Source organism: Bacillus luti, assembly GCF_001884105.1.
Classification (GTDB): Bacteria; Bacillota; Bacilli; order Bacillales; family Bacillaceae_G; genus Bacillus_A; species Bacillus_A luti.
The window spans coordinates 1-57,142 of record NZ_MACI01000093.1; the positions used below are offsets into that span (position 1 = coordinate 1).

A 57,142-nucleotide genomic window follows, 5' to 3' on the forward strand; every position below is an offset into this window, starting at 1 on the left:
GAAGCTTTAGCATTTGTACAAGAGTACGTTAAATCTGTTTCAAAATAAAGAGATAGTAGTGTACAATGGTAGGGAGAGGAGAAGTTCTTCTCCCTATACTTACTATATAAGTGAGGTGCTTGAAATGGACGGTTTTGATAAAACAATGAAGTTTAGCATTCAAGATGAAAAACAGAGTGTCCATGTAAACGATGTACTTTTAACTGTGTATGATGCACTTCAAGAAAAAGGTTATAATCCGATTAACCAAATCGTCGGTTATTTATTAAGTGGAGATCCAGCATACATACCTCGCCATAAAGATGCTCGAAGCATCATTCGCAAGCTTGAGCGTGATGAGTTAATCGAAGAGCTTGTGAAGTCTTACTTGAAACATCATCGTGAGGAGTAGTTTATGCGGATATTAGGTTTAGATGTAGGTACAAAAACAGTCGGAGTTGCAATGAGCGACGAAATGGGCTGGACTGCACAAGGACTGGAAACAATCAAGATTAACGAAGAACGAGGTCACTTTGGTTTTGACCGTATTTCTGAGTTAGTAAAGCAGTACAATGTGGACAAAATAGTAGTAGGTTTACCTAAAAATATGAATGGTACAATTGGCCCACGTGGTGAAGCGTGCCAGCAATTTGCAGAAAACCTACGAGAGCTGTTACAATTAGACGTTGTAATGTGGGACGAGCGTTTGTCAACGATGGCAGCGGAACGTCTGCTCATTTCAGCTGATGTAAGCCGTAAGAAGCGAAAGCAAGTAATCGATAAGATGGCTGCAGTCGTAATCTTACAAGGATTTTTAGATAGTAAATAAGAGGTGACCAAAATGGAAGAAAATCAAATTACAATTGTAGACGAAAAAGGTAACGAACATTTATGTGAAATTATTTTCACTTTTGATGCTGAAAAATTTGGCAAAAAATCATACGTAGTCTTCTCTCCAATCGGTGAAGTAGACGAAGATGGAGATCAAATTTATGATGCAATGGCTTATGAGCAAAATGAAGAAGAGGGCGGAAGTTTACTTCCAATCGAATCTGAAGAAGAGTGGGAAATGGTACAAGAAATGTTCAACACTCTAGCTGATGAGCAAGAAGCTGAATAATAAGTACTGAAAAGGTGGACGATATATCGTCCATCTTTTTTTATATGTAAAATGAAAGATTTTTTGTCGAAACTGCGTAATCCTTTGTAGTATAATGAGACGGATTGTAGAAAAATAAAGTATCTGTCAAAAATGATAGGTAAGTTTATTGTGATTTTTCATCGTGTTGTATAGAAAGATGTACATATGGCCTACAATTGAATAAGGAGGAAGAGTTTTGGTAGAGAATCAAGTGAAAAAGAAGCGTAGACGCATTTTTTTATTTTCGATTATTGCACTGCTTTTAGTTTGTGGTTCAGTCTATGCGTATATTTCATCGGCATTAGGACCAGTTGATAGCGGGAATAAAAAAGAGATTGAAGTAGAAATTCCAAAGGGATCATCTACTAGTAAGATTGGTGAGATTTTAGAAGAAAAAGGTGCTGTGAAAAACGGTACAGTTTTTAGTTTTTATACAAAGGCTAAATCAAAAAATTTACAAGCTGGTACATATTTGTTGAATCCTTCAATGAGTGTTACAGATGTTATTGAACAAATGTCATCTGGTAATGTACATCGTCCAGCTCTTTATAAAGTGACGATAAAAGAAGGGGCGCAAGTAACTGAAATTGCAGAAGCGGTTGCAAGCGAATTAAAGTGGAATAAAGATGATGTTGTACGTCAATTAAACGATAAAGCATTTATTCAAAAAATGCAGCAAAAGTATCCGAAGTTATTAACGGATAAAATCTTTGATAGCAATATTAAATACCCGTTAGAAGGGTATTTATACCCTGCGACATATTCTTTCTATAAGAAAGATACGACGCTAGAAGAAGTTGTAATTCCGATGCTTGAGAAAACGAATGCAATCATTGTTCAAAACGAGGAGAAAATGAAAGCGAAGAACTGGGATGTTCATCAGCTTTTAACATTATCTTCCCTTATTGAGGAAGAGGCAACTGGTTTTACAGATCGTCAAAAGATATCCAGTGTGTTCTATAATCGTTTAGCAAAAGGGATGCCGCTTCAAACGGATCCAACGGTATTATACGCACTTGGAAAGCATAAGCAACGTGTATTATACGAAGATTTAAAAGTAAACTCACCGTACAATACGTATGTTGTGAAAGGATTGCCAGTGGGACCAATTGCAAACTCTGGTAAACATTCAGTAGAAGCAGCATTAGAACCGGCGCAAACAGATTATTATTATTTCTTAGCTGCACCAAGTGGTGAAGTGTATTATGCGAAAACGTTAGAAGAGCATAATGCATTAAAGCAAAAATATATTACGAAAAAACAGTGAAATGGGGAGGGATAGCGAAAAAGGTCGCACATCCCTCTTTTTTGTGGTAAAATATATCGGGTTAAAAACTGGCAGAAGAATCGTTTTTAATATCAAAACGGGACGTACAAGCTAAGGGTGAAGCTGGCTTGTATTTTTATTGCATTCTATGTGTGAAAAGACGTCATAGAGGCACTTCTCCATGTAAATAAGGAGGACCATTTATGGAGGATGCAGTTAACGAGTACCTATTATCATTTATTGATCCGAAAGATAAATTAATTCTGGAAATGGAAGAATATGCAACAGAAAATCATGTGCCGATTATGGATCGACTTGGAATGGAATTTATGCTGCAATTTTTACGTTTAATTGGACCGAAAAGCATTTTAGAGCTTGGTACGGCAATTGGCTATTCTAGTATTCGTATGATGCAAGCTATTCCAAATTCACGTATTGTGACAGTTGAGCGCAATCGTGAACGATATGAAAAAGCACTTGAATATATAGAGCGTTCCCCAGTAAAAGAACGTATTTCAGTTATATACGGTGATGCGTTAGAAACGGGCGAACAAGTAAAAGAACACGGAACATTTGACGTTATTTTTATTGATGCAGCAAAAGGACAATATCGTCGCTTTTTTGACTTATATGAACCGTTATTAAATCCTGGTGGCGTAATTATTTCAGATAATGTTATGTATCATGGACTTGTAACGACTAAAGAGAAGATTGAAAACAGACGTACACGTGGTTTAATCCGTCGTATTAAGACGTACAATGAATGGCTTATGAACCATGAAGGATATGATACAACGATTTTCCCAATTGGTGATGGAGTAGCTGTTAGTAAAAAGAGAGGGTGACCAAGGTATGAAGAAACCTGAATTGTTAGTAACGCCAAAAACATTGGCGGATATCGAACCTCTTGCGAAAGCAGGGGCAGATGCGGTAATGATCGGTGAGCAAAAGTTTGGTTTACGTTTAGCAGGGGAATTTGCACGTGAAGACGTAAAACAAGCTGTTCATATTGCGCATGAAAATGGTGTGAAAGTATACGTAGCAATGAATGCTATGTTCCACAACGATAAAGTAGAAGAGTTAACAGATTATGTTGCATTTTTAAACGAAGTAAATGTAGATGCGATTGTTTTCGGAGATCCAGCGGTATTAATGGCCGTTCGCGAAGTAGCACCAAATATGCAGTTGCACTGGAATACAGAAACGACAGCAACAAACTGGTTTACTTGTAACTACTGGGGACAAAGAGGAGCAAAACGTGCTGTATTAGCTCGTGAGCTTAGCTTAGATGAAATTGTTGAATTAAAAGAAAATGCTGAAGTGGAGCTTGAAGTACAAATTCACGGTATGACTTGCATGTTCCAATCGAAGCGTTCACTAGTAGGAAACTACTTTGAGTATCAAGGACGTAATCTTGACATTGAAAAGAAAAAATATGAAGAGAATATGTTCTTATATGATCCAGAGCGTAACAATAAATATCCAATTTATGAAGATGAAAATGGTACTCATATTATGAGCCCAAATGATATTTGTTTCATCGATGAATTAGAAGAACTAATCGATGGTGAAGTAGATAGCTTTAAAATCGACGGTGTACTAAAAAGTTCTGAATACATTATCGAAGTAACGAAAAAATATCGTAAAGCAATTGATTTATGTGTAGAAGATCGTGATGCGTATTATGACGTGAAAGACGACTTATATAAAGAGATAGAAGAAATGCAACCAGTAAATCGTCCGTTAGATACAGGATTCTTCTTTAAAGAAACGGTTTACTAAACGAGGAGGGTGTAGGACATGACTGTACAAGAAATTTCACGAGTGATCGATGGCAAACGCGTTATTGTGAAGAAACCTGAACTGTTAATCCCCGCGGGTAATTTAGAAAAATTAAAAGTAGCTATCCATTACGGGGCAGATGCTGTATATTTAGGTGGACAAGAATTTGGTCTTCGTTCGAATGCAGGTAACTTTACGCTGGAAGAAATGGCAGAAGGCGTTGAATTTGCAAAGAAATATGGAGCAAAAATATATGTAACGACAAATATCTTTGCACATAATGAGAATATGGACGGGCTAGAGGAATATTTAAAAGGGATTGAAAAAGCTGGCGTAACGGGAATTATCGTTGCCGATCCGCTTATTATTGAGACGTGTAAACGTGTAGCGCCTTCTGTTGAGGTGCATTTAAGTACACAGCAATCACTATCCAACTGGAAAGCAGCACAGTATTGGAAAGAAGAAGGTTTACATCGTCTTGTATTAGCTCGTGAAGCAAGCTATGAAGAAATGAAAGAAATTAAAGAAAAAGTGGATATTGAAATTGAAGCATTCGTCCATGGTGCAATGTGTATCGCTTATTCAGGAAGATGTACATTAAGTAACCATATGACAGCGCGTGACTCTAACCGTGGTGGTTGTTGTCAGTCTTGTCGCTGGGACTACGATTTAGTTCAAACAGTATCACAACATAAAGATGCAAAAGAGCTGCCTCTATTCCAAGAAGAAGATGCTCATTTTGCAATGAGTCCAAAAGATTTAAATTTAATTTTATCAATACCGAAAATGATTGAAATTGGAATTGATAGCTTAAAGGTTGAAGGACGTATGAAATCAATCCATTACGTAGCGACTGTAGCAACTGTATATCGCAAAGTAATTGATGCGTATTGTGCGGATCCAGATAACTTTGAGTTTAAACAAGAATGGTTAGATGAGCTTGATAAATGTGCAAACCGTGATACAGCTCCTGCATTCTTTGAAGGGGTTCCAGGACATCAAGAGCAAATGTTTGGAAATCATAGTAAGAAAACAACGTATGATTTTGCTGGTTTAGTGTTAGATTATAATGAAGAAACGGGCATCGTAACGATTGAGCAACGTAATCATTTCAAACCAGGACATGAAGTGGAGTTCTTTGGACCAGAAATAGAAAACTTTACGCAAACGGTGGAGAAAATTTGGGATGAGGATGGAAACGAATTAGATGCAGCGAGACATCCGTTGCAAATCGTGAAATTCAAAGTGGATCAACCAGTGTATGTGAATAATATGATGCGCAAAAGCATACTTCAATAAGAAAGAGTGATAGTCGAATGGGGACGAATAAGCCTGTTGTAATTGGAATTGCTGGTGGTTCGGGATCAGGTAAAACGAGTGTAACGAAAGCGATTTTTGACCATTTTAAAGGTCATTCTATTTTAATCTTAGAGCAAGATTATTATTACAAAGATCAAAGCCATTTACCAATGGAAGAGCGTTTAAAAACAAATTATGATCATCCGCTTGCGTTTGATAATGATCTGTTAATTGAACATTTGCAGCAGTTGCTTGCATATGAGCAAATTGATAAGCCTGTATATGACTATACATTGCATACGCGTTCAGAAGAAGTCATTCCAGTTGAGCCGAAAGATGTAATCATTTTAGAAGGAATTCTTATTTTAGAAGACCCACGTCTTTGTGAGTTAATGGACATTAAGCTATTTGTTGATACAGATGCGGACCTTCGTATCTTACGCCGCATGCAGCGCGACATTAAAGAGCGTGGTCGTACGATGGATTCAGTTATTGATCAATACGTAAATGTTGTACGTCCAATGCACAATCAATTTATTGAGCCTTCTAAGAAATTTGCGGATATTATTATTCCTGAAGGTGGACAAAACCACGTTGCAATTGATATTATGGTGACAAAAATTGCAACAATTCTTGAACAAAAAGTAAATTTGTAATAGCATAGTAAAAGATATACGATAGGAAGGGATTTTTTCCCTTCCTATCGAATACAATGAAACATGCAACCTCATCTATATATAGGTGAGGGCATATTTATATCAACTTTCCATACATATCTTCTTTATATAAAGAAGAATTGGAAATACGGGGTTGTATGTGACAACTCCGCTAGTGCAGGCGTGCTAGAAACCTCCGCTCTACATATAAGCGGGGGAGTTTTCATATGGAACTCCTCTTTTTTCGGGGGATTGGTATATAAAAGGAGTGGAAAATATGGCAACAGAAAAAACATACCCTATGACGCAAGAGGGTAAGCAAAAGCTAGAGAACGAACTTGAGGATTTAAAAACGGTAAAACGTAAAGAGGTTGTAGAGCGCATTAAGATTGCACGTAGCTTCGGAGATCTTTCTGAGAACTCTGAGTACGATGCGGCGAAAGATGAGCAAGCGTTCGTAGAAGGACGTATTACACAATTAGAAAACATGATTCGTAACGCAGTTATCATCACAGATAACGGCGAAGAATCTACTGTTGTTACATTAGGTAAAACAGTAACATTTAAAGAGTTACCAGGTGGAGATGAAGAATCTTACACAATCGTAGGTAGCGCAGAAGCAGACCCATTTGAAGGAAGAATTTCTAACGATTCTCCAATCGCAAAAAGCTTATTAGGTAAGCAAATTGGTGAAAAAGTAGCAATTCAAACACCAGGTGGAGAAATGCAAGTAGAGATTATCTCTGTAAAATAAAAAAAGATTCTCCCTCGGGAGAATCTTTTTTTATTTTATCTGTAGAATGGAAAAATGTATGGACATTCGAATGATTCGACAGGAAATGTCAAAAAAATACTTTAAGCTTTGATATCATAATTAGGGACTATAGGTTTTAATAGGGAAAAGGGGCTAATTATGAAACATAAAATCTTTACAGGGCTGGTTTGTAGTATATCCATATTAGGGCTCGTTGCATGTGGAACGAATGAGGAAACTACATCATCAAAGGGCGAAAAAATAAAGCAAGAAGAAAAAAAGGATACTAGAGCAACTGAGGGTTCAAAAAGCGTAGAAAATCCACAAGATAAAAAGGAATTTGATGATTTTGATGTAGCATATCAATTAGCTATTGTGATGAAAATATTTCAAAATGTAACAATTAAGTATGATTATGCGATTGGGAATCCAGATTATTTATTGCGAGACTCAATGGACCAAAAAACAATAGATGACATGAAGAATATGTTGCAAGAACAGGCGAAGAATAATGATAAAATTTTAAAGGATGAAGTAAATCAAGCATATACATATTTGAAACAATCGAAAGTAAGTAATAAAGATGATATTCAAAAAATAATAGATGCAGAAAATAATTACTTACAAATTGTAGATAAAATGATTGCTTGTATTGATTCTGTAACAGTCGAGAATGCTAAAGAAAAAAGAAGTGAAATGAATAATTTAAGTGAGGAATATTTAAAAGTAGCGGCTAACGTAACCACTACTGTAATTGAAGTTGCCAAAAACACTGGGGTGAATGAAGCAGAATTTAAATCGCTTCTTATGAAATTTCTAGAGCAGCCAAAGAAGCAATAACAGCGTATGTAATATGTATTTTTGTTTTGTAGCTTGTATAAATAAAATGGTACCTCGTCTAAACTACAATAGACGAGGTGTTTTTTATGAAAATAAAACGGAGAATTACAATTGTATTAATTTGTTTTATATGTGTTATGTTTTTATTACTTTGTCGTTTAATTCAAATACAAATTATTGATACAGAATCGTTTACAGATCGCAAGCTTAATTTAATTGAAAAAAGTGTTACGCAACGGACGCAATCTATTACGATAGATGATGGAAGAGGGCGTTTTATATATCAGAACGGTAAGGAAATAGATGAGGAAAAGTATCCGGTATTAATTATTTTTCCATTTTTACAAATAAAAAATGGCATGTTAGAGAAAATTGCGCATATCATTGGTTTGTCGAGACAAGAGATCGAAAATCAAATGAAAGATAAGAAAAATGCCTTTGTATTGCAAAGAGGAACTGGTCCATTTCGATTGACGCAAGAGCACATGGAAAAGGTGAATCAATTAAATGTATTAGGTGTTGTAGCAGCCGAAGTTCGATTAAAGCAAACTGGAGCGATGAATCATTTAATTGGCGATGTGGGAGAGAATGAACAAGAATTTCAAAAGCGATACGGAGAAGTGAAAAAAATTTCAAAGCAAACGCCAATCGGTATTTCTGGATTACAGCAATCATTTGATGAATTTCTATTGACTGATGGAGAGGCAAAAGTATTGTATCAAGTGGATCGACAAGGAGAACCGATTTTTGGAAAACAAGCAAAATATACTTCACCTGGAAATCCATTTTATCCAGTTACGATTCAAACTACGTTACATAAAGAATTGCAGCAAAAAGCAGAAGAGGCAATTGAGGAAAGTGAAATAAAGAAGGGGGGATTAGTATTACTTGATGTAAAGAAGAATGAAATTTTGGCGATGGTCAGTAAACCATCTGTACAGATGAAAGACAAAAATTTATATAAGACTACACTTGAGAATCAAATGTTAACACCACATTTTCCGGGCTCTGTTTTTAAAACAGTAGTTGCAGCAGCAGTGATTGATCAAAATGTGAATGTGTTTAACCGCACATTCAATTGTGATAAAGATTTATATGGTGAAAATCGTCCACAAGTTATGATGGGCACAATTAGTTTTAAAGAGAGCTTTGCTAGAAGCTGTAATAGGACATTTTCAGAGTTAGGTAATGAGCTAATGCAAAAGGATAGGGAGGTGCTAGAAACTTACGTAGCGGCTTTAGGGGGCGCTGAAAAGGTTGGATGGAAAGGTTCAGTGTTTCATACAGCGCATTTTGAGCAAATGCCTGAGGAGAAGGGTGCTACTATTTGGCGGAGTGAAGTAAATAAGAATAGTAATAAAGCGATAGCACAAACAGCAATTGGACAGAAAGATGTACGTATATCACCTTTAGCGATTGCAAATATGATGGCGACGATTGCTAGAAACGGAGAAAAGATGGAAGTGAAAGCTGTTGAGAAAATAGTGTATAAAAATGGAACGGATTTTTTTTCATTTGAAAACCATACATTAAATGGAAAACAGCTTTCGTATGAAACAGTGAAAACATTACAGGAGTTATTAAGGAGTGTTGTAACGGCGGGAAAAGGAACAGGAGCAGCATTCAGGTCGTTACCATTAAGTGTCGCTGGAAAATCTGGGACAGCACAAACAGGAAAGGGAACGAAAGTGAATCGCTGGTTTGCAGGTTATTTTCCATATGAACACCCAAGATATGCTTTAGTTGTCGTTGATATAGAAACTGATAGTAATGTAAATAAAGTTACACCTGTTTTTAAAGATATTGTAGAGGAAATCTATCGATTAGAGAATGAAAAGTAATCTTGCAATTTATAGTAAAATGTTTTCATTTCATGAAAATATTATTGTAAATGTTCAACCTTTCTAGATTTAATGTTACAATAGCAAGTATGAAAAACTGCATGGAGGTTTGAAGAATGGCAGGAGGATCTAGATTCCAACAGAAACAACAAAAACGTCGTCAAAACGGTGTTTTAAATATTGCAATTGCTATTGTGTTACTATTAGTAGCTATTGTAGCATATCAATTGTTTGTTCCTAATACGAAAGAGCAAGCATCTTCTACTGAAAAGAAAGTATCTCAGCAAACAACAAAGAATGAGAAATCTGGAAAATCAGAAGATAAAGAAGATAAAGAAGCTACTAAGAAAAAAGAGCAAGCAGAAGCTAAACAAAAGGCTGAAGAAGAGAAGTTAAAAGCTGAAGAAGAAGAAAAGAAACAAGCTGAAGAAGAAGCTAAATCTAATGAAAAAGTAACAGCTGAAAAAACACAGCCAAAGGCAACAGATGCTTATACGAAATCTTCTTGGAAGCCAGTAGGTACAGAGCAAGGTGCAACACCTGCGATGACGTTTAAAAAAGGTACAGCAGATTGGAATGAGATGAATCAAGCGATTTCAGCTGCAATTGATGTTCCGGTAGAGCAATTAGTTATTCATAGAATCGGAAATAACGGTAAAAATAAAGCTTACGGCAACGTACAAGATAAGCAATCAGGTAAAAAATATTATGTAAATATTGATTGGGTAGACAATGAGGGCTGGAAACCAGTACTTGTTCAAACGCTAAACTAAAAAAGAGAAGCTCCTTAGGGGCTTCTTTTTTTTAGTTAGCGTAATTTTTTTAACTTAAAATGAACAACGGCGCTATAATACGGTCTTTTGCTTTCGGGATCCATAACCATTTGATGTGAGATATGATGAACTTCAAGCATAAGTGCTTTATTATTATCGATTTGTTCACTAATTTTTCGTTCTAAAGAAGCCAAGTCTCCCGCTTCAAAAAATTCTACTTTATCTTCTAACATTTCAAAGGTAAATGACATGAAGACGACCCCTCTCCTATGTAATCACCTATAGTGTAACAAAGAAAAGAAGGAAATACCATGTGCATTTCAATTGACATTTTTAGAAAGAGGGCATATTATACTGATAAAACCGATAAGAAAAAGGGGAATTTTTATGGGTACAGAATTTAATGGTTTATTTGATGAGTGGGCTCATACGTACGACTCATTCGTACAAGGTGAAGATATACAATATAAAGAAGTTTTCGCCCGTTATGAGGACATTTTAGAGGATGTAGTTAACAAGTCATTTGGTAATGTATTAGAATTTGGTGTTGGTACTGGCAATTTAACAAATAAATTATTGCTTGCTGGTCGCACAGTTTACGGTATAGAACCGTCACGTGAAATGCGCATGATTGCTAAAGAGAAGTTGCCAAAAGAGTTTTCCATTACAGAAGGTGATTTTCTTTCGTTTGAAGTCCCAAATTCAATTGATACCATAGTAAGCACCTATGCATTTCATCATTTAACAGATGATGAAAAAAATGTAGCGGTTGCGAAGTATAGTCAATTGCTAAACAAAGGTGGTAAAATAGTGTTTGCTGATACGATATTTGCAGATCAAGATGCATATGATAAAACTGTTGAAACAGCAAAACAAAGAGGTTTTCATCAGTTAGCGAACGATTTGCAAACAGAATACTATACACGTATTCCTATCATGCAGTCTATTTTTGAAAACAATGGCTTCCATGTAACGTTTACGAGATTAAATCATTTCGTTTGGGTAATGGAGGCAACTAAGCAATAGAAAGAGGGATTAGATTGAGAATTGCTGTAATTGGAGCAATGGAAGAAGAAGTACGTATTTTACGTGACAAATTAGAACAAGCAGAAACAGAAACGGTTGCAGGTTGTGAATTTACGAAAGGACTATTAGCGGGACATGAAGTAATCTTGTTAAAGTCTGGTATTGGTAAAGTAAATGCAGCGATGTCAACGACAATTTTATTAGAAAAATATAAGCCTGAAAAAGTAATCAATACTGGTTCAGCTGGTGGATTCCATCACTCTCTAAATGTTGGAGATGTCGTTATTTCAACAGAAGTTCGTCACCATGACGTAGACGTAACAGCATTTAACTATGAGTATGGTCAAGTACCAGGAATGCCGCCTGGATTCAAGGCTGATGAGGCATTAGTTGCATTAGCTGAAAAATGCATGCAAACAGAAGAAAATATTCAAGTTGTAAAAGGTATGATTGCAACAGGCGATTCATTTATGAGTGATCCGAACCGTGTTGCAGCCATTCGTGATAAATTTGAAGATCTTTATGCAGTAGAAATGGAAGCAGCAGCTGTTGCACAAGTATGCCACCAATATGAAGTTCCGTTTGTTATCATTCGTGCACTTTCTGATATTGCTGGTAAAGAATCCAATGTTTCATTTGATCAATTTTTAGATCAAGCAGCTCTTCATTCTACAAACTTTATCGTAAAAGTACTAGAAGAGTTAAAGTAATGTAACAAAAAGGCAACTGTCTCATATAAAGAAAATACATACAGTTGCCTTTTCTTTATTGGCAAATAAGGGGGAGAACACGATGAATGTATATCGTGGAGTTCATGAATTAATTGGTCATACACCAATTGTAGAAATTACTCGCTTTTCACTTCCTGAAGGGGTCCGTTTATTTGCAAAGCTTGAATTTTATAACCCAGGCGGAAGCGTTAAGGATCGTTTAGGAAGAGAATTAATCGAAGATGCGCTAGAAAAAGGGCTTGTTACCCAGGGCGGAACAATTATTGAACCGACAGCTGGAAATACTGGTATTGGACTGGCACTCGCAGCGTTACAACATGATTTACGCGTCATTGTTTGTGTACCAGAGAAATTTAGTATCGAAAAACAAGAATTGATGAAAGCACTAGGCGCAACGGTTGTGCATACACCGACTGAGCAAGGAATGACGGGTGCAATTGCAAAAGCAAAAGAATTAGTAAATGAAATACCGAATTCATACTCTCCAAGTCAGTTTGCGAATGAAGCAAACCCTCGTGCTTATTTCAAAACACTAGGTCCTGAACTTTGGTCGGCACTTAACGGAGAGATTAACATATTTGTTGCAGGAGCAGGAACTGGTGGTACATTCATGGGGACTGCATCTTATTTGAAAGAAAAAAATGTAGATATAAAAACCGTTATTGTGGAACCAGAAGGATCCATTTTAAATGGTGGTAAAGCTGGTTCTCATGAAACAGAAGGGATTGGCCTTGAATTCATTCCGCCATTTTTGAAAACATCTTATTTTGATGCAATTCATACAATCTCTGATCGAAATGCCTTTTTACGAGTGAAGGAATTAGCGCAAAAAGAAGGACTGCTTGTTGGAAGCTCTTCAGGAGCAGCATTTCATGCAAGTTTACTTGAAGCAGAGAAAGCAGCGCCAGGTACAAATATTGTAACGATTTTTCCTGACAGTAGTGAGCGCTATTTAAGTAAAGACATATACAAAGGATGGGAATAAAAAATGAGAGCAAAGACAAAGTTAATTCATGGTATTCGCATAGGAGAACCTTCAACTGGATCTGTAAATGTACCGATTTATCAAACGAGTACGTACAAACAAGAAGCAGTTGGTAAGCATCAAGGATATGAATATTCACGTACAGGCAACCCAACACGTGCAGCTTTAGAAGAAATGATTGCTGTATTAGAAAACGGTCATGCTGGTTTTGCATTTGGTTCAGGAATGGCTGCTATTACAGCTACAATTATGTTGTTCTCAAAAGGTGACCACGTTATTTTAACAGATGATGTGTATGGTGGAACGTACCGCGTTATCACGAAAGTATTAAACCGCTTCGGTATTGAGCATACATTTGTAGATACAACAAACTTAGAGGAAGTTGCAGAAGCAATTCGTCCAAATACGAAAGCAGTTTATGTGGAAACACCAACGAACCCATTACTGAAAATTACTGATATTAAAAAAATATCTACTCTTGCGAAAGAGAACGATTTATTAACAATTATTGATAATACATTCATGACGCCATATTGGCAGTCGCCGATTTCTTTAGGAGCAGACATTGTACTTCACAGTGCAACGAAATATTTAGGAGGTCATAGTGACGTAGTTGCAGGTCTAGTAGTTGTAAATAGCCCGCAATTAGCAGAAGACCTTCACTTTGTACAAAACTCAACAGGAGGCATTCTTGGCCCGCAAGATAGCTTCTTACTACTACGTGGTTTAAAAACATTAGGAATTCGTATGGAAGAACATGAAACGAATTCACGCGCAATTGCTGAGTTTTTAAATAACCATCCAAAAGTAAATAAAGTATATTATCCAGGTCTTGAGTCACATCAAAACCATGGCTTAGCAACAGAACAAGCAAATGGATTTGGTGCCATTATCTCATTTGATGTAGATAGCGAAGAAACATTAAATAAAGTACTTGAGAAATTACAATACTTTACACTGGCTGAAAGTTTAGGAGCAGTGGAAAGTTTAATTTCTATCCCATCTCAAATGACACATGCATCAATCCCAGCAGATCGTCGCAAAGAATTAGGAATTACAGATACATTAATTCGAATTTCTGTCGGTATTGAAGACGGCGAAGATTTAATTGAAGATTTAGCACAAGCGTTAGCATAAAAAAAATGCACTGCTAATATAGAGCAGTGCATTTTTTGAATTATTTTGTGAAAAGTTTCACAAAATAGACATACACAAATGAAATGATTTCATGTATATTGAATTCATGAAGTGTTACTCACGAACAAACTTGTGAAAAGCTTCACAAACAATGAAGTTCATGTAGGAAAGCAACTCTATTTTTTTTGCGCTAATCGGGACTAATTATGACCTATAGGGTCTTGTTTAGTCCAGGATAGCAGAATAGGAGGAATTTACATGGTAGTCAAAGAGAAAGTTGTAAATGAAATGCAGGAAGTAAAAGAGATGATTGATACGTTAGTGAATAACGGTCGGAAGGCTTTACAAGCATTAGAAAGTTTTACACAAGAGCAAATTGACAACATTGTTCATGAAATGGCATTAGCAGGTGTTGATCAACATATGCCACTTGCGAAGTTGGCTGTTGAAGAAACAGGTCGTGGTGTATACGAAGATAAATGCATTAAAAATATTTTTGCTACTGAATATATTTGGCATAGCATAAAGAAAGATAAAACAGTAGGGATTATTCACGAAGATCCTCATGAAGAAATAATAGAAATTGCGGAGCCCGTCGGTGTAGTAGCTGGGGTAACGCCAGTAACGAATCCAACATCGACAACAATGTTTAAAGCATTAATCGCGATAAAAACGAGAAATCCGATTATTTTCGCGTTTCATCCTTCAGCACAAAACTGTTCTATTGCAGCGGCGAAAACAGTATATAATGCAGCGGTGAAGGCAGGGGCACCAAAACATTGTATTCAGTGGATTGAGAAACCTTCTGTCGAAGCAACAAAACAATTAATGAATCATGAAGGTGTTGCGCTTGTTTTGGCAACTGGAGGGGCTGGTATGGTGAAATCAGCATATTCTACTGGAAAACCAGCGCTAGGTGTAGGTCCTGGTAATGTACCATGTTATATAGAGAAATCAGCACATATAAAACGAGCTGTTAATGATTTAATTTTATCGAAAACATTTGATAACGGTATGATTTGTGCATCGGAACAAGCGATCATTGTCGATAAAGAAATCTATGATAGTGTGAAAGCAGAAATGATGGAGAACAATTGTTACTTTGTAACAGAAGAAGAGAGAGAAAAATTAGAAAAACTTGTTATTAATGAAAATACATGTGCAGTAAATAGTGATATTGTTGGGAAATCGGCACAGTATATTGCTGAATTAGTAGGAATTACTGTACCTGCAGATACAAAAATACTTGTAGCTGAAATACGAGGCATCGGAGCTGCGTATCCACTATCTCGTGAGAAGCTGAGCCCAGTATTAGCTTGTGTAAAAGCAAACTCATTAGAAGAAGGATTTACATATTGCGAAGAAATGTTGAATCTTGGTGGATTAGGCCATTCAGCAGTCATTCATTCGGCAAACAAAGAAGTGCAAAAACAATTTGGATTACGTATGAAAGCTTGCCGTCTTATTGTAAATGCACCTTCATCACAAGGTGGAATAGGGGATATATATAATGGATTTATTCCATCACTTACGCTTGGCTGTGGTTCCTACGGTAAAAACTCAGTTTCTCAAAACGTAACAGCGACGCATTTATTAAATATAAAAAGGTTGGCAAATAGAAAAAAGAATATGCAGTGGTTCAAATTACCACCAAAAATTTATTTTGAAAAACATGCGACAGCATATTTAGCAAATATGCCTAACATTTCACGTGCATTTATTGTAACGGATCCAGGAATGGTTGAGCACGGATATGTAGATACAGTCGCGCACTATTTACGTAAACATGCAAACGATGTGAAAGTTGAAGTTTTCTTTGAGGTCGAGCCAGATCCATCAGATGAAACAGTGTTTAAAGGTGCGGAAATGATGAGAAGTTTTCAGCCAGATGTAATTATCGCGCTTGGTGGTGGTTCAGCTATGGATGCAGCAAAAGGTATGTGGCTATTCTATGAGCATCCTGAAACAACATTTTATGGCATTAAACAGAAGTTTTTAGATATAAGAAAACGTACATGTAAATATCCGGGATTAGGAAGTAAGGCGCAGTTTGTTGCCATTCCAACAACATCTGGAACAGGATCAGAAGTGACACCGTTTGCGGTTATTACAGATAAGAAAAATAATATAAAGTATCCACTCGCGGATTATGAGTTAACACCAGATGTAGCAATTGTTGACCCGCAATTTGTAATGACAGTACCACCTCATGTAACAGCAGACACTGGGATGGACGTATTAACGCATGCAATCGAGGCGTATGTGTCTGTTCTGGCAAATGACTATACAGATGGATTAGCATTAAAGGCAATTGATCTCGTATTTAAATATTTACCGAGAGCATATAAAGATGGAAATGATGAAGAAGCACGAGAAAAAATGCATAATGCTTCCGCAATCGCAGGGATGGCATTTGCAAATGCTTTCCTTGGTATTAATCACAGTTTAGCACATAAAATTGGACCGGAATTCCATATTCCACACGGACGTGCAAATGCCATTCTTATGCCGCACGTAGTCCGGTATAACGCTATTAAGCCAAGAAAACACGCATTGTTCCCAAAATATGAGCACTTTGTAGCGGATGAACGATATGCTCACATTGCGAGAATGCTGGGGCTTCCAGCAAGCTCAGCGGCAGAAGGTGTGGAATCACTCGTTCAAGCAATTATTGTACTTGGAAAAAGCTTGAATATTAATATGAGTATTGCAGGACAAGGAGTTGATAAAGCGCAATTTGAAGGTGCTGTTGGAGTATTAGCAGAAAGAGCTTTTGAAGATCAATGTACAACTGCGAACCCAAAATTACCGCTCATTTCAGAACTAAGAGAAATTTATATGGAAGCATATAAAGGTGTGTAATAGATATGAAAGAGTCGCAATGAAGCGACTCTTTTTCTTTTGGAAAACATCTCCCTCACTGGCTGTATTTACTTGTCTTTAAGTTTAATAGAATATGATACAGTGAAATGGAGGAGTGAGAATATAATGAAAGAATTACAAGACAAAATAGAAGATTACACAAGGTTTGGACAAATCCTTCTCGCTGTAAGTACATTGTTAATGGTTGGCTTATTGATTCCAAATGGAGCAAAAGAAACCATACAATCTTTCGTTATGATGGGGAGCATCGTTATATTTTTAAGTTCATCATTCTTTTTCTTTCAGCGTGTGAAAGTGATGCGAGACGAGTTAGAGGGAAACGAATGTGAATAATATTAATAAATAGAGCGTTACAAAAAGAAGGAATCTTTTTTGTAACGCTTTTTGTTTTTTCTAGAAACTGTATGCGTTTTATATTGACAATGATAATCCTTATCAATTAAAGTAGAATAGTAGTTAATGATTATCATTATCAATTAGAGGTGAAAGAATGAAAAAATCTATTACGCTATTCACAGCGATTTTATCTATTTTTTTCTTATTAATAGGTTGCAGTGCAAAAGGAGACGAAAAAGCATCTGCAACAAAAACAGAAAAAGGAAAAGAGAAAATCGAAGTTACCGACCTGTCAGGAAGAAAGGTAACATTCGATAAAGTACCAGAGAGTTTTGCAACATTAAGTATGGGAGATATGGATATTATTCATGCTTTAGGCGGAAAAATAGTAGGTCGTCCGGATGCAAAAATAACTCTTCCAGAGGATATAAAGAAAGTACAAGTAATCGGGAATGCACATCAGCCGAATTTTGAGCAAATTGCTAGTTTAAAGCCTGACGTACTTATTGCTAACAATGGGTTCCAAAAGAATGTTCCAACGGTTGAAGGACAAGGAACGAAAGTAATGATTTCTTCTGCGAATTCTGTACAAGATATTCAAAAGAATATTGAACTATACGGAACGATAATGAAGAAAGAAGATAAATCAAAAGAACTTAACCAAAAAATTAATGATCAAATGAAGAAATATGAGAAAAGGAGCGATGTGAAAGCATTGCTAGTGTATGGAGCACCAGGTACTTATTTAGCAGCATTACCAACATCTTTATCAGGTGATATTTTAGAAAAAACAGGCGGGAAAAATATTGCTGCTGATTTTCCAGAAATGAAGGAATATCCGCAATATGCGCAGCTAAGTGTAGAACGCATTATTGAGGCGAATCCTGATGTAATTTATTTAATTACACATGGGGATCCAAATAGTGTGAAAAAGGCATTCGAAGGCGAAATGATGAAAAATGAGGCGTGGAAAAATTTAGACGCAGTAAAACAAAATCGTGTAGTTATTTTGCCACCTGATTTATTTGGATCTAATCCTGGAACAAAAGTTACAGAAGCGATGGAATTTATGTATAAAAGTATACAAGATGTAAGGAAATGATAAGTATGGAAAGCAGTGAAGTAGTAAGGGAAAAGGAACATCCTTTTGCGAAAAAAAGATGGATCATAGCAGTTACTTTATTTGTATTAACGATTTTAGGTCTTTTTTACGGCCTTTTCGCAGGAAGTTTATCCTTCTCTTTACGAGATATTCTGGTAGGGATGCAAGATGAAAGTTCGACAGTTCATCGAATTGTATGGGACCTTCGTATACCGAGAGTGCTCGTTGGATTTATAGTAGGAACATGTTTAGCGGCATCCGGTGCATTATTGCAAGGGATAATGAGAAACCCTCTTGCAGACCCTGGTATTATAGGGGTTTCATCTGGAGCTGGTCTTGTAGCAATTGTAATTATGATTCTATTTCCACAGCATATGGCCTTTTTACCGCTAGGAGCATTTTTAGGAGCTTTCATCACAGCGATGATTATTTATGCTTTATCATGGCAAAAAGGGGCACCGCCTTCAAGAATTGTCTTAGTAGGTGTGTCAATTAATGCATTAATTGGTGCAGCAACGTCAGCGTTAATGTTAATACATAGTGACAAAGTACAATCCGTGTTACCGTGGTTAGCGGGTGGCATTGGTGGCGTGAGCTGGGCACATTTAAACATGATTATTTATTATGCAATATTCGCTATTATATTGGCCTTCTTTGGTATTAAACATATTCGGGTATTAATGCTTGGAGATGAAATGGCGAAATTATTAGGTTATAACGTGGAAAGAAGTCGGTTTTATTTAATAGTAGTAAGTACATTATTAGCTGGAATTGCGGTTAGTGTTTCTGGACTTATTGGATTTGTCGGCCTTGTTGTACCGCATATGCTACGTTTATTAGTCGGAAATGATTATAGATATTTGCTACCATTGTCATGTCTTGGTGGTGGGATATTACTTGTTTTCGCAGATGCGATAGCTCGAAGTTGGTTCGATCCAATCGAATTGCCTGTTGGTATTTTATTATCTTTCTTGGGCGGTCCGTTCTTCTTATATTTAATTCATAGAGGAGGCAAACAACGTGATTTCCGTTGAAAAAGTATTTTACGCACATTCCGAAAGATTTCAAATGCAAAATATGAATGTACATATTAAAGTTGGTGAAATCGTTAGTTTAATTGGACCGAATGGCTCGGGGAAATCTACTTTGCTTCGTTTAATGGCAAGACTACTTAAACAAAGCGAAGGGGATATCATTTTAGATGGAAAAAGTATTCATACGATGAAAAGTGCCGATGTAGCGAAGCAATTAGCGATGTTACCACAAATGCATGATCATCAATTAGATTTAACAGTGAAAGAACTAATTGAATTCGGAAGAGGTCCCCATAAATCATGGAGTAGCCGCTTAAATAAAGAAGATGAAGAAATTGTTGATTGGGCATTGTCTGTTACAAATCTTGAAGGGTATGAATATCGCCTTTTACAATCTTTATCGGGAGGAGAAAGACAACGTGCCTGGATTGCAATGACACTAGCACAACGTACAAATGTCTTATTATTGGATGAGCCAACAACCTTTTTAGATATCGTTCATCAGTTAGAAGTAATGGAACTTGTGAAACGATTAAATGAGGAGTTTGGGATGACAATTATAATGGTTTTACATGATATTAACCAAGCGGCTCAATATAGCGATCGCTTACTCGTATTAAAGCGAGGGAAACTTCAGTATGACGGTGTACCAGAAGAAGTACTATGTCATGAAATGTTTCAACGTGTATTTGGCATAGATGTAGATATTTTTCAAGGAAGCGACAAGCCATTTTTTACACCGAAACGGATCTCTAAAAAAGGAGGAGTAAGATGCGAACCGAAGAACGTATTACCACTGAGTTAGTAAGGGAATTTGTTATGGCAGCTCACGGAGATTTAGAGAAAGTACAAGAATTGTTGGTTGAATCGCCAAGCTTACTGCATGCCGCTTACAATTGGGGCGGATCAGATTGGGAAAGTGCGTTAGGAGCAGCGGCACATGTAGGTCATAAAGATATTGCTCTTTATTTACTAGAAAAGGGTGCTCGAATGGATATTTTTGCAGCAGCTATGCTGGGAGAATTAGAAGTTGTACAAGCTATTTTAGTAGCACAACCAGAAGCATTACGTGCATCTGGTCCACATGGTATTTCCCTTCTTCAGCATGCACGAATGGGTGGAGAAAAAGCACAGCGTGTATTTGACTACTTAACAGTGCTCTTTTAATGACCACAAAAGTTCTTATGTGCGGTAAACTTTTCACTTTCATATAATTGGAAAGTTTACCGCCCGTTAGAACGGGATAAGTATCTAGTGTATTTGAAAATCCTACACCCCCCTCAATTGTAGTTTTCTTTATGCTAGTTATGATATGGATGCAGTAGATAATATTTGTCTACTGCTTTTTTTATTTTTCTTAAAGAATGAATATTCTGCACTTTGTGGCTGATTCATTTATAATAAATAGTAACATTTAGTATACATGCAAAATATGATCGTGTAATAAAGAACATAACGTTGGGAAGGAGTTTAAAAATGTTCCATACAGATCGCTTACAATTTCGTAAATATACAATGGATGATTTGCAGTTCTATGCTTCACTATGGGGGAATGAAAAGGTAATGCGCTATATTGGAAATGGGGCGTTAAAAACGTATATGCAATGTAAAAAAAGTTTGGAGGAGTGGGTGATTCCTAGTTATAAAAGTGGTCTCGGTTTATTCGTACTGATTGAAAAGGAAACAGGAATACGAATTGGTCATGCAGGGTTAGTAAAGCAGAATATAGATGGAAAAGAGGAAATTGAAATTGGGTATTGGTTACTTCCGCAGTATTGGGGAAAAGGATATGCGAAAGAAGCAGCGGCAGCATTTCGAGATTATGGTTTCCAAGCATTGCGAATAAATAGATTAATTTCTCTTATTAACCCGAACCATCCTGCTTCAATATTTGTTGCTAGAAAAACAGGGCTTAGTTATGAAAAAACAACTTCATTTCATGGGATGGATGTTCTCGTCTATTCCATTAAGCGGGTTGGATGAAAAAATATTTTTTAAAAGGTAAATTGCATCTTTTGAAGAATGGTATATAAAAATAAAGGGGGGATTAAATGTACATTTATCACAATGGATTGATTATTCGTGAGGGGACGAGTGGTGTACCAGCATATGCAATTAAAGCTTTGTTTGAAGATGCTGGTTGGAGCAATCATAATATCCCTTCTTGGCAAATTGAGAAATTCACGATAGCATTTGAAAATTCAACATGGGCTTTTACAATTTGGGATGAAGAAGAGATGATTGCTATGGTTAGAGTCATTTCTGATCAAATTATGGTCGCGAACATAGTAGATTTAGTTGTAAAGTGTGAGTATAGAGGAAAGGGATTAGGTAAGAAGCTTGTAGCTCTTTGCTTGCAAAAACTTCCTCACGGTGATTGGTTCGCACATACATCTGCGAATAATTTTGATTTTTATAGAAGTTGTGGTTTTGAGGTGAGAGAGTTATCAAGAAATGGAACATGTGCGTACTATGGATATCAAGTTGCAAAAAAAGACGGTCATCGATAAATGAGTGGAATGTAAAAAAAATACAGTCGAGTAATACTAATTTTTTCATAATAGAAAATGAATTGAGACTCATTTTATGATAAAATGAAAGAAAATTCTGTTTATTATTAGGGGGATAAAAATGAGTATAACAGTTGGGGATGTATTTAAATATGAAAGAAGATTTACCGAGGAAGAAGTATTCGAGTTTGCAAATATTACAGGTGATAAAGGTAGGCATCATATGGAATATGATGAGAATGGACGATTAATGGTACATGGTTTATTGACTGCTAGCATTGGGACGAAAGTAGGCGAAGAGTTACATTACATAGCAAGAGAATTAGTAAGTGAGTTTATTAGACCAGTTTTTACAGGAGATACAATCACTTGTGAATTAACTTTAACAAGTATTGAACAAATGGAAGGATATAAAAAAGTTTCAATTGAGTCAGTATATCGCAATCAACATGAAAAGACTGTGCTAGTTGGGACAAGCTACGGGATAATACGAGAATAAAAAAGAAGCCTGTTTGAAGCAGGCTTCTTTTTTATTGTTTAGTAAACGCGTTTTCGGTTTTCTGCATGACTAGAGATAAGTAATAATGCAGATTCTGCCCCTATATTACGAACAATATGAGGAACACATGCATTCCAGGAGAAAGAATCCCCTTCTTCTACAATTGCAATGTCTTCTCCATGTTGAACTTCTAGTTTTCCGCGTAATACAAGATGACACTCTTCTCCTTCATGAGCATTCGGTGAGTTTTCTTTCGGAAATCCAGCAGGAATTTCTACGAGATTTAGGCGAAGGCCACCTTGCTCTGCAACATGTTCAATTCTTTGTTCATCTTTTCCGTATACACTGTATTTACGCTCGACCTTTTTGACAACTTTCAATCGATCTTTTTGTTCTAACAATAAATAGGGAAGAGGAACGTTTAAAAAATTGGAGATTGTTTCTAAAGTTGAGATAGATGGTGATGTTTTATTATTTTCAACCTGACTCATAAATCCTTTAGAAAGACCTGTTCCTTCACAAATTTGTGCGATTGTTATGCCTCTACGTTGACGAATTTCACGTATTGCAGAACCAATATTCATAAAATCAAGCTCCTTTTTGTAAACAACTATTTGTATCATAGCAAAAAAAATATATTTTTTCCCAGTGAAAATGAATTGACGAATAAAAAAAATTAGTGTATGTTTTGTAATGTAAATAAAAGTTTTGTATAAGAAAACTATAAAGGAGAGAAAGAAATGAATCAACATATTGGTAACTTAATTATTCGTATCGTGTTAGGGGTAACGTTCTTTATGCACGGTTTAACAAAATTCCAATCGGGGATTGACAATATTGCAGGATGGTTCACAAGCATTGGTTTACCAGGAGGACTTGCATACGGTGTAGCAACAGCGGAATTAGTTGGTGGTCTATTGTTAATTCTAGGTTTAGGTGTAAGATATATTGGATTATTATTTGCACTTGTTATGGTTGGAGCGATTGTAAAAGTAAAATGGTCAGCTGGTTTATTAGGAGATGGAAAAAATCCTGGCTTCGAATTAGAACTTGCATTACTAGCAATGGGTGCGTACTTATTTGTTGCGAAAGCTGATGGTTTTGTAGATAATTTCTTAAAAGAGAAAATGTCAAAGAAGAACTAAATTAAATGGGGGGCTAACAAGATGAGTTTTCAACTTCATCCCGACACAACACTTGATGTTGTTCATTTATATGTATCAAATATAAAGAAATCACTAGAGTTTTATACAGAGGTACTAAGCATGAAAGTGCTAAAAGAAGAGGAAGCAGTCGTTACATTTGGGAATGAAAATGATGAACCACTCCTTATCATTGAAGAAAAGAAAGAAGCTTTTCCGAAACAAAGAGGAAGAACAGGGTTATATCATTACGCAATTTTATTACCAAATAGACAAGATTTAGCGAACATTCTCCGTCACCTTGTAGAGATGGTATATCCACTGCACGGTGGAGCCGATCATTACTTTAGTGAAGCTCTTTATTTAGCTGATCCAGATGGGAATGGGATTGAAATTTATCATGATCGTCAAAAAGAAGTTTGGCGTGATGAGAATGGAGAGCTACCATTTGTTAGTAACCCGTTAGCTGGTGAAGAATTATTACAGCAAGGAAGTGTGTGGAATGGGTTCCCAGCTGGTACTGTGATGGGTCATATTCATTTACATGTGGCTGACTTAGAAGAAGCAAAACGTTTCTATGTGGATGGTCTTGGCTTTGAAGTAACGATCCCAGCTCGTAATGGAGCGCTGTTCGTATCGGCAGGTGGTTATCATCACCATATCGGTTTAAATACGTGGCAAGGTGAAGGGATACTACCGCAAATGCCAAATTCTGTTGGCTTGAAATATTTCACAATTGTATTAGCGGATGAAAAACAAAAAGAGCAAGTATGTGAAAGCTTAAAAAATATTGGCAAAATTGCTACGTACAAAGATGGAATATTACAAGCCCAGGATCCATTTGGACATTGTATCCATTTCAAAATTAAAGGAGAAGCCTAAAAAAGGCTTCTCTTTTTTACTTTCTTATAATTGCTTTTTCATTTTGAACAAATAGTTCATCAAATTGTTTTGCAAGCTCAAAATCTAGTTTCGTTAAACCTTTCGCATTCCAAGACGACAAAGTAATAATAACTGCTTTATACTGGATAAGGATAAAGGGGTGATGATTATGTTCTTCTGATAGTTTGGCAGCTTCAGAGACAAATTCGACTCCTTTTAAGTAATCGGAAAACATATATTTTCTTTCAATCCATTTCTCATCTTTTATCATCCATTTATCTAGCTTCAATAATTCCTCTTGAACTTGTTCTTCAGTTAATCGTAGCATCATTTTTCACATCCTTTACCTTCAGTAACGCAAGCCCATTGTTAATAAGACGTGTTACAGCTTCGTCCGTTGTGAAAGTAGACAGTTGTTGTAATAATGCTGCTGATGTTTCGTGACCTTTGTTATGCTCTAAAAGTAATTCTAATGTTTCAAGGCGAAGTAACCATTCTTTCGGATAAAATGTATTTAATACCTCTTGAATTGCTATTAATTGATCGACATGGGTATCGTGTAAAATCCCTTCATTACGAATATCGCGAACTGTTTGATACAGACGATCTAGTTCAGTTAATGTAAGAGGTACTGGAGTTTCTTCTATTTCTTCATCCATTGGGAAAAACGATGCTGCATCTGCTGCACCTGGGAATACAGAAGTGATTGTTGAACCAACCGCCATATCAAATGCTCCCCATGAAGCTTCAAATAACAAACGATCTTGATGAGTAACTGTACAATCTGTAAATGAGATAAGAGCAATCTTATTATCATTCTTTACAATATCTGTTATTGTTCCTGTTACATGAATACCACTTGCGAAAGTAAGCTCTGCACTATTTCCAATTGTAATGCCTAGTAGTTGTAATTGTTCTGCTGTGCAATTCTCTAATGCAATATCTCCAGCTAATAATCCGACTGGTGTTCCGAATCCATCGCTATGCACGGAGGTAGAATGATTTGCTACCTGTTTATTATGAATTGCTAATGCGGTTGGAGAGCTTGTTCTCATGTAAATGATTTCACCAATATCATTTTTAATCGTCTCTGTAAATGTACCTGTAATTTGTAATCCACTACTTAGTTCAGCTGTTGCATGGTTTTCAGAGCGAATTGCTTTTTCTAGTCCTACTGTACCACCTGTTTTAAAGGCCATTGTTTCAGAGAATTTCTCAAGTGCTTCTGTTAGTTCTTCAAACGATTCACATACAAATAGTTGTGGTTGCATTTTTGTTACGTCATAAGTTGTTCCTGTACAAGCTTCAATGGAAAAAGGAACTTTTTCTACAGCGTCCGTTAAGCAATGTTTACTTTCGCCAACAGAAGAAAGGAGGCCAGCCCCATATATTTTTGGATCGTCTATATTTCCAATTAATCCATATTCTACTGTCCACCAGAAAAGGCGTGAAATTTGCTCCGCTTCTGATAAGCCAGAAACTAATTTTTGTTTTTCGATTACCATATTTTCAGCAGCTTCAACTTCTTCAGGAGTAGAAGTAGGGCTTTCTTTTACAATCGTTAATGTACGAACGGCTTCAAATGCGTCATGCTCTTCTTTTGTAGAGAAAGCTTTTGCACCAATTTGTCCAAAGCGTTTTACATATTGTGCATATGTAGGGTCAAGTAGAATTGGTGCGTGTCCTGCAGCTTCATGAACGATATCAGGAGCCGGTGTATACTCGATATTTTCTATTTTGCGAATATCTGTTGCAATTGGTAATAATCCGTGACCTTGAAAATCAAAGAATGCGACGCCGGGAATGAGTCCGTCAATCGTTACAGCGCCCCAACCACTTGGTGCTAAACATTCATTCATTTCTTCTACCTTTGGAATCGCATCTATATTAATACCAGATGATTGCAGTCCATTCACATAGGATGGGTGAGCAACGTCTTTTAAGAAACTATGATTTTGTCTCATAATGTAACGCCAAACAGCGTGATTCACCGGTGTGTATTGATCGTAATGTTGCGTGGATACGAATGGTTTTAAATGTGATGGAATTTTTGTTTTCTTTGTCATTTAGACATCCTCCTTTTTTTCTATAAAATTGAATATCTGATTTGTATAGCTCGTACTAACCCCTTTTAAAATTGTAAGCGCTTATAATTTTATCATAAAATTCTGAATTATATAATATTTGTTTACGTGAGAAATAGAAAAAGCCCCTATCGGAACATCCGGTAGGGGCGGAAGAATCGGGGTAATACCTTATTTCACTTCTAAATCAACATTTAACTTAGATGTATTTCCAGCTGCATCAGTTGCTACAATATGAATGGTATTCTTTCCTTCTTGTAATTGACTACGATCGAAATAAATGCTGTAATTTTTTTCCCAAGGATTTAAGAATGCACTTTCCCATACACCATTTCCGTTAATTTCATATTGCATTCTCACTGGAATACCAGGTGCTACCCAACCAGATTCTGTCATCCAATCTAGTAGGATATCCTCCACTTTCCCTGTGATTACAAGGTTTTCTTGGTCAACTTCGTATGTTAACTTAGGTGCAGTTCTATCAAGAAATACAGCAGCTGTTTGTTTTGTTTCCCCACCAGAATTAGAAGCAACTGCTTCAATTTGGTATAGACCGTCAGCTAACGGAGTACCATCTGCTTTTGTACCATTCCATTTGAAAGGTTTGTATCCAGCTGTTTCATTTTTAGCTTGATGGATAATCCCTTGGTATGTTACACGTTCTTTTGTAACTAAATTTGCATGCAATGTTACATCATCCACAGGTGCAACTAAATAGTAGTTGATGAGATTATCGTCTAATATTTGGTCACCATTTGGACTAAACGTAGAATTAATAATTTCGAGTCCATCTATACGTTTGTAATCTTTAGGATCGATACTAAATGTAAATGGAATGCGAGTTTCTTCCTTCTTACCTTGTTCTTTTACATACACATTCCCAGTATATACACCTTGGGGCAATGAGCTATCGACAGTGATAGTAAATGGTTTTTCGGTACTACTATTCGGCTGTATGCTAATCGATGAAGGTACAGAAGTTTTTACTTTTGTTTTTGTATTTGCATCTAGCAATTCCACACGAGTTGAAAAACTTTTCTTTTTACTAGATAGATTTTGTAATGTAATATTTTGCGTCAGTTTTACTTTGCCACTATTTGGCTTAATAAGACCGAAGCTGACATTGTTAGGTTTGACTAATACATCTGTTTGAGCTGCTTTCGGGATGTTAATTAGACCAGATCCTTGCGTCATAACAGGATATGTATTTTCATTCACATCTTTTAAAGTTTTTGCGGTATTGGCAAGGGATGCTTTTAATTGCTCTGTCGTCCAATCAGGATGCATTTGACGTAAGAGGGCAACCGCTCCAGCTACTTGAGGCGCAGCCATACTTGTCCCATTATGAGATTCATAGCCGCCTCTCGGTACGGTACTTGTAATTTGTACGCCAGGTGCAACGATATCTGGTTTTATAAGCCAACTTCCTTGTGAAGGTCCTCTGGAACTAAAGTTACCAATTAATTCAGTTGGAACTGGTTGTCCAATTTTTATATTTTTCTTACGCTTTGTAATTAAGTTTTTCAACTCTTCGCCATTTGCATTTGATAATTGCATAACTGGAAGAGCTAGATTTTCTCGTGCAAAGTATTCAGGCATAATATTGATTTCTTTTTCATTAGAAATTAATAGTACACCAAGTGCACCAGCTTGCTTCGCTTGTTCTGCTTTTACTAGCGTACTAGAAGTTCCTTGTAGGACAAGGGCGAATTTTCCTTTTACATCTTGTTTTGCATAATCACTTGGCGAACCATATCCAACATATACAAGAGGCGAATCATTTCCTATTGGGAAATCAGATTTTGATAATGGTAACCCTTGATATGTTTTGCTAGAACCGGCTACTTGGAATGTTGGGAATGGGATAGAAACAGTAGATGCTCCAACTGATATAACACTACTTGCATTACCAGGTGCATCAACAGACCAAGGGTGTGGTCCATCATTTCCATTTGAAACAACTGCAGTAACTCCAAGCTTTGCCGCACGCTCAAGCGTTAATGTTACAGGCTGATCAGGTGTATTTAAACTTTGTCCAAGAGATAAATTTAAAACGTCAGCACCGTCTTGGATTGCTCGTTCAATACCTTGAATAATATCTTCTGTTGTACCAGTCCCACCATCATTCATTACGCGGTAAGCTAGAATAGAAGCATTTGGAGCAACGCCTTTAATTTTTCCGTTACCAGCAATAATTCCAGCTACATGAGTACCATGTACGTTACCATCCATCGGATCGTTATCTTCATCGACTGTGTCATATCCACCAATATAATTTGCTTTTAAGTCAGGATGCGTATAGTCTACGCCAGAATCGATAATAGCCACTTTCATTCCTTTTCCATCAAGTGGTTTGCCAGATGGATCTTTTAAATTCCACGCTTCAGGCGCACCAATTGTCGGTCCACCGATATTTGGTGCTTCTTCGTTAGTAGCACTTTTTGATGTTTCATGTAGTTTATATGTTAAGTTCGGATAGACTGCTTTTACTTCAGGTAAAGAAGCGAGAGCGGTAATTTGATCTCCAGGAACTGAAATAGAGAATCCAGAAAATAATGTATTATAAACTTCTTTAATTTTTGCACCAGGTGCTTTTTCTTTTATTTTCTTAGTCGTATCTTCTTGTGCTTTTTTTAGCTCAGCATGATAAGACTGCGCGTTACTATTTTGTAAATCTGGAGCATGCTGAATATTACCTTGTGCTGCGAGAGGTGCATGTTGCAATTCTACAATGACTGAAATTTCTTTTGCTGTTTTTGTTTCAACACTTTGAGCAATTTTATTTTCGCCCCACTGCTCAATTGTTGTTTTAAGTTGTGGACTAAATTGCTTCTCCTTTTGCAGTGATTCAGCATGGGCGCTTAAAGCTCCAAAACTTGAAAAAACGAGCGCCATACTTAATAGTGTAGATGTAGTTTTTTTCATTGAAACTCCCCCTAATAAAAAGTGTCAATATTCCGAAAAGTTATCTTACAAATTTATTTCAAATTACATAATCGGATGTTAGCTAAACTATATTTTCGACATAATTCATACCAATCCTCTTTGAATTAAAAATTTCTTGGGAAATTTTTTCTGATTATGTCGAATGGTGATTTTTTACATATTGTAGATGGGAAGTGAGGAATGCTATGAGGGAAATGGAGGGGTGTTATGAAAAGGTTCATAGTAAGTGGTGGTGCAGTATTACTCATGTTTTTATGTTCAATCACTATTGTTAGCGCAGAAAATAATGAAGCGAAAATTGCTTTTATTCGTCATCATGACCTTTGGATTAAAGTGGATGGAAAAGAAAAACAACTTACAAAAGGAGAGTACATAACAGGGCCAAAGTGGTCACATGATGGAGAATGGATTGCCTATGCTAAAGGAAAGAAGCAAAACACATTGGAATTGTACCGACTGGAAGATGGAAAGAAAGTTAGGCCATTGCAATCTGAAGTATCAAATTATCAATGGTCACCGAAAGAGAATGTAATTGCATTTGTATTTGCGAATACACTAAATACATTTGACGTCCAAAAAAAGAATACTGATTTTGAAAATGTATCAGCTGGTGTAGGTGATTATGCATGGTATCCTGATGGGGAAAAGTTTCTTGTATCCTCTGAAGCATATTTACTTCCAACAGGATGGACGGGAGCTCAGTTATATGAAGTACAAAAAGATGCCCATATGAATCCGCATAAAATGAAACATTTATATGCATTACCAAATGCACATGATGATTTTTTAGCGCTAGTTGCAAGTGGATTTAAGTGGTCACCAAATCGACAGTGGATCTCATTTTTAGCGGTACCGACAGCTTCATGGTCAGCTGATAGTAATACGCTTTGCTTAGTTCGTGCAGATGGCAGTCGATTTGAAAAAGTAGATCAAATGTTATTAAACACACAATGGTTCCAATGGGCACCATCAAAGAATATATTAGCCTATATTGAGGGAAGCGGGAGAGTGGCGTTAGAGAATAAACATTTAAAATTAAAAGAATTACCAGCACTTCAGCAGAGCATATTTACACCGAAAGGATTTGTCGATTGGGATTTCACATGGAAGAATGATCAAGTTATTGTCGTTTCAAGAGCAAAAGAGGCAGGGATAGAAACTCCGCCAGAAAAAAGGCCGCTACCATCTTTATATGAGGTCGATAGTACAAGCGATATACAACAACGAATCACAAAGCCACCTCATAAGCTAGGTGATTATCATCCGATTTTTATGAAGAAGAGCAATCAATTAATATGGATACGTTCAGACCGTGAGAAAGCCAATGTATGGATTGTCAATAGTGATGGAAAACAGGAAAAGAAGTGGATTGAAAATATAGATGTACCAGAGTGGTATTATGAGAAATGGAATTGGGAAAATGTTATCTCGGTGAAAGAAGAATAAAAAAACGTGCCTAAAAGATAATTTTAGGCACGTTTTTTTATTGTTATTTATGTGTTTTATTTGGCTTTTTTTTCGCTGGGTTCCCGTTTCCCTGACGCTTTCTGTTTTGTTCATCTTTTGCTTGTTTTTCATGCAGTGTATCTAAAAAATCATTCGAGTTACTCATTTTTATATCGCTCCTTTCATTTTGTCCTAATTACTATAACCATTTAGGAGGATAATCATGAGATAAAAGTTAAGCACTTAATTTTCTTCGATAATATATATAAAATATGCCATACGTAATAAATAGCATAAATAAAATTTGTAACTCTACATTTTCTTTTAAAATAGTTGTGACAGAAGATGGTAAGTAAGGTGATGTATTGTTTGTTCCTACACCTAACCATTTGTTTAAGAGGTTAATGATACAAAACATAAAGACACCAGACCAGCTTGCAATAATTGCTTTCTGCTTAATTTTTGTTTCCCGTTCATCATCTGTAATCCAAGGATTAGCAGCTTTATCACTACTGAAAAATCCGTTTATATATCCCCATATAATCGTTCCAATTAAGATGGTTAGCCATTTCATATTTGTGATTCCCCTCTCTCTTGTAAAAAGTATTTTACATATAAAAATTGTAATATTTTCCAATTTATTATGTCAAATATTTTTTACACACTGGTTTTTTATATAGCAGGAATAATGGATGAAATAGGGAAGGAATTATGTTGAAGGATTTCATAGAGAGAGGAGGATGGGTATGAAACTCGTCTTTGTTCGGCACGGTGAAGGAGAACACACAAAGGACTTGCCGTCAAGTTTACAAGTGTTGAATCCCACATTAACGGAGGAGGGAAGGAATCAGGCTAAATTACTTCAATGCAATGTGCCATTGCAAGAAACGGATATATTAGTTGCCAGTCCTACCATTAGAACTTTACAAACGGCGACAATATGGAGTGAGAAAGTAGCTTGTCCAAAAATCGTCCATCCATATGTATCCCCGCGTATTTTTCCTTATCGAGAAGGGGCGAGAACATTACCATGTGATCGTATAGTAAATCAGGAAATGATAACAAAGTTATTTCCGCATTTTTCGATAGAGAAAAGCGCAAATAAGCAGTTGTGGATGGAAGGTATAAATATTATTTCAGAGAATCGTTTTCAGCAAATAGTAGAGGAATTTCTTATTTGGTGTTATGAGCTACGAGCTGAAAGGATTTGCATTGTATCTCACGACGGGACAATTACAGCGTATAGGCAATATTTACAGAAAGTCGTTTTAACTAGATCTGATTTTTTGAAAGAAACGGGTATATATGAAATGGATGTACCTCTTAAAAGTCTGATTGAGGAGATCTAATTATAGGATGGAGGGTGTATGTTGAATGTTGCACTAGTAGTTGGATTTAATTCTGATTTAGAGGCGCAATCAATCCGAGCATCCCTTGAATATTTCGGGGCAAGAGTTGTAACATATTGGATTGGTAGACCGAAAGAATTTATCGATATTCTTTCTGGAAAGGGTTTATATAATGATATTAATTATGTTGTCTTTTGCTTTCATGGTGAGGAAGGAAAGTTTGTCATGGAAGAGTTGGGTGAAGATATATATGAACAAGATGAAACGAGGGGATACTTTGGTGCAGCCGAAATTTATAAATATGCAAAATTGCATAATACACATATTGTAAATAGTGGGTGTACGTTAGGGGAGCAAAAACTAGCAGAATCTTTTTTACGTAGTGGAGCGAAATCGTATATTGGATCGATAGATTATGTAGATGCGAATGCAGCACTTATGTTTACAATACGCTTATTTTACGGGGTTATTAACCATAAAAAAACGTTAGAAGAAGTATTTCAAGAAGCGAGTTTAATTGATAAGGAGACACGTACATTTCGATTCTATAAGTAGTATGAAACACATTTGTTCTATATTCGAATAAATGTGTTTCACATTTAACTCACACTTTTTTTACATTTTTTTCAATGAAAATGATTATCAATTATGGTATGATATGTTCAAGTTTTTACAGGTAATAAAAGTTACTATATAAACGTTAGTTTGTAATATTTCATACGTATGTCACGAATTATTCATAATTAACATTTGTAAAATAAGTAACTAATGTTATTATATTAACTGTAACTAACTTAATTACAACTCTAGGAGGAAGATATGGTTATTCAATTTTTAAGAGAAAACAAAGCAGTTTCTTTTGTGCTAGCAGTAATCAGAGTGTATCTTGGTTACACATGGTTAATGGCTGGAATTGGTAAACTACAAGGAAAAGGATTCGATGCAACGGGTTATTTACAAGGTGCAATTGAAAAATCTAAAGGAGCACAACCGGCTGTTCAATCCTGGTGGGCATCATTTTTACAAGATTTCGCAATTCCAAATGTCGATCTATTTAATACACTTGTAACGTGGGGAGAAATTTTAGTCGGAATCGGTTTAATTGTGGGCTGTTTAACAAAAACAGCGGTCTTTTTTGGTCTTGTAATGAACTTTTCCTATATGTTTAGTGGGTCAATTGGTGTGAACCCTGAAATGGTTATCTTATCTATGTTCGTTCTTGTTTCTGGTATGAATGCTGGAAAACTTGGACTTGACGGCTTTGTTATCCCAAAAGTTTTAGGATCAAAAACTCAAAAACGCCAAAAGCAAGCTGCTTAATATATGAAAACGGGTATCTCAAAATGAGATGCCCGTTTTATTTTTCAGTTATTATAGGATTTTTGTCGAAGAAATCTTTCACATACCCTACAAACTCCTGTGGTTCCTGACGAAATGGAGCATGGTAACCTTTTTCGATAATATGGAAAGTACTATTTTTTAAGAATTGATGATATGTTTCTCCTTCTTTCCAAGAAACGCTACTATCATTCCTTCCCCATATAATTAAGGTTGGTTGTTTCATTTCATTTGCATTGATTTGAAGACGTCTAGGCCATAATTTCATTTTATTGTAATGCTCTTCATCATTACGTTTAAATTTCACTTTGCTCTCATCATAATCTGCAACATCAGAAACAGTATTTAAATCAGTTGATAATTGTGGCTTAGGAGACCCTTGTTTATTAACGAATGTATGAGGCCCGCCTGTAGCATCAGTTAAGATAAGGTGGGTAACTGCTTCAGGGTATAAATATGTTAAATTAAGAGAAATTTCTCCGCCCATTGAATGCCCCAGTATTGCGAATGAATCATAACCTAGTTTTTTCATTAATTTATAATACAAATTCGCATGAGTGGGGAAAGAATAATAAAAATCCATCGGCTTAGATGAGCGTCCGAATCCTAAAGCATCTACAGAAATAATTGTATGATCTTTTGCTAAGTCTGAGTAAATTTTTTGAAAACCATTTGACGATCCTCCAAATCCATGGATCATAAGTAAAGGTGGTTTTTCATTACCGATCTTTTTGAAGTAAATGGTTTGACCATCTATTTCTACCATTTTTTCCTCGGTAGCTAGTTTTGCTGTAAGTGTATTTTTAACTTGTTTTACTTGTTCTACTGGCTTTTCTGCTGCACTACATCCTACTAATAGTGTAAGAGTAAGACAACCTACCATAAAATAGCTAAATCGCTTCAATTAGGTGTCCCCTTTCTAACATAATGCTGTATCTATCATAGCAAATAGCATCTCACGATTTCCAGGAAGTTGGCTACCATTTTTTATCATAAGAGGTGAAAGGAGCGTTTCTTGGAAATTTTCTGTTTGAAGAAATTTGCGGAATGAAAATTGTGGATGTGGGACATCAATCCTTACTGTGCCATTCCAACATTCACATATGTTTTGTAGTAATTGAATAGCATCTTCTTCTCGTTTGGCGATAAGTGGATTGATACATAATATATTACCTTTTTGTATGCATAAGGAAAAAGCTTCTATACAGTTATGTCTTTCAATTTTAAAAGAGTGGCTGGTTCTTGGTAATAGTAATGAATAAATTAAAGAACGATCGGCACCGGTTGTAATTTGATCGAGAGAAATAAGCGATATAAGGTCTTTCTCTTTTACTTGTTGTGTATGAGTGATATGTGTCTTAGTAGTTTGTTTTTCAAAACGATGAATCGTCGTTACTGTTTGAAATCCGCATGATGTATAAAGAGGCTCGCCAGCTTTTGTTGCAATAAGTGCAATTGGTTGTTTTGGGTGAGTGTGTTCTAAGCAGTGATTAAGCAAAATACGTCCGATGCCTCGGCCTTGAAAATTAGGATGGACGATTAACATACCAATAGTAGAAAAACTATTTTTAAAAGGAAATACTCCTCCAGCTGCAATCAGTTTATTTTCATACATATAACCGATAAATGTGCCGAGAGAAAGATACATTTCGAATTGTTTTTTCATAAATGCTTTATCTTGTAACCATCCAATAGCTTTGCAAAGGTCGAGTAAATCAAAAATAAAAGTTTCATCTAGCTTTATTATTTTCATAAATGTTCACCACATTTCTATTAATTTTCATAAAAGTAGATTAAAAATGTTAAATAAGAGATTTACGTTAAATGAAATCCAACTTGTTTATATTTTGATTGTAAAGGGGAAGATGGTTGGTATGAACAGACAAAGTTATACAAATTATAACTGATATTTACATAAGTTAACAAAAAATTTACATATAACTAATTTTCTCTTAATAGTCTTCTATTAAATTTGATAGTGGGAAATGAATAACCTAATTAGGGGGACAATACAGTGAAAAAGTTTGTAAAAAAAGCATGGCCATTTGCAGTTGTGGCATCATTAGCAGTTACTTCGGTAGCAGCATGGAATTTTACTCGTTCTAGCGAGGTTAATGCAGATGAGAATGGAAGCAATGCAAAGATTAAAAATGTTATCGTATTAATTGGAGATGGTATGGGTCCTTCATATATGACGGCTCATCGTTATATGAAAGATAATCCGAAAACATTCGAGATGGAATCTACAGAATTTGATAAGCATCTTGTAGGAACACAAAAAACATATCCAGAAGATGAACATGAAAATATTACGGACTCTGCATCAGCAGCAACAGCTATGTCTGCGGGGATTAAAACATATAATGCGGCAATTGCGGTTGATAACGATAAAGCGGAAGTGAAAACTGTTCTGGAGCAAGCGAAAGAAAAAGGAAAGTCAACAGGACTCGTTGCAACTTCTGAAATTACACATGCAACACCAGCTGCTTTCGGTGCGCATGATATTAGCCGTAAAAATATGGATGCAATTGCAAATGATTATTTTGATGAGAAAATTAAAGGGAAGCATAAAGTAGATGTTATGCTTGGCGGCGGCGTAAATAACTTTGTTAGAAAAGATCGTAACCTTACAGAAGAATTTAAGAAATCTGGTTATAGCTATGTAACAGATCGAAATCAATTGTTAAATGATAAAAATGATCAAATTCTTGGTTTATTTGCACCAGGTGGATTAGATAAAATGATCGATCGTAATGAGAAAACACCTTCATTAGAAGAAATGACAAATGCAGCAATTGAGCGTTTGAACAAAAATAAAAATGGTTTCTTCTTAATGGTTGAAGGAAGTCAAATTGACTGGGCTGGGCATGATAATGATATCGTTGGTGCAATGAGTGAAATGGAAGACTTCGAAAAAGCTTTCAAAGCAGCGATTGAGTTTGCGAAAAAAGATAAAAATACGTTAGTTATTGCAACGGCAGACCACGCTACAGGTGGATTATCTCTAGGTGCGAATGGCGAGTATAACTTTAAAGTAGATCCAATTAAAGCTGCAAAACGCACACCAGACTTTATGGCGAATGAAATTGCAAAAGGTGCAAATGTAGAAGAAACATTGAAAAAATATATTGATTTACAATTAACACCAGAAGAAATTAAAGCTGTAAATGATATAGCTCCATCAAAAGATGTAACAAAGATTGATAATGCGATTGAAGATATTTTCAATAAGCGCTCGGTTACAGGATGGACAACTGGTGGACATACAGGTGAAGATGTAAACGTGTATGCATTTGGACCAGGTAAATACTTATTCTCTGGTGTTCAAGAGAATACAAATATCGCGAAACGTGTCTTTGATATTGTTGGCGGTGGCGATCCGAATAAAGGAAGACGCTAATTATAAATGAAAGTGAGGCGAAATGCCTCACTTTTCTTTTTAGGAGTTGGAAAGATGAAGATTTTCTTAGGGAAATTCAGATTGTTATTAGTAGTATTATTGTTAGTTGGATGTCAATCTCAAGAGGAAAATGTAGAACAAAAAACTACTACTAAGAAAACTGAAGAAAAGGTACAGATAACGAAAGAAGAAGAGAAGTCTATTCAAGATGTTATTGAGACATTTGTACGGACAACGAATGAAAAAAATCTTGCTGAACATATGGAGTTATTTTCAAAGAAGATGCCTAGTGCCGAAGACTTAAAAACACAAAAAGAAGCAGCTTTTCAAAAGGGAAATAAGAAAATTGAATTGGAACATCTAGATATGAAAGCTAGTAAAGCAGGCTATGTGATTGTTGAAACGAAAGAAAAGGAAACAGATGGGGAAGTCACCCTTCAGAAGAAAGTGCAGTATGCGCTTGGAAAAGAAGATGAGAAATGGAAAATTGAAGAGGTTCGCACGATAGAAAAGAAATAAAAAAGGTTCTCATAAGAGAGAACCTTTTTTAAAGTGGTAGTAAAATTTGATTTGAGCATGCTTCAATGTCATCAATATCTTGGCGAATTGTCGCCATTTTATTGTCAAGATCTTCAGCTTTCATTGCTGCATCGTGTAGCTCATCTTTTAAATACTCAGGTATATTGCCTTCGTATTTATAATAAAGTTTATGTTCTAAACTTGCCCAAAAATCCATAGCAAGTGTACGTAACTGAATTTCTGCAAATACATCTTTTGTACCAGAATTTAATGATAAAGGATATTTAATAATCATGTGCAAACTTTTATATCCGTTCCCTTTTGGATTAGCAATATAATCTTTTACATCTATGACTTCCATATCCTCACGCTTTTGAATTACTTCTTTTAAATGATAGATATCTTCTACGAAGCAGCATGTAATACGAATGCCAATGATATCTTGTAACTGTGTTTGAGCATTTTCCACTGTTGGTGATAAGTTTTTACGCTCTAGCTTTTTAATAATACTTTCAGGTTGTTTTAGTCTAGTTTTTATATGTTCAAACGGGTTGTAATCCTCTAGAAATTGAGCTTCCCGGTTCATAATTTCAAATTTAGTTTTTAACTCTTCTAAAGCAAATGTATACGGTAATACAAAAGCTTTCCAATAGTTAACTGTTGATTGATTATATTCCATTTATATACACACCTTTTCCTATTTACAAGTGAGGTTACTATACTAAATACCAAATCATATAAGCGCAAGCAGCAAATGATGAAACCATAAAACGATATTTAGTTTTCATACTTTCAACTCCTTTCGAATGAGATTCTATATGAATAAACGTGATTGTTAATAAGTTCACTATGTACAAGTTCTATAGTAATAGATTCGTGTGAATTTCGTATGAACTAATTGTTTCAGCTTTTTGTCTTTTTCTTGTAATTGACAAATTAAGTGAAGTTGTATATTATTTAAATCGTAATCATTACGTTTTAGTTGCGATTTTTGAACGAAAGGAGAATGACATATGCGGGTAAATATTACATTAGCTTGTACGGAGTGTGGTGATCGTAATTATATTTCTAAAAAGAATAAACGAAACAACCCAGAGCGCATCGAACTAAAAAAATATTGTCCACGATTAAAACGGGTAACATTACATCGTGAAACGAAGTAGAAGACTAGAGATATCTCTAGTCTTCTTTTGTTAATATTTTTTTGGTTTTGTTTGTTATAATTACCTTAAATTGTAACAAAGGAGGGGTATGATGAATCAAAAAGATAAAGAAAGAAAAGAGAAAGTGGCACATATTATTGAAATTTCGGATGATTATAGACTCGTTGTAGATGATCAAGAAGGTGTGGATGACCCATATCATCTATTATGGTGGGAGCATAAAGAGGATGAGGAGAAAACGGTACAGATTACGCTGAATAGACATACCGGTAATTTAATTGATTTTAGGATAGGTGATGAAAATTCTTTTTCAAGTGGTAAGGCAGCGATAGAGGAGAATAAGGCAAGGGAAATTGCAAATGTATTTATAAAGAAATATGTGAAAGAAGGATTAGAAAGTTATACATATGTGAAGGTCAAGGACGATAGGCGCGGTTGGAAAGAAGTAAATTATATGCAGGAAGTGAATAGCTATCCATTGCCGAATACAGGATGTGTTGTACGAGTCCATCCTTCAGGTAATGTTGTGAATTTCCATTATAATGGACAAAAAGCGATAGAGAAAAAACCGTTATGGCCAAGTGAAATTGTTGAGGAGAATATCGTTTTAGAAAATTTGAAAGCTAGACAAGATATGAGACTTGTATTTGTAGATTTAACATACTCTTCATGTAAATATGAAAATGGTGAGGAAATAAAAGGGCATCATCTTGTATATGAGCCAGCGCCTAGTTATGCGTTTATTAAAGCAAGTACAGGTAAAGATTTATATGGGCCAGACCATTATAAATTACCTTCTACAGTACTTGTTGATAAACCCCTAAAGAGTAGTCCAAAAAAAGATGTGCTTGATTTATTTGATTGGGACAAGGAGAAATTTGTAAAATTAGATGAAAAAGTAGATGAGGATGAAGTCCGGATAAAATTTGTATTAAAAGAAGAATTACAAAAAGAAGTAGAAGAGAAGGATTCATATTCAATGGATGAGTTTTATAAAAAACATTTTCCGATGTTGAAGCATGATGAATTTGTTGTAATTACTCTAGATAAAGAAACAAATCAATTGCTTTCTTTTTTTATGTGGCAGGATGAGAAAAAAAGAAGAACAATCTTATCAAGAGAGCAATGTTTAAGCAAAGCACTTCAATTTTTAGAGCATACTATCCCAGATGCGACAAAGTATATTCAGCTTTGGGATGATTATGAAGAGGAAGAGGGGATAGAGAGGTTTTCCTTTTCAATGTATGTAAATGACATTCATGTAGAGCGGAAATATATTATGATCAACATCAATGCAGAAAATGGTGCAGTGATGCACTACTCTGGAGAGTCTAGCAAATTTATAAAAGAATTACTTACATATGAAACAACACCAAAAGTAACAAAAGAAGAAGCGTTAGAAGTATATAGAGAGGCCATGAGAGTTAATTTAGAATGGTTTTTAGAAAATGAGGTAGAGGAAACGAACTACGAACTACTGTATAAACAAACAACGAATGAAAATTATAAAGAATCCTTTGAATGTAGTCGAGAAATTCGTTATATTGATGCGCATACTGGGGAGAAAATTTGGAGTGAATATTAGTAAAAGCCAATCGATACGTTTCGATTGGCCTTTACTATGTTCGTAGAATAATTTGTTAATTGCTATTAAGTGGTTGAAGAACACCATCTTGAGCTTTCGACCAGTTATATAGATTTCCATCAGATCCTACTGCAAAATTTAGAGCGCGCGAGTTCTCAGGAGATTCGCGTACGTATAAGACGTCGTATAGTTTAATACCATTTATTGTGCCAATTAGTTTGTCTTCCCCAGATCCATAACGAATTTCCTCTGAGCGAGTTCCCATTCTTTTCTCGAGAACCCTCACAGCATCTTCACTTGTGAATTTAATAGTATCGGCTTGTATATTTGGTTGTTTAGCTGGCTGTTGATCTTTCTGGGGGTTTTTAGATGTTGCTTCAGGTTTTGTATTATTTTCAGTTTTTGTGTTGTTTTTAGTTGTTGTGCTGTTCTCAGTTTTTGCGTTGTTCTCAGTTTTTGCGTTGTTCTCAGTTTTTGCGTTGTTCTCAGTTTTTGCGTTGTTCTCAGTTTTTGTGTTGTTCTCAGTTTTTGCGTTGTTCTCAGTTTTTGTGCTGTTCTCAGTTTTTGTGTTGTTCTCAGTGTTTGCATTGTCTTCAGTTTTTTGGCTATCTTCCGTTTTTGTACTGTCTTTTGATGCGGCAGTATCCTGTTTAGTAGCCTCAGTTTTTGTAGGAGACGTTTGTTGTCCACAAGCTGAAAGTAAGAAAAATGATAATGTGAGTACTGCAAGGTTTCTGATTTGTGACGTAGCGTATCGCATGAAAACACCTCTTTCAAAATTTTGGAACTTAACATATTGTAATACATTGGAAAAAATATGCAAGGTATGAAAGACTTATTTCGTTCGACAAAAAGCTAAGGATTCCATATTTATATCGTACAGACACAAACAACCTCACGCCCACATACACTTAGTAAAGACCACTATTTTGGCGGAGGTGAAAGGTTTGAGTCTATTCGCCGCAATTGGATATATGGTTCGAGAAGTATTTGTCTTTGTTTCTTATGTGAAGAATAATGCGTTTCCACAGCCGTTATCATCAGATGATGAGAGAAAGTACTTAGAGTTAATGGAGCAAGGTGATGCTCAAGCGAGAAATCTTTTAATTGAACATAATTTACGGCTTGTAGCCCATATCGTTAAAAAATTTGAAAACACGGGTGAAGATGCAGAAGATTTAATTTCAATTGGTACAATTGGGCTTATTAAAGCGATCGAGAGTTATTCAGCAGGAAAAGGAACAAAGCTCGCAACGTATGCAGCACGCTGTATTGAAAATGAAATTTTGATGCATTTACGTGTGCTAAAAAAAACGAAAAAAGACGTTTCACTTCATGATCCGATCGGGCAAGATAAAGAGGGGAATGAAATATCGCTTATTGATATATTAAAATCAGAGTCTGAAGATGTAATCGATATGATTCAGCTTAGTATGGAGTTAGAAAAAATTAAAGAGTATATCGATATTTTAGATGAACGAGAAAAAGAAGTGATCGTGAAGCGTTTTGGGCTTGGACTGGATAAAGAAAAAACGCAGCGGGAGATTGCTAAGGCACTTGGTATTTCCAGAAGCTACGTATCAAGAATTGAAAAGCGCGCCTTAATGAAAATGTTTCATGAATTTGTGCGAGCTGAGAAAGAGAAAAAAGCAAAAGAATAATATATATTGCAAGCAGCCATATTTTAAAATTGGCTGCTTTTCTTTGTAAATAGGGAAAGAAAACGAGTTGTGATAAGAAGAAATGCATGTTCACTGTTGAAAATGAAGGATTCTATCTGTAATATTAGAAGGTGCTAAACAATTTAAGGATAATACTATACTTAGTTTTCTGTCTGTATAATGGGACAGCTCTATATGATATGTGGGAATAAGAACCAATTTTACATATGATATAGAAAGAAAAGAAGGGGAAACTAAAGTTATAGGCTGATTAGGAGGTTTCGCAATTTGCGACGTACATTATATCGACTTATGATCGAACTTACAAATGGTCGCTTTACTTCTTATATATTACGTAAATTTGCACAATCTCGTTTAAGCTCTATCATTATTCCATCATATGCGAAGGTTTTTAAACTTAATCAAGATGAGATGGAAAAGGGTTTGAAGGAATATAGAACATTGCATGAATTATTTACGCGTAGGCTAAAAGAAGGAAAGCGTAGTATTGATACAGATGCACGGAGTATCGTTAGCCCTGTTGATGGTGTTTTTGCTGATCACGGTCCGATTGAGGACACAAAAACATTTGATATTAAAGGAAAGCGTTATTCAATTGTGGATATGCTAGGTAATGAAGAGCGTGCAAAGCGATATGCAGGCGGTACATATATGGTTATTTATTTGAGCCCAAGTCATTATCATCGCATTCATAGCCCGCTTTCTGGTTCCGTGACTGAAAGATTTATACTCGGTAGAAAATCGTATCCGGTAAATGCTGCGGGTATGGAATACGGAAAAGAGCCGCTGTCAAAAAACTATCGTTCTGTTACAGAAGTGAATAGTGATGGCGAGCATATGGCGCTTGTAAAAGTAGGTGCTATGTTTGTGAATAGTATTGAGCTTTTGCATGAAAGAAGTACTGTTCAAAAAGGTGAAGAAATGGCATACTTTACATTTGGTTCAACAGTTGTGTTATTGTTTGAAAAAGATATGATAGAAGTAGTGCAAGGATTGAAGAGTGGACAAGAACTTCGTCTTGGTGAAAAAATTGCTACTCGATTAGCTCATAAGTAAAGACATTATATCGGTAAGTAAGAGTTATGGACAAAGATGCTTAATGATGAAAGCCCCCCTAGATGGGAGTACTTGTTTATTCGAGAGCCATCGCAGGATGGCTCTTTTTACAGGTGCGGACTGATTAAAGTTATCACTTTATATGTAATCAAGACGTTTTGACAAGCTTGTCCTCTAATGAGCGTCTAATCATTTCTTGTTTTATAAGTAAAATGAAGTCGGGATTTAATTTTAGTTCTTTTGCTTTATAATAAGACTCAGTGAGTAACTCAGTAGATAACTGTTCCATATGTTTTGTTTTCAAGGTGAGTCACCTCCTAATAATATAAGGATTGATTCGTTGTTGCATTTAATGTACCAAAAAAATATGACAGTCACAAACAAGGGGTTATCCACACACCTAGGTGGATAAAGTGTGTATAGATTGTTAGTAAATTCCAAATTAACTGGCAAATTAATGTGGAAAATGTGTACAATTTTATCCACAGGTTATATATCGAAAAATGTTGTCGAAAAATTTTATGAAAACTCCTCAAAGAGGTGAAAGAAATTGAAGTTATTTTTACCAAATGAATATGTGAAAAATGTATATCATGTTCAACCAGAAGATTTGAAAAAACGTGGAATTAAAGGCATTATTACAGATTTAGATAACACTTTAATTGAATGGGATCGCCCAAATGCAACGCCACAACTTGAAGAGTGGTTTTTGAAAATGAAAGAGCAAGGCATCCAAGTAACAGTTGTTTCAAATAATAATGAACAACGTGTGAAAGACTTTGCTGATCCATTAGGTATTCCATTTATTCATAGCGCTCGTAAACCATTTGTTCGCGCATTTAAGCGTGCGATACAAGAGATGAGTTTACAGCCAGATGAAGTTGTAGTGATTGGAGATCAATTACTAACGGATGTGCTTGGTGGAAATCGAGTGGGACTTCATACAATTTTAGTTGTACCGGTAGCACAAACGGACGGGTTAGTGACGCGCTTTAATCGGAAAATTGAACGACGAATTATGAGAAATATGAAGAAAAAAGGTTTAATCAACTGGGAGGAATAAAGTTTGACTGAAACAATTAAATGTATTGGTTGCGGTGTAGAAATTCAAACAGAAAATAAAAATGAAGTGGGATATGCTCCTACCTCATCTTTAGAGAAAGAACAAGTAATTTGTCAACGTTGTTTTCGCTTGAAGCATTACAATGAAATTCAAGATGTATCATTAACGGACGATGACTTCCTACGTATTCTAAATGGAATTGGAAAATCGGATGCACTAGTAGTTAAGATTGTAGACATTTTTGATTTTAATGGTAGCTGGTTACCTGGTTTACATCGTTTCGTAGGAAATAATAAAGTATTACTTGTTGGAAATAAAGCGGATTTAATTCCTAAGTCAGTAAAACATGATAAAGTAAAGCATTGGATGCGATATAGTGCAAAGCAGCTAGGATTAAAGCCAGAAGATGTTTTTTTAATTAGTGCAGCGAAGGGACAAGGGATTGCTGAGCTTGCGGATGCTATTGAGTATTATCGCGGTGGTAAAGATGTTTATGTTGTTGGATGTACGAATGTAGGGAAATCAACATTTATTAATCGTATGATTAAAGAATTTAGTGATGAGACTGAAAATGTAATTACAACATCTCATTTCCCTGGAACAACACTTGATTTAATTGATATTCCATTAGACGAAGAATCTTCTTTATATGATACGCCAGGTATTATTAATCACCATCAAATGGCTCATTATGTTGGAAAAGAAAGCTTAAAGCTTATTACACCAACAAAAGAAATTAAACCAATGGTGTTCCAATTAAATGAGGAACAAACGTTATTCTTTAGTGGATTGGCACGTTTTGATTATGTAAGTGGTGGTCGTCGTGCGTTTACTTGTCACTTCTCAAATCGTTTAACAATTCACCGTACAAAGCTTGAGAAAGCAGACGAATTGTATAAAAATCATGCTGGGGATTTACTAAGCCCGCCAACACCAGAAGAATTAGCGAATATGCCTGAACTAGTGAAATACGAGTTTAATATTCGTGAACCGAAAACGGATGTTGTATTTTCTGGATTAGGATGGGTTACTGTGAACGAACCAGGAGCAAAAATTGTTGCACACGTACCAAAGGGAGTAAGTGTTTCATTGCGTAAATCTTTAATTTAATATGGAGAGGGATTTATGAAACAATTATATGGTGTAATCGGAAATCCAATTGGACATTCATTATCACCCGTTATGCATAACGATGCATTTGAACACTTGAATATGGATGCCCATTATCATGCATTTCTTGTTGAAGAGGAAGTGCTAGGGGAAGCAGTAAGAGGTTTAAAAGCATTAGGTATTTCAGGATTTAATGTAACAACTCCGCACAAAGTTGCTATTATGGAGTATTTGGATGAGATTAATCCATTAGCGATGCAAATCGGTGCAGTAAATACAGTGGTTCATAAAGACGGGAAGTTGATTGGCTACAATACAGATGGAATTGGTTTTGTTCGAGCATTGCAATCCATTAGTAGTGAACCACTTCAAGGGAAACGTATTTTATTACTTGGCGCAGGTGGTGCTAGTCGAGCTATTTATTTTTCTCTTGCTGATATAGGTGTGAAAGAGATTGATGTAGCCAATCGCACAGTAGATAAGGCGGAAGAACTTATTGCTGCAGGTAAGGCTCATGTTACTTCTGTTGCTTTATCGCTAGAAAAAGCAACAGAAGAACAAGAGAATTATGATATTATCATTCAGACGACAACAATAGGTATGCATCCATACGTCGAACATACGCCATTACAAATTTGTTCGTTAAAAAAAGGAACGATTGTATCAGATATAATTTATAATCCATTTGAAACGAAAATTTTATGTGAGGCAAAAGAGCAAGGTGCAATCATTCAAAATGGTATTGATATGTTTGTTTATCAAGGGGCACTTGCATTTGAAATGTGGACAGGACGCATACCAAATATTGATCGAATGAAACAATTAGTTATAAAAAAGCTTGGAGGCTAACATATATGTTAACAGGAAAACAAAAAAGATTTTTACGTGCACAAGCACATCATTTAACACCAATTTTTCAAGTAGGAAAAGGCGGCGTAAATGAGAATATGGTGAAACAAATTGGAGAAGCGTTAGAAGTTCGTGAACTATTTAAAGTGAGCGTATTACAAAACTGTGAATTTGATCGTCGTGAAGTTGCAGAAGAGCTTGCACAAGGCGCACGTGCTGAAATCGTTCAAGTAATTGGAAGCACAATTGTGTTATACAAAGAATCAAGAGAAAATAAACAAATTAAGCTTCCTCGATAAAAAAGGTTAGCATGCGCTATTTTTATCGCTGATGCGTAATGATGTAGAGATCGAAACCAATTGAACTTTTATTAACAGTGAGCTCTCTTCGGATAGGAATGAAGAGAGTTACTGTATGTAAAAGGAAGGGGCGTTTCTTTTGAGAAAAATTGGCATCATTGGCGGTACATTTGACCCGCCTCATTATGGGCATTTACTAATTGCGAATGAAGTGTATCACGCTTTGAATCTGGAGGAGGTATGGTTCTTACCAAACCAAATTCCACCGCATAAACAAGGACGAAATATTACAAGTGTAGAAAGTCGCTTACATATGTTAGAACTTGCGACTGAGGAAGAAACACACTTTTCTATTTGTTTAGAAGAGCTGAATAGGAAGGGCCCATCTTATACATATGACACTATGTTACAATTGACGAAGAAGTATCCGGATGTGCAGTTTCACTTTATTATTGGTGGAGATATGGTTGAGTATTTACCGAAGTGGTATAACATTGAAGCGTTACTCGAGCTGGTTACGTTTGTTGGTGTTGCAAGACCTGGTTATACATTGCATACGCCTTATAATATCACTACGGTGGAAATTCCGGAGTTTGCAGTTTCTTCATCTTTACTACGTGAGAGATATAAAGAGAAGAAAACATGTAAATATTTACTTCCTGAAAAAGTACAGGTATATATCGAGAGGAATGGGTTGTATGAATCGTGAGAATGCACTTCATATTGTCAAACAACAAATGCATGAAAAACGTTATATACACACAATTGGTGTAATGGAGACAGCGATTGAGCTCGCTCAATTATACGGTGTGGATGAGAAGAAAGCAGAAGTGGCAGCTATATTCCATGATTATGCGAAATGTAGAGCAATTTCAGAGATGGAAGAGATTATTAAATGTGAAGATTTGCCGAAAGATCTACTTTGTTATAACAAAGAGTTATGGCACGCACCTGTTGGGGCATACTTAGTAGAAAAAGAAGTAGGTATTACGGATCCTGAAATCCTGCAAGCTATTACATATCATACAAGTGGTCATGAGAAAATGACGATGTTAGATAAAGTGATTTATGTAGCTGATTACATTGAGCCTGGGCGAAAGTTTCCAGGGGTGGAAGAAGCTCGTAAACTCGCATATACGGATATAAATCAAGCTTTATTATTTGCGTTAAAGCGAACAATTCAATTTTTAATGGAAAAAGATCAAACGATTTATCCATTAACATTCCAAACATATAATGCAGTTATCAAGGAGGAAATTATTAAATGAAAGATAAAGATTTATTAGTATTAGCAGCGAAAGCAGCTGATGATAAGAGAGCAGAAGATATGGTTGTCCTAAATATGCAAGGTATTTCACCAATTGCAGATTATTTCATTATTTGTCACGGTAACTCAGATAAACAAGTGCAAGCAATTGCGCGTGAAATTAAAGCAAAAGCACACGAGTTCGAAATCGACGTACAACGTATGGAAGGTTTTGACGAAGCGCGCTGGGTATTAGTTGATCTTGGAGATGTAGTTGCTCATGTATTCCATAAGGATGAGCGTAATCACTATAATTTAGAGCGTCTATGGGGCGATGTGCCACGTGAAGATATTACAGACGAGCTAGACCAATGAAATATGAACAATTTGCATTGTTGTACGACGAACTAATGAATGATGTCCCTTATGAAAAATGGGTAGAATTCACAGAGGAAAGTCTGCAGCAAGCGGATATGAAAGAGGCAAAGATTCTTGACGTAGCATGCGGTACTGGTAATGTAACCCTTCCGCTCGTACAAAAGGGTTACGATTTAATCGGTGTCGATCTTTCAGAAGAAATGTTAACGGTCGCTCAGCAAAAGTTAGGAGGAGAGGGATACTTTATTCCTTTTTACCAACAAGACATGCGAGAGCTTGATGTTCCAGGTGAATTTGATTGCGTAACCATCTTTTGTGATTCATTAAATTATGTATTGCAAGAAGAGGGAGTACAAGAAACGTTTAGAAGAGTGTTTCACCATTTACGTCAAGATGGTTTGTTTTTATTTGATGTGCATTCTTTGTATAAAATACATCATGTATTTCAAAATGAAACATACACAGTGAATGGAGAAGAAATCTCTCTTATTTGGAATTGCTTCCCCGGTGAAGAATCAAATAGTGTAGAGCATGATTTAACATTCTTTGTTCAAGATCCAGAAGAAGATGTGTACCATCGTTTTGACGAATGTCACGTGCAACGTGCATATCAGGTTGAAGAGTTGACAAAATGGCTTGAAGAGGCTGGTTTCACAGTGCTTCGCGTGACTGGTGACTTTGAGAGGCTGGAAGTTACAGAACAAACAGAGCGTATTTTCTTCATGGCGAAGAAAAACGGATAAAACAAAAGCAACCGAGAAGGTTGCTTTTGTTTTGTAAAGAAGATGTAATTTTTGATTTAAAATTATACGGAAATGATCTGCATAAAGTGTGGAAATACTTGTGTAAGTGGACGTGTACTATAAAAAAGTAGGTATTTATAAAAAGGATTTGGAATGATAGTGACGTATTTATTATGTGTGTTTATTGAATTGCTGATCAACGCATTTTAAATCCTCATCAAATTTCTCGTGTGTCCGTTCGATTAATTTATGAAACATATCCCCAACATGTTCTTCTAAAACACGAATACCTTCTCCTGTAACGCCGCCTTTCACACATACCTTTTCTTGTAAAGTAGGTAGTGTGAAAATCTCTTTTTCGAGTAATTTCCCCATTCCAACGACCATTTCACTTACTAAAGTAGTGGCTTCTTCATGTGTAATATTTGTTTTATCTACAGCAGCGTTAATAAAACATTGTAATAAATAACTAAAGAATGCAGGGCCGCAGCTTGCTATATCAGATGAAACGCGCGTTATATCTTCTTCTATTACAAGGGGAGTGGAAATGTTTTTGAATAGACGAAATAGTTTTTGTTGCCACTCTTCAGAGCATTTACTTCCGAATGTAAATAGTGATGCACCAGACAGGGCGCGGTTTGTAATGCTTGGAATAATACGTGCGACGTGGCATGGCACAAGTGTCTCTAATTGTGATGGAGATATCGGACTTGTGATAGAAACTAAGCACTTTTCATCAGAAAAATGTTCAGCATATTTTTGTAGGATAGGGTAAATATCTATCGGTTTTACACAAATAAAAATAAGATGTGACCGTTCAATTACTTCATCGATAGTTTTGGCTATATGAACAGAAGGGTGTTTTTCTTTTATATGATATGCTTTGGCGGGCGTTCGATTAATGATTGTAAGGCACGAAGGTTTGACAGCACGGGTTTCTAAAAATGCATCGATTAGTATATTCCCCATGTTTCCTGTCCCTATAATTCCTATGTTCAATGTTTCATCCCTCCTTCGTAACAGCTTTCTCCTAAACAATATGAATGATGTTATAAATTTATGATTAGAGGTGTAAAATGATGTGGGATTTTCCGAAGAAATGGTTAGGATTAGTAGCTATTATTGGTATTGCACTTTTTCTATTTTTCTGGAAAACGAACCAGCATACAGAAGGGTCAGTCATTGCAACGGATGTTCAAGCGAAAGAGATAGAGAAAAAAGGTAAACCGAAAATATCGGATACAAAAGAGCAGAAAAAAATAATTGTAATTGATATGAAAGGTGCTGTTGCTAAAGAGGGGGTGTATGAAATGAAAGTAGGGGACCGGGTCAAGGATGCCATTGAAAAGGCAGGTGGTTTTTTGCCAGAAGCAGATAGGAATAAGGTGAACTTAGCGCAAATGGTACAAGACCAAATGATCCTTTATGTACCAAATAAAAATGAACAAGTGCAAGAAGTAGCTGCTGTCTCAAAGGGAGATGGGAAAGTTCAAATAAATGCAGCTACTAAAGAACAACTTGAAAAAATTACAGGCATCGGTTCCCGAAAAGCAGAAAGTATTTTGAAATATCGAGAGGAACATGGTCCGTTCCAGAAAATAGAAGATTTATTAGAGATTGATGGGATTGGGGCGAAGTCTCTGGAAAAAATAAAAGATCAAATTATTATTCCGTAAAAGATTGACGAAGTTTTTCTTCTTTCGCTACACTACAAGTAGACAAAAAAGAAGGTGAAAAATATGGAACGAATTTCATGGGATCAATATTTTATGACACAAAGCCATCTGCTATCTTTACGTAGTACATGTACAAGGCTGGCGGTAGGGGCGACAATCGTTCGTGATAAACGAATTATTGCTGGTGGATATAATGGTTCAATTAAAGGTGGCGTACATTGTATAGATGATGGGTGTTACGTAATTGATAATCATTGTGTTCGAACGATTCATGCTGAAATGAATGCTTTGTTACAATGTGCAAAGTTTGGTGTGAAAACAGAGGAAGCGGAAATTTATGTTACGCATTTCCCTTGTTTACAATGCTGTAAGGCGATTATTCAAAGTGGTATTACAGCGGTTTATTATGCGCAGGATTATAAAAACCATCCGTATGCTGTAGAGTTATTTGAAAAAGCGAATATCACAGTGAAGCACGTTCCGCTAGAATATGATATTGTAGCTCTAGAAGAACAAAAGCGTCATATGGAGTTAAAAGAACTATTTGCATCTTTAGAAAAAGAGAACTTATCAATAGAAGAATTACAACATGTATTCACGCAGGCAAAAATGATGCTATAAGGAGTGAGTATGAGTTGCATGGACAATGGGGCTATGTTGCAATCTCGTTTGTGATGGGGATTGCAACTACCTTTTCCACGTCGGCTTTGTTGAGTGTTTGTTGTCTAGCTTCCTACGTTTTATTCTGTTTATATCGTACTTCTCGTAAAACCTTCCTTTTATGCGTGATAGCGTGTTTTAGTGGCGCTATGCACACTTCCTGTATCCAAGAAGAAAACAAGGCTCTAGGAGAGTCCTACGAAGTTACAAGAGGAGTGATACGAAACACGCCTCTTATTAATGGTGATCGTCTATCATTTCAATTTGAAGATCAGTATGGAAATATAGTGCAGTTAAGCTACAAAATTAAATCATCCTTGGAAAAGAAACAATTGCAACAATTATATGCAGGGGTATCATGTGTCTTCAAAGGTGAGAGGAAAGAACCACAAACAGCCAGAAATTTTCACGGTTTTAATTACCGTGATTATTTATATGAGCAAAATATTCATTTCATATTTGATGTTACAAATATTTCTGAATGTCATAAAACATCATTGTCACCGATGCAATGGATTCTTCTTTTGAGACAGCAAGCAATTTCCAAAGTTACTGAAATGTTCCCAGAACAATCAGGTGCTTTTATGAATGCATTGTTATTTGGTGATAGACAACAAATGACGTTTGAAGTTGAAGAGCAATATCAACAATTTGGACTTGTACATTTATTGGCGATTTCAGGTTCGCATATTGTATTGTTAATGGTGATCGTGTACTTTATTTTGCTGAGAAGTGGTGTGACGAGAGAGGTAGCAACCGTATGTCTTATTGTATGCATTCCTTTGTATATGATTTTAGCAGGGGCGTCACCTTCTGTTATAAGAGCTTCTATAACAGGGGTTTTATTACTGATCGCATTCATGTGCTCTATTCGTATATCTAGCTTAGATGCTTTAAGTGTAACGGCTATATGTATGCTTATATATGATCCGTATCTTGTTTTTAATATTGGATTTCAGTTTTCTTTTGTAGGCAGTTTGGCTTTACTGTTATCTGCCCCGTTATTACTAGGGAGTAGCAACGGAGTAATCCGAAACTCGATTTACATTTCTATTATTTCACAGCTCGTTAGTACTCCAATTCTGTTATATCATTTCGGTTATTTTTCTCCATATAGTATTCTCCTCAATCTCCTATACGTTCCGTTTTTATCTATAATTGTATTACCGTGTAGCATTATTATTCTGATTTGTATGCCGATTATCCCATTTCTCGCAAAAGGACTTGCGAATGTACTTTCAATGGGTTTAAGTATTTCAAATGATTTTCTAAGTTACTGTGAAATTTTTCCGTTTACTCGGCTTGTTTTTGGACAAACATCTATACTTCTTGTAGCTATATATTTTGTAATTATTGTTAGTATATTGATAGTTTGGGAAAGGGGAATGTCGAAAAGGATTGTGTCCATAGTTGTGGGGGTATTTCTTTTCGTTTGTGCGTGTCATTATGCCTATCCATATTTTCGTGAAAGTGGTAGCGTTACATTTATTGATGTTGGACAAGGTGATGCAATCTTAATTCGTCTTCCATATGATAAAGGTGTTTATCTTATTGACACAGGTGGAACACTTCAACTCAATAAAGAAGAATGGCAAAGGAAAAAACATGAATTTTCTATTGGAAAAGATATTTTAATCCCTTTTTTACAAAAAGAAGGCATCAAAGCAATTGATAAATTAATCGTAACGCATGGAGATGCGGATCATATAGGTGCTGCGCAAGATTTATTATCATATATAACTGTAAAGGAAGTTGTATTTGGCCAGAAAGAACAAGATGCAATATTAGAAAAAGTATTAAAGAAAAAGGCGTTAGAAAAGAACGTGAAAATAAGTGAAGTGGCGGAAGGAGAAAGCTGGAGTGTGAATGGAGCGGAGTTTTTTGTACTAGCTCCAAATGGAAAGAAGTCTAATGAAAATGATGCCTCAATTGTAATATGGGCGAAATTTGGAGGGGTAACGTGGTTGTTTACAGGAGATTTAGAAGAAGGTGGAGAGAATCGTTTAGTATCAAACTATCCTGTATTGCGGGCAGATGTATTAAAGGTTGCGCATCATGGGAGTAATACGTCATCTATATCCTCTTTTTTAAGCCTCATACAGCCTAGTGTAGCGATTATTTCTGTAGGAGAACGCAATAGATATGGGCACCCGCATAAGGAAGTTATAGAGCGTTTTGAGAAGATGGGTATTGAAATATGGCGCACAGATCAGCAAGGTGCTATTTCTTATGTTTTTAAAGGGGGAAATGGAACCTTTAAAAGTAAAATCACATATGATGAAACACATACTAGATGAAAAAGAGAAGACTGCCATGAAGTGGCAGTCTTTAGGAACCAATAAATTTAATAACTGTGGCAATAATGAAAAGTGTTGCGAAAAAACCAAATGAGACGATAAATCCTACCCCTGAATCAATAGCGTCATTGCGTTTGCTTTGAACATTTTGTTCAAAATCATTCATTTAGAATCCCTCCCCAACATTCCACTTTAGTATAAAATATTGTCAGAAAAAAATCTACAATTTCCATGTGAAGAGAAATAGAGTGTTTTTATTACTTTTCATTCGTTAAGTGACGTGAGTTTTTTATTTCCAAGCATGTTAACAGTTGGCACTTATACTCGGATTTTTATTGCGAACAATAAAGGGAAGGTGATTACCGCACACCAATAAGAAACCCGGGGCTTATTGCGTGGCGTTTAATATAAATAAAGGGACGGGTTATACAGCCTGTTCCTTTGTACTTGTAAAACAAAAGCTAGGGCATTAGTATAAATATATATTGCCAAGTTAGGGAGTAGGAAAAAAGTATGAGTGATATACATAAAAAAATTAAAAAGAAGCAGTTTGCTCCGTTGTATTTACTGTATGGAACGGAAGTGTTTTTTATAAATGAAACGATTAAGCTTATTACAACAGAGGCGCTTGAAGAGGAAGATCGTGAGTTTAATGTTGTGACATATGATTTAGAAGAAGCGTATTTAGAAGATGTGGTTGAGGATGCACGTACACTTCCTTTTTTTGGAGAACGTAAAGTGTTATTAATAAAATCACCACTATTTTTAACTTCACAAAAAGAAAAGTTAGAGCAAAATATAAAAATTTTAGAAGAATATATTGGGGAGCCTTCTCCATTTTCTATTCTTGTTTTTGTTGCGCCTTACGAAAAACTTGATGAACGAAAAAAAATTACAAAACTATTAAAGAAAACAGCGGATATAGTAGAAGCGAATGCGATGCAGGTGCAGGATGTTCAGAAGTGGATTGTTGCTCGTGCAGATGAAGTGCATGTACACATCGATAATGCAGCTGTTAGTTTGTTGTTAGAGCTGGTAGGAAGTAATGTAACGATGTTGGCGAAGGAAATGGACAAGTTAACGTTATATGTCGGTATGGGCGGAGAGATTACACCGAAACTTGTTACGGAACTTGTGCCGAAATCAGTAGAACAAAATGTGTTTGCTTTAACGGAAAAAGTGGTAAAAAAAGATATCGCGGGTGCGATGGAAATATTGGATGGGTTATTTACGCAACAGGAAGAACCGATTAAACTGCTTGCGTTATTAGTGAGTCAATTCCGCTTGCTACATCAAGTAAAAGAGTTACAACAGCGCGGTTATGGACAGAATCAAATCGCGTCTCATATTGGTGTACATCCGTATCGTGTAAAGTTAGCGATGAATCAAACGAAGTTTTTCTCTTTTGAAGAATTAAAAAAAGTAATTATAGAATTAGCGGAAGCTGATTATAGTATGAAAACGGGGAAAATGGATAAGAAACTTGTGCTTGAGTTTTTCTTAATGCGGTTAAATCATATGTGATGAAACAAAAAGTTCACGTGCTTAGCACGTGAACTTTTTGTATATAAAAAAACGATCCGAATGGATCGTTTTTTAAACGCCTTACGCGTTTACTTGTTTCGCTAAGCGAGATTTTTGACGAGCTGCAGCGTTTTGGTGGATAAGACCTTTACGAGCTGCTTTGTCAAGTTTTTTAGAAGCAGTTTTGAAAGCTTCTTTAGCATTTTCAAGATCGTTATTAGTAACTAAAGCTTCTACAGTTTTAACAGCAGAACGCATGTCAGACTTGATAGAAGCGTTATGTGCACGACGCTCTTCGCTAAGTTTAGCGCGTTTGATAGCAGATTTGATGTTTGCCATACTTTTCACCTCCCTGGTGCAATCGAATGACTCGATTCTTAACATAGAACAAGTGATATTCTATCAAACGGTGAAGAGAATTGCAATAGTATATCAATGAAATTTCACGTAAAGGAAAGAATGACCTTATATAACTTTGGGAAATCTAACGATATTTACTATGAATTACGGAGGAGATACGATGAAAGAACCATTAGATTTAAGTAAATATAGTATTAGAACTGACCTAGCTGTAGAGGCGCATCAAATGTTGCAAGAGCGTCAAGAAGAACAGAATGGGATACAAGGAGTTATTGTAAAAGAGAGGGAAGAAGAAGGTGTTACAGTTACAAAAGTAACGATTGATGAAGTTGCATCTGAATCGATGGGTAAAAAACCTGGGAATTATTTAACTCTTGAGGTGCAAGGTATACGCCAACAAGATACGGAACTGCAACAAAAGGTAGAGCGTATTTTTGCAAAAGAATTTTCTTATTTTTTAGAAGAAGTTGGTGTTACGAAAGAAGCGAGTTGTTTAATCGTCGGTCTTGGGAATTGGAATGTAACGCCAGATGCACTTGGACCTATAGTTGTAGAGAATGTATTGGTAACGAGACATTTGTTTCAATTGCAGCCTGAAAGTGTGGAAGAAGGATTTAGGCCTGTTAGTGCAATCAGGCCGGGAGTAATGGGGATTACAGGAATTGAAACAAGCGATGTTATTTATGGGATCATTGAGAAGACAAAGCCAGACTTTGTCATTGCAATCGATGCATTAGCTGCTCGTTCTATTGAAAGGGTAAATAGTACAATACAAATTTCTGATACAGGAATTCATCCAGGGTCTGGTGTTGGGAATAAACGTAAGGAGCTAAGTAAAGAAACGTTAGGTATTCCTGTTATCGCAATTGGTGTTCCAACTGTAGTTGATGCCGTTTCGATTACAAGTGATACGATTGATTTTATTTTGAAGCATTTTGGAAGAGAGATGAAAGAGGGACATAAGCCGTCACGATCTTTATTACCTGCGGGATTTTCATTTGGAGAAAAGAAAAAACTAACAGAAGAAGATATGCCGGATGAAAAGAGTCGGAATATGTTTTTAGGAGCTGTTGGTACGTTGGAAGATGAAGAGAAGAGGAAATTAATTTATGAGGTGCTATCTCCTCTTGGTCATAATTTAATGGTGACTCCAAAGGAGGTAGATGCCTTTATAGAAGATATGGCAAATGTAATAGCCAGTGGTTTAAATGCGGCGCTGCATCATCAAATTGACCAAGATAATACAGGGGCATATACACATTGATGGGAAGAGATGATAACAGTTTAAGTCGCTTTACACTTTTGTGTATATGTAGTGCATCCTTATGCTTACTTATGATGATAGCGGGGGTGGCGCTTGCTAATCATGGTTTGAAAAGTATGAAAGGTTATCAGCAGCTGTCGTACGAACAAGTAGCTCATATGACAGGAACGGAAGGTGAGGCTGCTGAATCAGAAATTTTGGGAAGTTCGTTTTCAACTGTTGAAAAACAAAAACAATTAGAAAGTTTAAGAAGTTTTAATGTCGTAGAAGGAATGGGTATGGCAATAGCGAGTGTTGCTTATGAAATGACAAAGTTTGGGACAGATATAGTTGTTGGGAAAGTAAAAGAAATTTTTAGTTAAGAGTCAAACGGAGGACGGTTGTTTTACATATTTGTAAGACAGCCGTTTTTTAATTTGAAAAAGGTTTGTCTCTTATGGTTTGTTCGCATAAGATATAGATAGAATGATTTGTATTGTAAGCAGCACGAGTTTTCATTGAATCTT

Annotated in this window: 66 protein-coding genes; 51 read left to right on the top strand and 15 right to left on the bottom strand. The window is 36.0% G+C overall.

Features of this window, described 5'->3' with window-relative positions; translation table 11 throughout:
- The first annotated feature begins 124 nt into the window (after positions 1-124).
- The 12 genes from BAQ48_RS22645 (at position 125) to BAQ48_RS22700 (ending at position 10,332) form a co-directional block, all read left to right on the top strand.
- Positions 125-391, top strand: a complete 267-nt coding sequence (locus tag BAQ48_RS22645) for an IreB family regulatory phosphoprotein (protein WP_000348590.1) — start codon at positions 125-127, stop codon at positions 389-391.
- A gap of 3 nt (positions 392-394) precedes the next feature.
- On the top strand, positions 395-808 hold the full coding sequence (gene ruvX, locus BAQ48_RS22650; RefSeq protein ID WP_001221202.1) for a Holliday junction resolvase RuvX: 414 nt from the start codon (positions 395-397) through the stop codon (positions 806-808).
- A 12-nt stretch (positions 809-820) separates the two neighbouring features.
- Positions 821-1,099 (top strand): DUF1292 domain-containing protein, encoded by a 279-nt coding sequence (locus BAQ48_RS22655; RefSeq protein WP_000392246.1) that lies wholly within the window; start codon positions 821-823, stop codon positions 1,097-1,099.
- Between the two features lie 217 nt (positions 1,100-1,316).
- Positions 1,317-2,387 carry an endolytic transglycosylase MltG gene (gene mltG / locus BAQ48_RS22660; protein ID WP_071712927.1) on the top strand — a complete coding sequence of 357 codons (1,071 nt, stop codon included), beginning with the start codon at positions 1,317-1,319 and terminating at the stop codon, positions 2,385-2,387.
- Between the two features lie 203 nt (positions 2,388-2,590).
- Entirely contained in the window at positions 2,591-3,232 is a 642-nt protein-coding gene (locus BAQ48_RS22665; protein WP_000389100.1) for an O-methyltransferase, read from the top strand.
- Between the two features lie 7 nt (positions 3,233-3,239).
- Positions 3,240-4,169: a peptidase U32 family protein gene (locus BAQ48_RS22670; RefSeq protein WP_071712928.1), complete on the top strand. Its 930-nt coding sequence runs from the start codon at positions 3,240-3,242 to the stop codon at positions 4,167-4,169.
- A gap of 18 nt (positions 4,170-4,187) precedes the next feature.
- Positions 4,188-5,468: a peptidase U32 family protein gene (locus BAQ48_RS22675; RefSeq protein ID WP_000217969.1), complete on the top strand. Its 1,281-nt coding sequence runs from the start codon at positions 4,188-4,190 to the stop codon at positions 5,466-5,468.
- Positions 5,469-5,485: 17 nt separating this feature from the next.
- Positions 5,486-6,124, top strand: a complete 639-nt coding sequence (gene udk, locus BAQ48_RS22680; protein WP_000537081.1) for a uridine kinase — start codon at positions 5,486-5,488, stop codon at positions 6,122-6,124.
- A gap of 277 nt (positions 6,125-6,401) precedes the next feature.
- A complete protein-coding gene (greA, locus tag BAQ48_RS22685; RefSeq protein WP_000179964.1) occupies positions 6,402-6,878 on the top strand; it encodes a transcription elongation factor GreA in 477 nt (158 codons plus the stop codon).
- Positions 6,879-7,037: 159 nt separating this feature from the next.
- Positions 7,038-7,718, top strand: a complete 681-nt coding sequence (locus BAQ48_RS22690) for a hypothetical protein (RefSeq protein WP_071712929.1) — start codon at positions 7,038-7,040, stop codon at positions 7,716-7,718.
- Between the two features lie 86 nt (positions 7,719-7,804).
- A complete protein-coding gene (locus BAQ48_RS22695) occupies positions 7,805-9,559 on the top strand; it encodes a peptidoglycan D,D-transpeptidase FtsI family protein (protein ID WP_071712930.1) in 1,755 nt (584 codons plus the stop codon).
- A gap of 116 nt (positions 9,560-9,675) precedes the next feature.
- Positions 9,676-10,332, top strand: coding sequence for a YrrS family protein (locus BAQ48_RS22700; protein ID WP_071712931.1), 657 nt, complete (start codon positions 9,676-9,678; stop codon positions 10,330-10,332).
- A gap of 35 nt (positions 10,333-10,367) precedes the next feature.
- Here the strand turns inward: BAQ48_RS22700 and BAQ48_RS22705 are convergent, their stop codons facing one another.
- Positions 10,368-10,583, bottom strand: coding sequence for a YrzA family protein (locus BAQ48_RS22705; RefSeq protein WP_000010984.1), 216 nt, complete (start codon positions 10,581-10,583; stop codon positions 10,368-10,370).
- Positions 10,584-10,719: 136 nt separating this feature from the next.
- Between BAQ48_RS22705 and BAQ48_RS22710 the strand changes: the two genes are divergently transcribed.
- From BAQ48_RS22710 to BAQ48_RS22775, 13 genes are all read left to right on the top strand, one after another.
- Positions 10,720-11,358, top strand: coding sequence for a class I SAM-dependent DNA methyltransferase (locus BAQ48_RS22710; protein WP_071712932.1), 639 nt, complete (start codon positions 10,720-10,722; stop codon positions 11,356-11,358).
- Positions 11,359-11,372: 14 nt separating this feature from the next.
- A complete protein-coding gene (mtnN, locus tag BAQ48_RS22715) occupies positions 11,373-12,068 on the top strand; it encodes a 5'-methylthioadenosine/S-adenosylhomocysteine nucleosidase (RefSeq protein WP_071712933.1) in 696 nt (231 codons plus the stop codon).
- Between the two features lie 82 nt (positions 12,069-12,150).
- Complete coding sequence (locus BAQ48_RS22720; protein WP_001103872.1) at positions 12,151-13,074, top strand: O-acetylserine dependent cystathionine beta-synthase; 924 nt, start codon at positions 12,151-12,153, stop codon at positions 13,072-13,074.
- A 3-nt stretch (positions 13,075-13,077) separates the two neighbouring features.
- Entirely contained in the window at positions 13,078-14,211 is a 1,134-nt protein-coding gene (locus BAQ48_RS22725; RefSeq protein ID WP_071712934.1) for a bifunctional cystathionine gamma-lyase/homocysteine desulfhydrase, read from the top strand.
- Between the two features lie 258 nt (positions 14,212-14,469).
- A complete protein-coding gene (gene adhE / locus BAQ48_RS22730) occupies positions 14,470-17,073 on the top strand; it encodes a bifunctional acetaldehyde-CoA/alcohol dehydrogenase (RefSeq protein WP_071712935.1) in 2,604 nt (867 codons plus the stop codon).
- Between the two features lie 126 nt (positions 17,074-17,199).
- Positions 17,200-17,427, top strand: coding sequence for a YrhC family protein (locus BAQ48_RS22735; RefSeq protein WP_071712936.1), 228 nt, complete (start codon positions 17,200-17,202; stop codon positions 17,425-17,427).
- A 157-nt stretch (positions 17,428-17,584) separates the two neighbouring features.
- Positions 17,585-18,532 (top strand): ABC transporter substrate-binding protein, encoded by a 948-nt coding sequence (locus BAQ48_RS22745; RefSeq protein ID WP_071712938.1) that lies wholly within the window; start codon positions 17,585-17,587, stop codon positions 18,530-18,532.
- 5 nt (positions 18,533-18,537) lie between these two features.
- Positions 18,538-19,566 carry a FecCD family ABC transporter permease gene (locus BAQ48_RS22750; RefSeq protein WP_071712939.1) on the top strand — a complete coding sequence of 343 codons (1,029 nt, stop codon included), beginning with the start codon at positions 18,538-18,540 and terminating at the stop codon, positions 19,564-19,566.
- Positions 19,553-20,371: an ABC transporter ATP-binding protein gene (locus BAQ48_RS22755; RefSeq protein WP_071712940.1), complete on the top strand. Its 819-nt coding sequence runs from the start codon at positions 19,553-19,555 to the stop codon at positions 20,369-20,371. Before BAQ48_RS22750 ends, BAQ48_RS22755 begins: the two co-directional genes overlap by 14 nt.
- Entirely contained in the window at positions 20,338-20,733 is a 396-nt protein-coding gene (locus tag BAQ48_RS22760) for an ankyrin repeat domain-containing protein (protein WP_071712941.1), read from the top strand. Before BAQ48_RS22755 ends, BAQ48_RS22760 begins: the two co-directional genes overlap by 34 nt.
- A 237-nt stretch (positions 20,734-20,970) precedes the next feature.
- Positions 20,971-21,549, top strand: coding sequence for a GNAT family N-acetyltransferase (locus BAQ48_RS22765; RefSeq protein WP_165613810.1), 579 nt, complete (start codon positions 20,971-20,973; stop codon positions 21,547-21,549).
- A 68-nt stretch (positions 21,550-21,617) separates the two neighbouring features.
- Entirely contained in the window at positions 21,618-22,076 is a 459-nt protein-coding gene (locus tag BAQ48_RS22770; protein WP_000276125.1) for a GNAT family N-acetyltransferase, read from the top strand.
- Between the two features lie 121 nt (positions 22,077-22,197).
- Positions 22,198-22,575 (top strand): hotdog family protein, encoded by a 378-nt coding sequence (locus BAQ48_RS22775; RefSeq protein WP_000029174.1) that lies wholly within the window; start codon positions 22,198-22,200, stop codon positions 22,573-22,575.
- A gap of 38 nt (positions 22,576-22,613) precedes the next feature.
- On the opposite strand, the gene BAQ48_RS22780 is transcribed toward BAQ48_RS22775, so the two are convergent.
- The gene (locus BAQ48_RS22780; RefSeq protein ID WP_071712942.1) at positions 22,614-23,159 is read right to left on the bottom strand and encodes a helix-turn-helix domain-containing protein; all 546 of its coding nucleotides are present in this window, start codon (positions 23,157-23,159) and stop codon (positions 22,614-22,616) included.
- A gap of 156 nt (positions 23,160-23,315) precedes the next feature.
- Here BAQ48_RS22780 and BAQ48_RS22785 point away from each other — a divergent pair, with 156 nt between their 5' ends.
- Both BAQ48_RS22785 and BAQ48_RS22790 read left to right on the top strand, forming a co-directional pair.
- The gene (locus BAQ48_RS22785; RefSeq protein WP_001071549.1) at positions 23,316-23,720 is read left to right on the top strand and encodes a DoxX family protein; all 405 of its coding nucleotides are present in this window, start codon (positions 23,316-23,318) and stop codon (positions 23,718-23,720) included.
- A gap of 21 nt (positions 23,721-23,741) precedes the next feature.
- Entirely contained in the window at positions 23,742-24,599 is an 858-nt protein-coding gene (locus BAQ48_RS22790; protein ID WP_071712943.1) for a VOC family protein, read from the top strand.
- Positions 24,600-24,615: 16 nt separating this feature from the next.
- Here BAQ48_RS22790 and BAQ48_RS22795 read toward each other — a convergent pair whose 3' ends face one another.
- The 3 genes from BAQ48_RS22795 to BAQ48_RS22805 all read right to left on the bottom strand — a co-directional run bounded on the left by BAQ48_RS22795 (position 24,616) and on the right by BAQ48_RS22805 (position 29,608).
- Complete coding sequence (locus tag BAQ48_RS22795) at positions 24,616-24,930, bottom strand: 4a-hydroxytetrahydrobiopterin dehydratase (protein WP_071712944.1); 315 nt, start codon at positions 24,928-24,930, stop codon at positions 24,616-24,618.
- Positions 24,911-26,665 (bottom strand): aromatic amino acid hydroxylase, encoded by a 1,755-nt coding sequence (locus BAQ48_RS22800; RefSeq protein WP_071712945.1) that lies wholly within the window; start codon positions 26,663-26,665, stop codon positions 24,911-24,913. Before BAQ48_RS22800 ends, BAQ48_RS22795 begins: the two co-directional genes overlap by 20 nt.
- A gap of 189 nt (positions 26,666-26,854) precedes the next feature.
- Positions 26,855-29,608, bottom strand: a complete 2,754-nt coding sequence (locus BAQ48_RS22805) for a S8 family serine peptidase (RefSeq protein WP_071712946.1) — start codon at positions 29,606-29,608, stop codon at positions 26,855-26,857.
- A gap of 228 nt (positions 29,609-29,836) precedes the next feature.
- On the opposite strand from BAQ48_RS22805, the gene BAQ48_RS22810 reads away from it, so the two are divergent.
- Positions 29,837-31,075 (top strand): TolB family protein, encoded by a 1,239-nt coding sequence (locus BAQ48_RS22810; protein ID WP_071712947.1) that lies wholly within the window; start codon positions 29,837-29,839, stop codon positions 31,073-31,075.
- Positions 31,076-31,118: 43 nt separating this feature from the next.
- On the opposite strand, the gene BAQ48_RS22815 is transcribed toward BAQ48_RS22810, so the two are convergent.
- Together BAQ48_RS22815 and BAQ48_RS22820 are read right to left on the bottom strand one after the other, a co-directional pair.
- Complete coding sequence (locus tag BAQ48_RS22815; protein WP_000071861.1) at positions 31,119-31,241, bottom strand: DUF4023 domain-containing protein; 123 nt, start codon at positions 31,239-31,241, stop codon at positions 31,119-31,121.
- Positions 31,242-31,310: 69 nt separating this feature from the next.
- Positions 31,311-31,649, bottom strand: coding sequence for a phosphoglycerate mutase (locus BAQ48_RS22820; protein WP_071712948.1), 339 nt, complete (start codon positions 31,647-31,649; stop codon positions 31,311-31,313).
- A gap of 166 nt (positions 31,650-31,815) precedes the next feature.
- Between BAQ48_RS22820 and BAQ48_RS22825 the strand changes: the two genes are divergently transcribed.
- The 3 genes from BAQ48_RS22825 (at position 31,816) to BAQ48_RS22835 (ending at position 33,744) form a co-directional block, all read left to right on the top strand.
- On the top strand, positions 31,816-32,424 hold the full coding sequence (locus BAQ48_RS22825; protein ID WP_116758551.1) for a histidine phosphatase family protein: 609 nt from the start codon (positions 31,816-31,818) through the stop codon (positions 32,422-32,424).
- Between the two features lie 18 nt (positions 32,425-32,442).
- Entirely contained in the window at positions 32,443-32,979 is a 537-nt protein-coding gene (locus tag BAQ48_RS22830; protein ID WP_071712950.1) for a delta-aminolevulinic acid dehydratase, read from the top strand.
- Positions 32,980-33,243: 264 nt separating this feature from the next.
- Positions 33,244-33,744: a DoxX family protein gene (locus BAQ48_RS22835; RefSeq protein WP_048550927.1), complete on the top strand. Its 501-nt coding sequence runs from the start codon at positions 33,244-33,246 to the stop codon at positions 33,742-33,744.
- Between the two features lie 37 nt (positions 33,745-33,781).
- Here the strand turns inward: BAQ48_RS22835 and BAQ48_RS22840 are convergent, their stop codons facing one another.
- Positions 33,782-34,666 carry an alpha/beta fold hydrolase gene (locus BAQ48_RS22840; RefSeq protein WP_071712951.1) on the bottom strand — a complete coding sequence of 295 codons (885 nt, stop codon included), beginning with the start codon at positions 34,664-34,666 and terminating at the stop codon, positions 33,782-33,784.
- Between the two features lie 15 nt (positions 34,667-34,681).
- Positions 34,682-35,515, bottom strand: a complete 834-nt coding sequence (locus BAQ48_RS22845) for a GNAT family N-acetyltransferase (RefSeq protein WP_071712952.1) — start codon at positions 35,513-35,515, stop codon at positions 34,682-34,684.
- Positions 35,516-35,776: 261 nt separating this feature from the next.
- Here BAQ48_RS22845 and BAQ48_RS22850 point away from each other — a divergent pair, with 261 nt between their 5' ends.
- Together BAQ48_RS22850 and BAQ48_RS22855 are read left to right on the top strand one after the other, a co-directional pair.
- Complete coding sequence (locus BAQ48_RS22850) at positions 35,777-37,162, top strand: alkaline phosphatase (RefSeq protein WP_071712953.1); 1,386 nt, start codon at positions 35,777-35,779, stop codon at positions 37,160-37,162.
- Positions 37,163-37,168: 6 nt separating this feature from the next.
- Complete coding sequence (locus BAQ48_RS22855; RefSeq protein ID WP_116758552.1) at positions 37,169-37,681, top strand: hypothetical protein; 513 nt, start codon at positions 37,169-37,171, stop codon at positions 37,679-37,681.
- Positions 37,682-37,709: 28 nt separating this feature from the next.
- Here BAQ48_RS22855 and BAQ48_RS22860 read toward each other — a convergent pair whose 3' ends face one another.
- Positions 37,710-38,360, bottom strand: coding sequence for a GTP pyrophosphokinase (locus BAQ48_RS22860; RefSeq protein ID WP_000456227.1), 651 nt, complete (start codon positions 38,358-38,360; stop codon positions 37,710-37,712).
- A gap of 334 nt (positions 38,361-38,694) precedes the next feature.
- On the opposite strand from BAQ48_RS22860, the gene rpmG reads away from it, so the two are divergent.
- Entirely contained in the window at positions 38,695-38,844 is a 150-nt protein-coding gene (gene rpmG, locus BAQ48_RS22865) for a 50S ribosomal protein L33 (protein WP_001265617.1), read from the top strand.
- 88 nt (positions 38,845-38,932) lie between these two features.
- A complete protein-coding gene (locus BAQ48_RS22870) occupies positions 38,933-40,429 on the top strand; it encodes a YcdB/YcdC domain-containing protein (protein ID WP_071712955.1) in 1,497 nt (498 codons plus the stop codon).
- Positions 40,430-40,484: 55 nt separating this feature from the next.
- Here the strand turns inward: BAQ48_RS22870 and BAQ48_RS22875 are convergent, their stop codons facing one another.
- A complete protein-coding gene (locus tag BAQ48_RS22875) occupies positions 40,485-41,189 on the bottom strand; it encodes a hypothetical protein (protein WP_071712956.1) in 705 nt (234 codons plus the stop codon).
- Between the two features lie 187 nt (positions 41,190-41,376).
- Here BAQ48_RS22875 and sigK point away from each other — a divergent pair, with 187 nt between their 5' ends.
- Positions 41,377-42,090: an RNA polymerase sporulation sigma factor SigK gene (gene sigK / locus BAQ48_RS22880; protein WP_000051382.1), complete on the top strand. Its 714-nt coding sequence runs from the start codon at positions 41,377-41,379 to the stop codon at positions 42,088-42,090.
- 288 nt (positions 42,091-42,378) lie between these two features.
- The gene (locus tag BAQ48_RS22885; protein ID WP_001254983.1) at positions 42,379-43,167 is read left to right on the top strand and encodes a phosphatidylserine decarboxylase; all 789 of its coding nucleotides are present in this window, start codon (positions 42,379-42,381) and stop codon (positions 43,165-43,167) included.
- A 148-nt stretch (positions 43,168-43,315) separates the two neighbouring features.
- Here BAQ48_RS22885 and sda read toward each other — a convergent pair whose 3' ends face one another.
- Positions 43,316-43,471 (bottom strand): sporulation histidine kinase inhibitor Sda, encoded by a 156-nt coding sequence (gene sda, locus BAQ48_RS22890; protein WP_000850098.1) that lies wholly within the window; start codon positions 43,469-43,471, stop codon positions 43,316-43,318.
- 246 nt (positions 43,472-43,717) lie between these two features.
- Between sda and BAQ48_RS22895 the strand changes: the two genes are divergently transcribed.
- From BAQ48_RS22895 to BAQ48_RS22930, 8 genes are all read left to right on the top strand, one after another.
- Positions 43,718-44,230, top strand: coding sequence for a YqeG family HAD IIIA-type phosphatase (locus BAQ48_RS22895; protein ID WP_000765302.1), 513 nt, complete (start codon positions 43,718-43,720; stop codon positions 44,228-44,230).
- A gap of 3 nt (positions 44,231-44,233) precedes the next feature.
- A complete protein-coding gene (yqeH, locus tag BAQ48_RS22900) occupies positions 44,234-45,340 on the top strand; it encodes a ribosome biogenesis GTPase YqeH (RefSeq protein ID WP_071712957.1) in 1,107 nt (368 codons plus the stop codon).
- 15 nt (positions 45,341-45,355) lie between these two features.
- Entirely contained in the window at positions 45,356-46,189 is an 834-nt protein-coding gene (gene aroE, locus BAQ48_RS22905; protein WP_071712958.1) for a shikimate dehydrogenase, read from the top strand.
- Between the two features lie 5 nt (positions 46,190-46,194).
- Positions 46,195-46,488: a ribosome assembly RNA-binding protein YhbY gene (yhbY, locus tag BAQ48_RS22910; protein ID WP_000955228.1), complete on the top strand. Its 294-nt coding sequence runs from the start codon at positions 46,195-46,197 to the stop codon at positions 46,486-46,488.
- A gap of 139 nt (positions 46,489-46,627) precedes the next feature.
- Complete coding sequence (gene nadD, locus BAQ48_RS22915) at positions 46,628-47,197, top strand: nicotinate-nucleotide adenylyltransferase (protein WP_071712959.1); 570 nt, start codon at positions 46,628-46,630, stop codon at positions 47,195-47,197.
- The gene (yqeK, locus tag BAQ48_RS22920) at positions 47,187-47,756 is read left to right on the top strand and encodes a bis(5'-nucleosyl)-tetraphosphatase (symmetrical) YqeK (protein ID WP_071712960.1); all 570 of its coding nucleotides are present in this window, start codon (positions 47,187-47,189) and stop codon (positions 47,754-47,756) included. Before nadD ends, yqeK begins: the two co-directional genes overlap by 11 nt.
- The gene (gene rsfS, locus BAQ48_RS22925; RefSeq protein ID WP_071712961.1) at positions 47,753-48,109 is read left to right on the top strand and encodes a ribosome silencing factor; all 357 of its coding nucleotides are present in this window, start codon (positions 47,753-47,755) and stop codon (positions 48,107-48,109) included. Before yqeK ends, rsfS begins: the two co-directional genes overlap by 4 nt.
- Positions 48,106-48,855, top strand: a complete 750-nt coding sequence (locus BAQ48_RS22930; RefSeq protein WP_071712962.1) for a class I SAM-dependent methyltransferase — start codon at positions 48,106-48,108, stop codon at positions 48,853-48,855. The genes rsfS and BAQ48_RS22930 overlap by 4 nt, the downstream gene beginning before the upstream one ends.
- 171 nt (positions 48,856-49,026) lie before the next feature.
- On the opposite strand, the gene comER is transcribed toward BAQ48_RS22930, so the two are convergent.
- Positions 49,027-49,854 carry a late competence protein ComER gene (comER, locus tag BAQ48_RS22935; RefSeq protein ID WP_071712963.1) on the bottom strand — a complete coding sequence of 276 codons (828 nt, stop codon included), beginning with the start codon at positions 49,852-49,854 and terminating at the stop codon, positions 49,027-49,029.
- 77 nt (positions 49,855-49,931) lie between these two features.
- On the opposite strand from comER, the gene BAQ48_RS22940 reads away from it, so the two are divergent.
- The 3 genes from BAQ48_RS22940 (at position 49,932) to BAQ48_RS22950 (ending at position 53,488) form a co-directional block, all read left to right on the top strand.
- Positions 49,932-50,531, top strand: a complete 600-nt coding sequence (locus tag BAQ48_RS22940; protein WP_071712964.1) for a helix-hairpin-helix domain-containing protein — start codon at positions 49,932-49,934, stop codon at positions 50,529-50,531.
- A gap of 63 nt (positions 50,532-50,594) precedes the next feature.
- Positions 50,595-51,152, top strand: coding sequence for a ComE operon protein 2 (locus tag BAQ48_RS22945; RefSeq protein WP_071712965.1), 558 nt, complete (start codon positions 50,595-50,597; stop codon positions 51,150-51,152).
- 14 nt (positions 51,153-51,166) lie between these two features.
- Positions 51,167-53,488 carry a DNA internalization-related competence protein ComEC/Rec2 gene (locus tag BAQ48_RS22950; protein WP_071712966.1) on the top strand — a complete coding sequence of 774 codons (2,322 nt, stop codon included), beginning with the start codon at positions 51,167-51,169 and terminating at the stop codon, positions 53,486-53,488.
- Positions 53,489-53,519: 31 nt separating this feature from the next.
- Here BAQ48_RS22950 and BAQ48_RS22955 read toward each other — a convergent pair whose 3' ends face one another.
- On the bottom strand, positions 53,520-53,654 hold the full coding sequence (locus BAQ48_RS22955; RefSeq protein ID WP_000997609.1) for a YqzM family protein: 135 nt from the start codon (positions 53,652-53,654) through the stop codon (positions 53,520-53,522).
- A 347-nt stretch (positions 53,655-54,001) separates the two neighbouring features.
- Between BAQ48_RS22955 and holA the strand changes: the two genes are divergently transcribed.
- On the top strand, positions 54,002-55,012 hold the full coding sequence (gene holA, locus BAQ48_RS22960) for a DNA polymerase III subunit delta (RefSeq protein ID WP_071712967.1): 1,011 nt from the start codon (positions 54,002-54,004) through the stop codon (positions 55,010-55,012).
- An 81-nt stretch (positions 55,013-55,093) separates the two neighbouring features.
- Here the strand turns inward: holA and rpsT are convergent, their stop codons facing one another.
- Positions 55,094-55,351, bottom strand: a complete 258-nt coding sequence (gene rpsT / locus BAQ48_RS22965) for a 30S ribosomal protein S20 (protein WP_001274011.1) — start codon at positions 55,349-55,351, stop codon at positions 55,094-55,096.
- A 181-nt stretch (positions 55,352-55,532) separates the two neighbouring features.
- On the opposite strand from rpsT, the gene gpr reads away from it, so the two are divergent.
- Together gpr and BAQ48_RS22975 are read left to right on the top strand one after the other, a co-directional pair.
- Positions 55,533-56,636: a GPR endopeptidase gene (gene gpr / locus BAQ48_RS22970; protein WP_000662613.1), complete on the top strand. Its 1,104-nt coding sequence runs from the start codon at positions 55,533-55,535 to the stop codon at positions 56,634-56,636.
- Positions 56,633-56,998, top strand: a complete 366-nt coding sequence (locus BAQ48_RS22975; RefSeq protein WP_079999681.1) for a YqxA family protein — start codon at positions 56,633-56,635, stop codon at positions 56,996-56,998. The genes gpr and BAQ48_RS22975 overlap by 4 nt, the downstream gene beginning before the upstream one ends.
- Positions 56,999-57,142: the final 144 nt, after the last annotated feature.

Bases quoted from the DNA above. Each gene is read 5' to 3' on its own strand.
- BAQ48_RS22645 (WP_000348590.1), top strand. From the start codon at position 125: ATGGACGGTTTTGATAAAACAATGAAGTTTAGCATTCAAGATGAAAAA.
- ruvX (WP_001221202.1), top strand. From the start codon at position 395: ATGCGGATATTAGGTTTAGATGTAGGTACAAAAACAGTCGGAGTTGCA.
- BAQ48_RS22655 (WP_000392246.1), top strand. From the start codon at position 821: ATGGAAGAAAATCAAATTACAATTGTAGACGAAAAAGGTAACGAACAT.
- BAQ48_RS22665 (WP_000389100.1), top strand. From the start codon at position 2,591: ATGGAGGATGCAGTTAACGAGTACCTATTATCATTTATTGATCCGAAA.
- BAQ48_RS22670 (WP_071712928.1), top strand. From the start codon at position 3,240: ATGAAGAAACCTGAATTGTTAGTAACGCCAAAAACATTGGCGGATATC.
- BAQ48_RS22675 (WP_000217969.1), top strand. From the start codon at position 4,188: ATGACTGTACAAGAAATTTCACGAGTGATCGATGGCAAACGCGTTATT.
- udk (WP_000537081.1), top strand. From the start codon at position 5,486: ATGGGGACGAATAAGCCTGTTGTAATTGGAATTGCTGGTGGTTCGGGA.
- greA (WP_000179964.1), top strand. From the start codon at position 6,402: ATGGCAACAGAAAAAACATACCCTATGACGCAAGAGGGTAAGCAAAAG.
- BAQ48_RS22690 (WP_071712929.1), top strand. From the start codon at position 7,038: ATGAAACATAAAATCTTTACAGGGCTGGTTTGTAGTATATCCATATTA.
- BAQ48_RS22695 (WP_071712930.1), top strand. From the start codon at position 7,805: ATGAAAATAAAACGGAGAATTACAATTGTATTAATTTGTTTTATATGT.
- BAQ48_RS22700 (WP_071712931.1), top strand. From the start codon at position 9,676: ATGGCAGGAGGATCTAGATTCCAACAGAAACAACAAAAACGTCGTCAA.
- BAQ48_RS22705 (WP_000010984.1), bottom strand. From the start codon at position 10,583: ATGTCATTTACCTTTGAAATGTTAGAAGATAAAGTAGAATTTTTTGAA.
- BAQ48_RS22710 (WP_071712932.1), top strand. From the start codon at position 10,720: ATGGGTACAGAATTTAATGGTTTATTTGATGAGTGGGCTCATACGTAC.
- BAQ48_RS22720 (WP_001103872.1), top strand. From the start codon at position 12,151: ATGAATGTATATCGTGGAGTTCATGAATTAATTGGTCATACACCAATT.
- BAQ48_RS22725 (WP_071712934.1), top strand. From the start codon at position 13,078: ATGAGAGCAAAGACAAAGTTAATTCATGGTATTCGCATAGGAGAACCT.
- adhE (WP_071712935.1), top strand. From the start codon at position 14,470: ATGGTAGTCAAAGAGAAAGTTGTAAATGAAATGCAGGAAGTAAAAGAG.
- BAQ48_RS22735 (WP_071712936.1), top strand. From the start codon at position 17,200: ATGAAAGAATTACAAGACAAAATAGAAGATTACACAAGGTTTGGACAA.
- BAQ48_RS22745 (WP_071712938.1), top strand. From the start codon at position 17,585: ATGAAAAAATCTATTACGCTATTCACAGCGATTTTATCTATTTTTTTC.
- BAQ48_RS22750 (WP_071712939.1), top strand. From the start codon at position 18,538: ATGGAAAGCAGTGAAGTAGTAAGGGAAAAGGAACATCCTTTTGCGAAA.
- BAQ48_RS22760 (WP_071712941.1), top strand. From the start codon at position 20,338: ATGCGAACCGAAGAACGTATTACCACTGAGTTAGTAAGGGAATTTGTT.
- BAQ48_RS22770 (WP_000276125.1), top strand. From the start codon at position 21,618: ATGTACATTTATCACAATGGATTGATTATTCGTGAGGGGACGAGTGGT.
- BAQ48_RS22775 (WP_000029174.1), top strand. From the start codon at position 22,198: ATGAGTATAACAGTTGGGGATGTATTTAAATATGAAAGAAGATTTACC.
- BAQ48_RS22780 (WP_071712942.1), bottom strand. From the start codon at position 23,159: ATGAATATTGGTTCTGCAATACGTGAAATTCGTCAACGTAGAGGCATA.
- BAQ48_RS22785 (WP_001071549.1), top strand. From the start codon at position 23,316: ATGAATCAACATATTGGTAACTTAATTATTCGTATCGTGTTAGGGGTA.
- BAQ48_RS22790 (WP_071712943.1), top strand. From the start codon at position 23,742: ATGAGTTTTCAACTTCATCCCGACACAACACTTGATGTTGTTCATTTA.
- BAQ48_RS22795 (WP_071712944.1), bottom strand. From the start codon at position 24,930: ATGATGCTACGATTAACTGAAGAACAAGTTCAAGAGGAATTATTGAAG.
- BAQ48_RS22800 (WP_071712945.1), bottom strand. From the start codon at position 26,665: ATGACAAAGAAAACAAAAATTCCATCACATTTAAAACCATTCGTATCC.
- BAQ48_RS22805 (WP_071712946.1), bottom strand. From the start codon at position 29,608: ATGAAAAAAACTACATCTACACTATTAAGTATGGCGCTCGTTTTTTCA.
- BAQ48_RS22810 (WP_071712947.1), top strand. From the start codon at position 29,837: ATGAAAAGGTTCATAGTAAGTGGTGGTGCAGTATTACTCATGTTTTTA.
- BAQ48_RS22815 (WP_000071861.1), bottom strand. From the start codon at position 31,241: ATGAGTAACTCGAATGATTTTTTAGATACACTGCATGAAAAACAAGCA.
- BAQ48_RS22820 (WP_071712948.1), bottom strand. From the start codon at position 31,649: ATGAAATGGCTAACCATCTTAATTGGAACGATTATATGGGGATATATA.
- BAQ48_RS22825 (WP_116758551.1), top strand. From the start codon at position 31,816: ATGGGTATGAAACTCGTCTTTGTTCGGCACGGTGAAGGAGAACACACA.
- BAQ48_RS22830 (WP_071712950.1), top strand. From the start codon at position 32,443: ATGTTGAATGTTGCACTAGTAGTTGGATTTAATTCTGATTTAGAGGCG.
- BAQ48_RS22835 (WP_048550927.1), top strand. From the start codon at position 33,244: ATGGTTATTCAATTTTTAAGAGAAAACAAAGCAGTTTCTTTTGTGCTA.
- BAQ48_RS22845 (WP_071712952.1), bottom strand. From the start codon at position 35,515: ATGAAAATAATAAAGCTAGATGAAACTTTTATTTTTGATTTACTCGAC.
- BAQ48_RS22855 (WP_116758552.1), top strand. From the start codon at position 37,169: ATGAAAGTGAGGCGAAATGCCTCACTTTTCTTTTTAGGAGTTGGAAAG.
- BAQ48_RS22860 (WP_000456227.1), bottom strand. From the start codon at position 38,360: ATGGAATATAATCAATCAACAGTTAACTATTGGAAAGCTTTTGTATTA.
- rpmG (WP_001265617.1), top strand. From the start codon at position 38,695: ATGCGGGTAAATATTACATTAGCTTGTACGGAGTGTGGTGATCGTAAT.
- BAQ48_RS22870 (WP_071712955.1), top strand. From the start codon at position 38,933: ATGATGAATCAAAAAGATAAAGAAAGAAAAGAGAAAGTGGCACATATT.
- BAQ48_RS22875 (WP_071712956.1), bottom strand. From the start codon at position 41,189: ATGCGATACGCTACGTCACAAATCAGAAACCTTGCAGTACTCACATTA.
- aroE (WP_071712958.1), top strand. From the start codon at position 45,356: ATGAAACAATTATATGGTGTAATCGGAAATCCAATTGGACATTCATTA.
- yhbY (WP_000955228.1), top strand. From the start codon at position 46,195: ATGTTAACAGGAAAACAAAAAAGATTTTTACGTGCACAAGCACATCAT.
- yqeK (WP_071712960.1), top strand. From the start codon at position 47,187: ATGAATCGTGAGAATGCACTTCATATTGTCAAACAACAAATGCATGAA.
- rsfS (WP_071712961.1), top strand. From the start codon at position 47,753: ATGAAAGATAAAGATTTATTAGTATTAGCAGCGAAAGCAGCTGATGAT.
- BAQ48_RS22930 (WP_071712962.1), top strand. From the start codon at position 48,106: ATGAAATATGAACAATTTGCATTGTTGTACGACGAACTAATGAATGAT.
- BAQ48_RS22940 (WP_071712964.1), top strand. From the start codon at position 49,932: ATGATGTGGGATTTTCCGAAGAAATGGTTAGGATTAGTAGCTATTATT.
- BAQ48_RS22945 (WP_071712965.1), top strand. From the start codon at position 50,595: ATGGAACGAATTTCATGGGATCAATATTTTATGACACAAAGCCATCTG.
- BAQ48_RS22955 (WP_000997609.1), bottom strand. From the start codon at position 53,654: ATGAATGATTTTGAACAAAATGTTCAAAGCAAACGCAATGACGCTATT.
- holA (WP_071712967.1), top strand. From the start codon at position 54,002: ATGAGTGATATACATAAAAAAATTAAAAAGAAGCAGTTTGCTCCGTTG.
- rpsT (WP_001274011.1), bottom strand. From the start codon at position 55,351: ATGGCAAACATCAAATCTGCTATCAAACGCGCTAAACTTAGCGAAGAG.
- gpr (WP_000662613.1), top strand. From the start codon at position 55,533: ATGAAAGAACCATTAGATTTAAGTAAATATAGTATTAGAACTGACCTA.